This window comes from Modestobacter sp. SYSU DS0290 (assembly GCF_054050955.1).
The window spans coordinates 113634-167599 of record NZ_JBJHAI010000003.1; the positions used below are offsets into that span (position 1 = coordinate 113634).

Annotated in this window: 61 protein-coding genes, 1 pseudogene and 1 riboswitch (2 of these 63 cut by a window edge); of the genes and pseudogenes, 33 read left to right on the plus strand and 29 right to left on the minus strand. The window is 74.8% G+C overall.

Annotation, left to right across the window (positions count from 1 at the left end):
* The 3 genes from thiO to ACI795_RS05025 form a co-directional block, all read right to left on the minus strand.
* A protein-coding gene (thiO, locus tag ACI795_RS05015; protein ID WP_457074118.1) for a glycine oxidase ThiO crosses the window boundary here: on the minus strand, window positions 1–484 show its 5' portion. 635 nt of this gene lie to the left of the window's left edge; only the first 484 of its 1119 coding nucleotides appear in the window; the start codon lies at window positions 482–484; its stop codon lies off the left edge, out of view.
* Window positions 481–1101, minus strand: coding sequence for a thiamine phosphate synthase (gene thiE, locus ACI795_RS05020; RefSeq protein WP_457074119.1), 621 nt, complete (start codon window positions 1099–1101; stop codon window positions 481–483). The genes thiO and thiE overlap by 4 nt, the downstream gene beginning before the upstream one ends.
* On the minus strand, window positions 1098–2432 hold the full coding sequence (locus ACI795_RS05025; RefSeq protein ID WP_457074120.1) for a purine-cytosine permease family protein: 1335 nt from the start codon (window positions 2430–2432) through the stop codon (window positions 1098–1100). The genes thiE and ACI795_RS05025 overlap by 4 nt, the downstream gene beginning before the upstream one ends.
* Window positions 2426–2537, minus strand: a riboswitch (TPP riboswitch). (Overlaps the previous gene by 7 nt.)
* A 109-nt stretch (window positions 2538–2646) precedes the next feature.
* Between ACI795_RS05025 and ACI795_RS05030 the strand changes: the two genes are divergently transcribed.
* The 5 genes from ACI795_RS05030 (at window position 2647) to fabG (ending at window position 6971) form a co-directional block, all read left to right on the plus strand.
* The gene (locus ACI795_RS05030; protein ID WP_457074121.1) at window positions 2647–3261 is read left to right on the plus strand and encodes a thiaminase II/PqqC family protein; all 615 of its coding nucleotides are present in this window, start codon (window positions 2647–2649) and stop codon (window positions 3259–3261) included.
* The gene (locus tag ACI795_RS05035; RefSeq protein ID WP_457074122.1) at window positions 3258–3890 is read left to right on the plus strand and encodes a TenA family protein; all 633 of its coding nucleotides are present in this window, start codon (window positions 3258–3260) and stop codon (window positions 3888–3890) included. The genes ACI795_RS05030 and ACI795_RS05035 overlap by 4 nt, the downstream gene beginning before the upstream one ends.
* Before the next feature lies 1 nt (window position 3891).
* Window positions 3892–4575, plus strand: coding sequence for an ABC transporter ATP-binding protein (locus ACI795_RS05040; RefSeq protein WP_457074123.1), 684 nt, complete (start codon window positions 3892–3894; stop codon window positions 4573–4575).
* A gap of 3 nt (window positions 4576–4578) precedes the next feature.
* Complete coding sequence (locus ACI795_RS05045; RefSeq protein WP_457074124.1) at window positions 4579–6144, plus strand: DUF6297 family protein; 1566 nt, start codon at window positions 4579–4581, stop codon at window positions 6142–6144.
* 71 nt (window positions 6145–6215) lie between these two features.
* Window positions 6216–6971, plus strand: a complete 756-nt coding sequence (gene fabG / locus ACI795_RS05050; RefSeq protein WP_457074125.1) for a 3-oxoacyl-ACP reductase FabG — start codon at window positions 6216–6218, stop codon at window positions 6969–6971.
* 73 nt (window positions 6972–7044) lie between these two features.
* On the opposite strand, the gene ACI795_RS05055 is transcribed toward fabG, so the two are convergent.
* On the minus strand, window positions 7045–7824 hold the full coding sequence (locus ACI795_RS05055; RefSeq protein WP_457074126.1) for an SDR family NAD(P)-dependent oxidoreductase: 780 nt from the start codon (window positions 7822–7824) through the stop codon (window positions 7045–7047).
* A gap of 24 nt (window positions 7825–7848) precedes the next feature.
* Here ACI795_RS05055 and ACI795_RS05060 point away from each other — a divergent pair, with 24 nt between their 5' ends.
* Entirely contained in the window at window positions 7849–8340 is a 492-nt protein-coding gene (locus tag ACI795_RS05060) for a hypothetical protein (RefSeq protein ID WP_457074127.1), read from the plus strand.
* Window positions 8341–8352: 12 nt separating this feature from the next.
* Here the strand turns inward: ACI795_RS05060 and ACI795_RS05065 are convergent, their stop codons facing one another.
* Window positions 8353–8592 carry a hypothetical protein gene (locus tag ACI795_RS05065; RefSeq protein ID WP_457074128.1) on the minus strand — a complete coding sequence of 80 codons (240 nt, stop codon included), beginning with the start codon at window positions 8590–8592 and terminating at the stop codon, window positions 8353–8355.
* A 74-nt stretch (window positions 8593–8666) separates the two neighbouring features.
* Here ACI795_RS05065 and ACI795_RS05070 point away from each other — a divergent pair, with 74 nt between their 5' ends.
* Both ACI795_RS05070 and ACI795_RS05075 read left to right on the plus strand, forming a co-directional pair.
* Window positions 8667–9308 (plus strand): hypothetical protein, encoded by a 642-nt coding sequence (locus ACI795_RS05070; protein WP_457074129.1) that lies wholly within the window; start codon window positions 8667–8669, stop codon window positions 9306–9308.
* A gap of 7 nt (window positions 9309–9315) precedes the next feature.
* Entirely contained in the window at window positions 9316–9909 is a 594-nt protein-coding gene (locus ACI795_RS05075) for a hypothetical protein (protein WP_457074130.1), read from the plus strand.
* Between the two features lie 30 nt (window positions 9910–9939).
* Here ACI795_RS05075 and ACI795_RS05080 read toward each other — a convergent pair whose 3' ends face one another.
* From ACI795_RS05080 to ACI795_RS05090, 3 genes are all read right to left on the minus strand, one after another.
* Complete coding sequence (locus ACI795_RS05080) at window positions 9940–10494, minus strand: dihydrofolate reductase family protein (protein ID WP_457074131.1); 555 nt, start codon at window positions 10492–10494, stop codon at window positions 9940–9942.
* Between the two features lie 106 nt (window positions 10495–10600).
* Window positions 10601–11890: an Nramp family divalent metal transporter gene (locus ACI795_RS05085; protein ID WP_457074132.1), complete on the minus strand. Its 1290-nt coding sequence runs from the start codon at window positions 11888–11890 to the stop codon at window positions 10601–10603.
* A gap of 105 nt (window positions 11891–11995) precedes the next feature.
* Window positions 11996–12604, minus strand: a complete 609-nt coding sequence (locus tag ACI795_RS05090; protein ID WP_457074133.1) for a GNAT family N-acetyltransferase — start codon at window positions 12602–12604, stop codon at window positions 11996–11998.
* 184 nt (window positions 12605–12788) lie between these two features.
* Between ACI795_RS05090 and ACI795_RS05095 the strand changes: the two genes are divergently transcribed.
* A complete protein-coding gene (locus tag ACI795_RS05095; protein ID WP_457074134.1) occupies window positions 12789–13391 on the plus strand; it encodes an ATP-dependent Clp protease proteolytic subunit in 603 nt (200 codons plus the stop codon).
* Here ACI795_RS05095 and ACI795_RS05100 read toward each other — a convergent pair.
* The gene (locus ACI795_RS05100) at window positions 13360–14064 is read right to left on the minus strand and encodes a Mut7-C RNAse domain-containing protein (RefSeq protein ID WP_457074135.1); all 705 of its coding nucleotides are present in this window, start codon (window positions 14062–14064) and stop codon (window positions 13360–13362) included. The genes ACI795_RS05095 and ACI795_RS05100 overlap by 32 nt on opposite strands.
* A gap of 240 nt (window positions 14065–14304) precedes the next feature.
* Here ACI795_RS05100 and nagB point away from each other — a divergent pair, with 240 nt between their 5' ends.
* Window positions 14305–15102 (plus strand): glucosamine-6-phosphate deaminase, encoded by a 798-nt coding sequence (nagB, locus tag ACI795_RS05105; RefSeq protein ID WP_457074136.1) that lies wholly within the window; start codon window positions 14305–14307, stop codon window positions 15100–15102.
* Window positions 15103–15273: 171 nt separating this feature from the next.
* On the opposite strand, the gene ACI795_RS05110 is transcribed toward nagB, so the two are convergent.
* On the minus strand, window positions 15274–15720 hold the full coding sequence (locus tag ACI795_RS05110; RefSeq protein ID WP_457074137.1) for a rhodanese-like domain-containing protein: 447 nt from the start codon (window positions 15718–15720) through the stop codon (window positions 15274–15276).
* Window positions 15721–15851: 131 nt separating this feature from the next.
* Between ACI795_RS05110 and ACI795_RS05115 the strand changes: the two genes are divergently transcribed.
* Together ACI795_RS05115 and ACI795_RS05120 are read left to right on the plus strand one after the other, a co-directional pair.
* Entirely contained in the window at window positions 15852–16490 is a 639-nt protein-coding gene (locus tag ACI795_RS05115; protein WP_457074138.1) for a GntR family transcriptional regulator, read from the plus strand.
* On the plus strand, window positions 16474–17496 hold the full coding sequence (locus tag ACI795_RS05120; RefSeq protein WP_457074139.1) for a 1-aminocyclopropane-1-carboxylate deaminase: 1023 nt from the start codon (window positions 16474–16476) through the stop codon (window positions 17494–17496). Before ACI795_RS05115 ends, ACI795_RS05120 begins: the two co-directional genes overlap by 17 nt.
* Before the next feature lie 119 nt (window positions 17497–17615).
* On the opposite strand, the gene ACI795_RS05125 is transcribed toward ACI795_RS05120, so the two are convergent.
* From ACI795_RS05125 to ACI795_RS05150, 6 genes are all read right to left on the minus strand, one after another.
* Entirely contained in the window at window positions 17616–18566 is a 951-nt protein-coding gene (locus ACI795_RS05125; RefSeq protein WP_457074140.1) for a PDR/VanB family oxidoreductase, read from the minus strand.
* A complete protein-coding gene (locus ACI795_RS05130; RefSeq protein ID WP_457074141.1) occupies window positions 18563–19381 on the minus strand; it encodes an MOSC domain-containing protein in 819 nt (272 codons plus the stop codon). Before ACI795_RS05130 ends, ACI795_RS05125 begins: the two co-directional genes overlap by 4 nt.
* A gap of 236 nt (window positions 19382–19617) precedes the next feature.
* Window positions 19618–20346, minus strand: a complete 729-nt coding sequence (locus tag ACI795_RS05135; RefSeq protein WP_457074142.1) for an alpha/beta hydrolase — start codon at window positions 20344–20346, stop codon at window positions 19618–19620.
* Between the two features lie 26 nt (window positions 20347–20372).
* Window positions 20373–20576, minus strand: coding sequence for a hypothetical protein (locus ACI795_RS05140; protein WP_457074143.1), 204 nt, complete (start codon window positions 20574–20576; stop codon window positions 20373–20375).
* A gap of 43 nt (window positions 20577–20619) precedes the next feature.
* A complete protein-coding gene (locus ACI795_RS05145; RefSeq protein WP_457074144.1) occupies window positions 20620–21540 on the minus strand; it encodes an NADP-dependent oxidoreductase in 921 nt (306 codons plus the stop codon).
* A 5-nt stretch (window positions 21541–21545) separates the two neighbouring features.
* Entirely contained in the window at window positions 21546–21839 is a 294-nt protein-coding gene (locus ACI795_RS05150; RefSeq protein ID WP_457074145.1) for an SCO4225 family membrane protein, read from the minus strand.
* A gap of 172 nt (window positions 21840–22011) precedes the next feature.
* On the opposite strand from ACI795_RS05150, the gene msrA reads away from it, so the two are divergent.
* Window positions 22012–22665: a peptide-methionine (S)-S-oxide reductase MsrA gene (gene msrA, locus ACI795_RS05155; protein WP_457074146.1), complete on the plus strand. Its 654-nt coding sequence runs from the start codon at window positions 22012–22014 to the stop codon at window positions 22663–22665.
* A 55-nt stretch (window positions 22666–22720) separates the two neighbouring features.
* Window positions 22721–23635 (plus strand): haloalkane dehalogenase, encoded by a 915-nt coding sequence (locus ACI795_RS05160; protein WP_457074147.1) that lies wholly within the window; start codon window positions 22721–22723, stop codon window positions 23633–23635.
* Between the two features lie 49 nt (window positions 23636–23684).
* Here ACI795_RS05160 and ACI795_RS05165 read toward each other — a convergent pair.
* Window positions 23685–24197: pseudogene (locus ACI795_RS05165) on the minus strand (NUDIX domain-containing protein); the annotation flags it as partial.
* Window positions 24198–24791: 594 nt separating this feature from the next.
* Between ACI795_RS05165 and ACI795_RS05170 the strand changes: the two are divergent.
* Window positions 24792–25103 (plus strand): PadR family transcriptional regulator, encoded by a 312-nt coding sequence (locus tag ACI795_RS05170; RefSeq protein ID WP_457074148.1) that lies wholly within the window; start codon window positions 24792–24794, stop codon window positions 25101–25103.
* Window positions 25100–25882, plus strand: a complete 783-nt coding sequence (locus ACI795_RS05175; protein ID WP_457074149.1) for a hypothetical protein — start codon at window positions 25100–25102, stop codon at window positions 25880–25882. The genes ACI795_RS05170 and ACI795_RS05175 overlap by 4 nt, the downstream gene beginning before the upstream one ends.
* Window positions 25883–26285: 403 nt before the next feature.
* Here the strand turns inward: ACI795_RS05175 and ACI795_RS05180 are convergent, their stop codons facing one another.
* Window positions 26286–27878: a methyl-accepting chemotaxis protein gene (locus ACI795_RS05180; protein WP_457074150.1), complete on the minus strand. Its 1593-nt coding sequence runs from the start codon at window positions 27876–27878 to the stop codon at window positions 26286–26288.
* A 152-nt stretch (window positions 27879–28030) separates the two neighbouring features.
* On the opposite strand from ACI795_RS05180, the gene ACI795_RS05185 reads away from it, so the two are divergent.
* Window positions 28031–29152 carry a class I SAM-dependent methyltransferase gene (locus ACI795_RS05185; RefSeq protein WP_457074151.1) on the plus strand — a complete coding sequence of 374 codons (1122 nt, stop codon included), beginning with the start codon at window positions 28031–28033 and terminating at the stop codon, window positions 29150–29152.
* A gap of 285 nt (window positions 29153–29437) precedes the next feature.
* Window positions 29438–30898 (plus strand): MFS transporter, encoded by a 1461-nt coding sequence (locus ACI795_RS05190; protein ID WP_457074152.1) that lies wholly within the window; start codon window positions 29438–29440, stop codon window positions 30896–30898.
* Window positions 30899–30916: 18 nt separating this feature from the next.
* Here the strand turns inward: ACI795_RS05190 and ACI795_RS05195 are convergent, their stop codons facing one another.
* Complete coding sequence (locus tag ACI795_RS05195) at window positions 30917–31408, minus strand: phosphoribosyltransferase (protein WP_457074153.1); 492 nt, start codon at window positions 31406–31408, stop codon at window positions 30917–30919.
* Window positions 31409–31649: 241 nt separating this feature from the next.
* Here ACI795_RS05195 and ACI795_RS05200 point away from each other — a divergent pair, with 241 nt between their 5' ends.
* From ACI795_RS05200 to ACI795_RS05215, 4 genes are all read left to right on the plus strand, one after another.
* A complete protein-coding gene (locus ACI795_RS05200) occupies window positions 31650–33233 on the plus strand; it encodes a cache domain-containing protein (RefSeq protein ID WP_457074154.1) in 1584 nt (527 codons plus the stop codon).
* A gap of 314 nt (window positions 33234–33547) precedes the next feature.
* Window positions 33548–34468, plus strand: coding sequence for an anti-sigma factor RsbA family regulatory protein (locus ACI795_RS05205; RefSeq protein WP_457074155.1), 921 nt, complete (start codon window positions 33548–33550; stop codon window positions 34466–34468).
* Window positions 34469–34538: 70 nt separating this feature from the next.
* The gene (locus tag ACI795_RS05210) at window positions 34539–35402 is read left to right on the plus strand and encodes an SDR family oxidoreductase (RefSeq protein ID WP_457074156.1); all 864 of its coding nucleotides are present in this window, start codon (window positions 34539–34541) and stop codon (window positions 35400–35402) included.
* The gene (locus ACI795_RS05215) at window positions 35399–35965 is read left to right on the plus strand and encodes a MarR family winged helix-turn-helix transcriptional regulator (protein ID WP_457074157.1); all 567 of its coding nucleotides are present in this window, start codon (window positions 35399–35401) and stop codon (window positions 35963–35965) included. Before ACI795_RS05210 ends, ACI795_RS05215 begins: the two co-directional genes overlap by 4 nt.
* A gap of 63 nt (window positions 35966–36028) precedes the next feature.
* Here ACI795_RS05215 and ACI795_RS05220 read toward each other — a convergent pair whose 3' ends face one another.
* A complete protein-coding gene (locus tag ACI795_RS05220; RefSeq protein WP_457074158.1) occupies window positions 36029–36514 on the minus strand; it encodes an STAS domain-containing protein in 486 nt (161 codons plus the stop codon).
* A 63-nt stretch (window positions 36515–36577) separates the two neighbouring features.
* On the opposite strand from ACI795_RS05220, the gene ACI795_RS05225 reads away from it, so the two are divergent.
* Window positions 36578–37084: a DnaJ family domain-containing protein gene (locus tag ACI795_RS05225; protein ID WP_457074159.1), complete on the plus strand. Its 507-nt coding sequence runs from the start codon at window positions 36578–36580 to the stop codon at window positions 37082–37084.
* 26 nt (window positions 37085–37110) lie between these two features.
* Entirely contained in the window at window positions 37111–37320 is a 210-nt protein-coding gene (locus ACI795_RS05230) for a hypothetical protein (protein WP_457074160.1), read from the plus strand.
* Between the two features lie 30 nt (window positions 37321–37350).
* On the opposite strand, the gene ACI795_RS05235 is transcribed toward ACI795_RS05230, so the two are convergent.
* Together ACI795_RS05235 and ACI795_RS05240 are read right to left on the minus strand one after the other, a co-directional pair.
* Window positions 37351–39210: a hydantoinase B/oxoprolinase family protein gene (locus ACI795_RS05235; RefSeq protein ID WP_457074161.1), complete on the minus strand. Its 1860-nt coding sequence runs from the start codon at window positions 39208–39210 to the stop codon at window positions 37351–37353.
* A complete protein-coding gene (locus ACI795_RS05240; protein WP_457074162.1) occupies window positions 39207–41270 on the minus strand; it encodes a hydantoinase/oxoprolinase family protein in 2064 nt (687 codons plus the stop codon). The genes ACI795_RS05235 and ACI795_RS05240 overlap by 4 nt, the downstream gene beginning before the upstream one ends.
* A gap of 104 nt (window positions 41271–41374) precedes the next feature.
* On the opposite strand from ACI795_RS05240, the gene ACI795_RS05245 reads away from it, so the two are divergent.
* Complete coding sequence (locus ACI795_RS05245) at window positions 41375–41731, plus strand: VOC family protein (RefSeq protein WP_457074163.1); 357 nt, start codon at window positions 41375–41377, stop codon at window positions 41729–41731.
* 1 nt (window position 41732) lies between these two features.
* Here the strand turns inward: ACI795_RS05245 and ACI795_RS05250 are convergent, their stop codons facing one another.
* Together ACI795_RS05250 and ACI795_RS05255 are read right to left on the minus strand one after the other, a co-directional pair.
* Window positions 41733–42608 carry a dienelactone hydrolase family protein gene (locus tag ACI795_RS05250; protein ID WP_457074164.1) on the minus strand — a complete coding sequence of 292 codons (876 nt, stop codon included), beginning with the start codon at window positions 42606–42608 and terminating at the stop codon, window positions 41733–41735.
* Window positions 42609–42674: 66 nt separating this feature from the next.
* Window positions 42675–42932, minus strand: a complete 258-nt coding sequence (locus ACI795_RS05255; RefSeq protein ID WP_457074165.1) for a YrhK family protein — start codon at window positions 42930–42932, stop codon at window positions 42675–42677.
* Window positions 42933–43068: 136 nt separating this feature from the next.
* Between ACI795_RS05255 and ACI795_RS05260 the strand changes: the two genes are divergently transcribed.
* Genes ACI795_RS05260 through ACI795_RS05275 form a run of 4 tightly spaced genes read left to right on the plus strand, consistent with a single transcriptional unit; the run spans window position 43069 to window position 46113 of the window.
* Window positions 43069–43503, plus strand: coding sequence for a hypothetical protein (locus ACI795_RS05260; protein WP_457074166.1), 435 nt, complete (start codon window positions 43069–43071; stop codon window positions 43501–43503).
* Window positions 43467–43769: a molybdopterin-dependent oxidoreductase gene (locus ACI795_RS05265; RefSeq protein ID WP_457074167.1), complete on the plus strand. Its 303-nt coding sequence runs from the start codon at window positions 43467–43469 to the stop codon at window positions 43767–43769. Before ACI795_RS05260 ends, ACI795_RS05265 begins: the two co-directional genes overlap by 37 nt.
* Complete coding sequence (locus ACI795_RS05270) at window positions 43766–45238, plus strand: phosphatase PAP2 family protein (protein WP_457074168.1); 1473 nt, start codon at window positions 43766–43768, stop codon at window positions 45236–45238. Before ACI795_RS05265 ends, ACI795_RS05270 begins: the two co-directional genes overlap by 4 nt.
* Window positions 45235–46113, plus strand: a complete 879-nt coding sequence (locus tag ACI795_RS05275) for a metallophosphoesterase (RefSeq protein WP_457074169.1) — start codon at window positions 45235–45237, stop codon at window positions 46111–46113. The genes ACI795_RS05270 and ACI795_RS05275 overlap by 4 nt, the downstream gene beginning before the upstream one ends.
* Before the next feature lie 4 nt (window positions 46114–46117).
* Here ACI795_RS05275 and ACI795_RS05280 read toward each other — a convergent pair whose 3' ends face one another.
* Window positions 46118–46546 (minus strand): MarR family winged helix-turn-helix transcriptional regulator, encoded by a 429-nt coding sequence (locus ACI795_RS05280; RefSeq protein ID WP_457074170.1) that lies wholly within the window; start codon window positions 46544–46546, stop codon window positions 46118–46120.
* Between the two features lie 70 nt (window positions 46547–46616).
* Here ACI795_RS05280 and ACI795_RS05285 point away from each other — a divergent pair, with 70 nt between their 5' ends.
* Window positions 46617–48458: an ABC transporter ATP-binding protein gene (locus ACI795_RS05285; protein WP_457074171.1), complete on the plus strand. Its 1842-nt coding sequence runs from the start codon at window positions 46617–46619 to the stop codon at window positions 48456–48458.
* Window positions 48459–48465: 7 nt separating this feature from the next.
* On the opposite strand, the gene ACI795_RS05290 is transcribed toward ACI795_RS05285, so the two are convergent.
* Together ACI795_RS05290 and ACI795_RS05295 are read right to left on the minus strand one after the other, a co-directional pair.
* A complete protein-coding gene (locus tag ACI795_RS05290) occupies window positions 48466–48915 on the minus strand; it encodes a hypothetical protein (protein WP_457074172.1) in 450 nt (149 codons plus the stop codon).
* A gap of 48 nt (window positions 48916–48963) precedes the next feature.
* Window positions 48964–49800 carry an SDR family oxidoreductase gene (locus ACI795_RS05295; RefSeq protein ID WP_457074173.1) on the minus strand — a complete coding sequence of 279 codons (837 nt, stop codon included), beginning with the start codon at window positions 49798–49800 and terminating at the stop codon, window positions 48964–48966.
* Between the two features lie 151 nt (window positions 49801–49951).
* On the opposite strand from ACI795_RS05295, the gene ACI795_RS05300 reads away from it, so the two are divergent.
* The 3 genes from ACI795_RS05300 to ACI795_RS05310 all read left to right on the plus strand — a co-directional run bounded on the left by ACI795_RS05300 (window position 49952) and on the right by ACI795_RS05310 (window position 52240).
* Window positions 49952–50542: a hypothetical protein gene (locus ACI795_RS05300; protein ID WP_457074174.1), complete on the plus strand. Its 591-nt coding sequence runs from the start codon at window positions 49952–49954 to the stop codon at window positions 50540–50542.
* A 47-nt stretch (window positions 50543–50589) separates the two neighbouring features.
* On the plus strand, window positions 50590–51696 hold the full coding sequence (locus ACI795_RS05305) for an alkene reductase (protein ID WP_457074175.1): 1107 nt from the start codon (window positions 50590–50592) through the stop codon (window positions 51694–51696).
* Window positions 51697–51841: 145 nt separating this feature from the next.
* Window positions 51842–52240, plus strand: a complete 399-nt coding sequence (locus ACI795_RS05310) for a hypothetical protein (RefSeq protein ID WP_457074176.1) — start codon at window positions 51842–51844, stop codon at window positions 52238–52240.
* A 139-nt stretch (window positions 52241–52379) separates the two neighbouring features.
* On the opposite strand, the gene ACI795_RS05315 is transcribed toward ACI795_RS05310, so the two are convergent.
* Both ACI795_RS05315 and ACI795_RS05320 read right to left on the minus strand, forming a co-directional pair.
* On the minus strand, window positions 52380–53042 hold the full coding sequence (locus ACI795_RS05315; RefSeq protein WP_457074177.1) for a response regulator transcription factor: 663 nt from the start codon (window positions 53040–53042) through the stop codon (window positions 52380–52382).
* Window positions 53039–53966, minus strand: the 3' portion of a protein-coding gene (locus ACI795_RS05320) for a sensor histidine kinase (protein WP_457074221.1). It continues 143 nt past the right edge of the window; only the last 928 of its 1071 coding nucleotides appear in the window; the start codon falls outside the window, past its right edge; its stop codon occupies window positions 53039–53041. The genes ACI795_RS05315 and ACI795_RS05320 overlap by 4 nt, the downstream gene beginning before the upstream one ends.

The window sequence follows — 53966 nt, forward strand, 5'->3', positions numbered from 1 at the left end:
CCAGCAGGACGGCGTGCAGGGCGCGGCCGTCGACGGAGTGGTCGCCGGCGACGGCCAGCCCGCCGCGGACCCGCGGGGTGAGCGCGGGTTCCCGGCGACGGGTCTCCCGGGGGGTGAGCCGCGCGGCGTCCAGCCCGAGCTCGGTCTGGAAGGCGTGCAGCTCGTCGAGCTGGCGGACGTCGTCGGCGTCGAACCCGACGACCAGGGTGCCGGCGGTGCGCAGCTCCACCGGCAGGCCGGTGACCTGCTCCAGCTCGGCGACGAAGGCCGGGTAGCGCTGCAGCGACGCCACGCACAACCGCAGCAGCGCCTCCTCGCCGTAGGCGGCCTCGGTGACCGGGGCGAGCATCCCGGCGGCCGCGGCGGAGGCCCCCGCGCCGGGTGCGTCGTCCACGACGGTGACCGACAGCCCGCGCTGCGCGGACCGCCAGGCCACCGACAGGCCGATGAGCCCGCCCCCGGCGACGACGACGTCGAGGCTCACGGCGCGCCCCCGAGCTGCCGCAGCAACTCCCGGGTGGCGGCGGCCGGGTCGGCGGCGGCGGAGACCGCGCCCACGACGGCGACCCCGGCGGCGCCGGCGGCCAGCAGCTCCGGCACCCGCGCGGCGGTGACCCCGCCGATGGCGACCACCGGGACGTCGACGGCGGCGGCGACCTCGGCGATGCCGGCCGGGCCGAGCGCGTCGGGCAGCCCGGTCTTGGTCGTCGTCGGCCAGGCGGGGCCGACGCCGAGGTAGTCGGCGCCCTCGGCGACCAGCCGGCGGGCGAGGTCCGGGTCGCGGCAGGTGCCGCCGAGCAGGTGCCCGGGGCCGGCGACCCGGCGGGCGGCGGCCAGCGGCAGGTCACCGGCGCCCAGGTGGGTCCCGTCGGCGCCGACCGCCAGGGCGACGTCCACCCGGTCGTTGACCAGGCAGGTCGCCCCGGCTGGGGCGCAGACCGCCACGACGGCGCGGGCGAACTCGTACAGCTCCCGGTCGGTGCCGCCCTTGGCGCGGACCTGCACGACCGGCGCCCCGGCGGCGACGGCGGCCTCGACCGCGGCCAGCGCCGCCGGCCCGCCGCGGGCGTCGGTGAGCACGTGCAGCCGGCCCAGGGTCACGACCGGCGCCCCCGCAGCAGCGCCGGGGCCCGCACGACCAGGGTGAGGAGCACGGCCACCGCCAGGCTGACCAGCGACGCCGACCAGCCGTTGGCCGGGTCGATGCCCAGGTCGGTCTGCCGCGCGGTCCACCACGCCGTCCAGCTCGCTCCCGGGCCGGCGAAGTACGTGGGCAGGGTGAGCTGGTAGGCGATGAAGCCCGCCACCCACGGCAGCAGCAGCTCCAGGCGGGCGGGTGCCGTGTCGGAGGTGTCCCAGGCCCCGCGGGGGAGCAGCCAGTAGGCCACCAGGAACACCCCGGCCAGCGGCACGAACACCGCGCCGATCAGGAAGAGGAACGGCTCGTAGGCGGCGATGTCGAAGGTCAGCGCCAGCACGGTGGCCACCGCGCCGACGACCAGGACGAGCACCCGCCGGTCGGCCCGGGCGACGACGTTCTGCGCGGAGACCGCCGTCGAGTACAGGTTCGCGAACGCCTCGTCCAGCTCGACGACGACCAGCAGCAGCACCGCCAGCGCGCCCAGCGGCACGGCCAGCAGGGCGTCGACGACGTCCAGGCCGGCGCTGCCGTAGGCGGCCAGCGCGAGCACGCCGAGGGTGAACATCACGACGGTGGCGATGCCGTACCCCACGCTCGCGCCGACGCCGGCGGCCCGGCTGCTGCGCACGTGCCGGCTGTAGTCGGCAGCCAGCGGGATCCAGGAGACCGGCAGGGCGATGACGATGTCGGCCGCCGTCCAGAACGAGGTGGCGCTGCCCTCGGTGAGCTCGGGGAGCGGCTCGCGGAGCACCTGCACGTAGAGGTAGACCAGCGCGGCGAGCGCCGCCCACACCGCGTAGCGGGCGAGCACCCGGACGACGCCCAGCGGCCGCAGCGCCATGGCGGTGGCCAGCACGCCGGCGCCGAGGACGAAGGGCCAGCGCGGGGCGTCGAGCACCCGGGAGGCGGCCTCGGCGATGATCACGATCTCGAAGGTGGCCCAGCCGATGCACTGCACGAGGTTCAGCGCGGTGGGCAGGTAGGAGCTGCGCCGGCCGAGCAGGCCGCGCAGCAGCACCATGGCCGGCACCTGCTCGCGGGCGCCGGCCGCGGCGGTGGCGCCGAGCAGGGCCGCGCCGATGACGGCGCCGACGACGATGGCGCCGATCGTGACCGCGAGCGAGCGACCGGGCAGGACCACGTAGACCGCGGCGACCGGCAGCAGCAGGCTGATCCCGAGGTTGCCCCACAGGCCCAGCGAGTCGCGCAGGCCGAGGGTGCGCGGGGGCGCCTCGGTGAGGGTGAGGGGGGCGTCCCCGGCCACGGGGGACGGGTGGGTGGGGGTGCTCATCAGGTGTCGCTCCCTACGCCGGCATTACCCGGTCAGGTTCCAGCGGTCGGCGGCGCTCAGCCGCCCTCTCAGCCCGGTTCCGCCCGAGCTCCCGCACATGGCATCGGCCATGACGCCCGTCACCCTAGGCCACCGGGGCGCGCGGACCCGCCGCCGGGGAACCCCGCCGTCCGGAACTCGGCTGCCGGGGGCCGGTCTGGCTAGAGTCCCGCCCGTGCCGGTCGACGAGCTGCTGTCCCGTTCCCCCATCGCCTGGCGGGCTGCCACCGCGCACCCGTTCCTGACCGGGGTGCGCGAGGGGACCGTGCCGGTCGCGGCCTTCGACACCTGGCTGGTGCAGGACGCCCGGTTCGTGGCCGACCTGCTGCGCTTCCAGGCCCGGTTGCTGGCCCGCGCGCCCCGCCCGGCGCAGGCGGTGCTGGCCGGGGGCCTGGTCGCGCTGGTCGAGGAGCTGGCCTGGTTCGAGCAGCTGGCCGGAGCCCGCGGCCTGGACCTGGAGGCGCCGACACGGTCGGCCACCACCGCCTACGCCGAGCTGCTGGCCCGGCTCGACGGCGCCGACGTCCCGACCGGCCTCACCGCGCTGTGGACGATCGAGCGCACCTACCTCGACGCCTGGTCCGGCGCGCTCCCCGGCGCACCGCAGTACCGGGAGTTCGTCGAGCACTGGACCGCGCCGGGCTTCGCCGGGTACGTGGCCGGGCTCGCCGCGGCCGCCGACGCGTTCCCGGCGGCCGCCGCCGACGCGGAGGCGGTGTTCGCCGAGGTGGTCACCGCGGAGATCGCCTTCTGGGACATGGCGATGGAGGCGGCGGGGGCCGCGGCGTGAGCGTCGCCGCGGAGCTGTGGGCCGCCGACGCCGATCTGGCCGCGGCTGCGCTGGCGCACCCGTTCGTGCAGGGCATCGCCGACGGCACGCTGCCCCGGGAGCGGTTCGCCGGGTACGTGGCCCAGGACGCCTTCTTCCTCGACGCCTTCGCCCGCGCCTACCGGCTGGGTGCGGAGAGCAGCGGTGACCCCGGGGTGACCGCGGTGCTCGCCGACCTGCGGGCCGGGGTGCAGGAGGAGCTGCGGCTGCACGGCGGTTACGCGCAGCAGTGGGGGATCGACCTCGCCGACGTGCAGCCGCTACCGGCGACGTCGGCCTACACGGAGTTCCTCCTCGATGCCGCCGGGCGGGGGGACCCGGCGCTGACCTGCGCGGCGATGACCCCGTGCATGCGGCTGTACGCCCACCTCGGCCAGCAGCTGGCCGACCGGGCGCACGGGCCCTACCGGGAGTGGGTGGACACCTACGCCGCCCCGCAGTTCGAGGAGCTGGCCGCCACCCTGGAGCGGCTGCTCGACCGGCTGTGCGCCGACGCGTCCGAGGACCGGCTCACCGCGGTGCGGGCCGCCCACCGCCGGGCCATGGAGCTGGAGGTCGGCTTCTTCGACGCCGCGTGGAGCGGTGCCTGAGGTGGCAGGGCTCCTGACGGCCGAGGAGCTGCTCGTCGGCTACGCGGAGGGCGAGCCGGTCTGCGCGCCGGTCAGCGTCACGGTGCCGCCCGGGACCGCGCTGGGGCTGGTGGGGCCGAACGGCGCGGGCAAGTCGACCGTGCTGCAGACCCTGGTCGGGCTGCTCCCGCCGCTGGGCGGCACGGTGCGCTACGCCGGGGAACCGGTCGACGAGCGCTCGGCGGCCTTCCGCGCCGAGGTGGCCACCGTGCTGGACGAGGACGCCTTCTTCCCGGCGCTCACCGGGGTGGAACACCTGCTGCTGACCGCCCGCGGGCACGGCGTGGCCGACCCTGAGGACGTCGTCGCCCGGGAGGTCGAGGCGTTTGGGCTGGCCGGGCGGGCCGAGGCGCTGCCCTCGGCGGTCTCCTCCGGGCAGCGGCGGCGGCTCGCGCTGGCCGCGGCGCTGGTGCGCCCGGCCCGGCTGCTGGTGCTCGACGAGCCCGAGCGCCGGCTGGACACCGGGATGCGCCGGCAGCTGGCCGCCCGGCTGCGCGACGACGTCGCCGCCGGCGCCACGGTGGTGTTCGCCAGCCACGACCCGGAGTTCCTCCGCACCCTGGCCGACGCCGTGCTGGTCGTCGACGACGAGGAGTGCCCGCTGGTCTCCCCGGACGACGCCGTCGCCGCGCTGTCCGAGGGCTGAGCGTTGACCGCCGTCGTCGCCGTCGTCGCCGGGACCGCGGGGCTCAGCGGCGCCGCCGTCCGCCGGGTCACCCGGCGGGCGGCCGCGGCGCGGGCCGACACCAGCTGGGCGACCCTGGTCGGCGACGTCGTCGGCTGGCTGACCTCGCTCGGCATCCTCGTCGCGGTGGTCGGCGGGACCGTCTCCAGCCTCCGCGACCAGATCGCCGCCCGCCCGGCGACCGGGACGGCGGTGCTGCCGGGCGCGGTCACCTCCGTGGTCGCCGCGGTGCTGGTGGTCGCCGGGCTGGCCTGGGTGCTGGCCCGGCTGGGCCCGGTCAGCGCCACCCCGGCCGCGGCCGTGTGGTGGCTGCCGCTGCCCGCTGACCGGCGCGGGCTGCTGCGCGGTGAGCTCGTCCGGGTGGTGCTGATCGCGGCGACGGCGGCCGCGGTGGTCGTCGTCCCGGTGCTGCTCGCCGTGCCGGTCGCCCCGGCCGCGGCCGACGTGCTGGTCGGGGTGGCGGCCGCGGCGCTGCTCACCGCGGCCGGCGCCGGGCTGCTGGTGGTGCTCCAGGCGGCCGGCCGGGGCCGCCGGCTCCCGGCCGCCGCGGGTGCGCTCGCCTGCGCGGCGGTGGTGGGCGCCGCCGGAGCCGGGACGGTGCTGGCCGCGGTCGGCGCCGGGCCGCTGACCGGGTGGGCGGTGCGGCCGACCGGGACGCCGCTGGTGTCGACCACCGTCGTCGCCGGGGTGCTGGCAGTGCTCGGTGTGCTCGCCGCGGACCGCCGGCTGGACCGGCTGCGCGCCGGTGACCTGCGGGCCCGCGGCGAGATCGTGCAGTACGCCACCGCCTCGACGTTCTCCCTGGACACCCGCGAGCTCGGCCGGGCGCTGGCCAGCTCGCCGCGGGCGCCCCGGCGGCCCCGCCGCTGGCGCCGGGTGCACGGCCCGGCCACCGCGGTCCTCGCCGCCGACCTGGCGGTGCTCACCCGGTCGCCGTGGCGGTGGGGGCAGCTGGCCGTGGGCGCGGCACTGCCGGTGCTGGCCGCCCGCACCGCCGGCCTGGGGAACCTGCCGGCGCTGGTCGCGGTCGTCGTCGTCCTGGGGTGGGCACTGGCGGCGGTGGCACTGGGCGAGCCCAGCCGGCGGGCGCAGGCCTCCCCGGCACTGGACCGGATGCTGCCGCTCTCGGCCGACGGCGTCGTCCGGCTGCGGTCGGTGGTGCCGCTGGCCGCGCTGGTGGTGGTTTGTGGGCTCTCCGGTGCACTGATCGGCCAGGGCACCGGGGCGGTGGCGGTGTGGGCCGGGCTGGGCGTCGCGGCCGCCCCGGCGTGGGCCGGGGCCGCGGTGCGCGGTGGGTACCGGCCGGAGCTGGACTGGTCCGGGCCGGTGGTGGCGACCCCGATGGGCGCGGTGCCCACCGGCGTGGGCCAGACGCTGGTGCGCGGGATCGACCTGGGCGTCGTCGGCACCGTGCCGTTCGGCATCGCCCTGCTGGTGGGCACGCCGTCGGCGGTGTGGGTGCCGGCGCAGCTGGCCTGGGCGCTCGCCGTCGGCGCCCTCGCCGTCCTCACCGCCCGGCCGAAGGACTGACCGCCGCCCGGGTGTAAGCACAGGGGTGACAGCACACGCACGACAGCACACGGACTCGACGAGGAGATGCAGTGGCAGAGCAGCGGACGGCGATCATCACCGGGGCGGCGCGCGGGATCGGCGCGGCCATCGCGAAGCGGTTCGCCGCGGACGGCATGGCGGTGGCCGTGCTCGACCTGGACGAGGGCGCCTGCGCCGGGACGGTGGAGGCGATCACCGGGGCCGGTGGGCGTGCGCTGGCCGTCGGTGCGAACGTCGCCGAGGAGGACTCCGTGGCGGCTGCCGTCGACCGGGTGGCGGCCGAGCTCGGCGCCCCGACGGTGCTGGTGAACAACGCCGGGATCACCCGGGACAACCTGCTGTTCAAGATGAGCGTCGGTGACTGGGACGCCGTGCTCGGCGTGCACCTGCGCGGGGCGTTCCTGATGAGCCGGGCGGCGCAGAAGCACATGGTCGAGGCCCAGTGGGGCCGGATCGTGAACCTCTCCAGCGTCTCGGCGCTGGGCAACCGCGGGCAGGCCAACTACTCCGCGGCGAAGGCCGGCATGCAGGGGCTCACCAAGACCCTCGCCATCGAGCTGGGCCGCTACAACGTCACCGCGAACGCGATCGCGCCCGGGTTCATCGAGACCGAGATGACCGCGGCGACGGCCGAGCGGGTCGGGGTGCCGTTCGAGGAGTTCAAGGCGGGCGCGGCCAAGGAGATCCCGGTGCGCCGCGTCGGCCAGCCCGAGGACATCGCGCACACCGCGGCGTTCCTGGCCAGCGAGGGCGCGGGCTTCGTCTCCGGCCAGGTCATCTACGTCGCCGGCGGCCCCAAGGCGTAAGGACCCCCTTCCTCCGCACCTCGCAAGCTCGGCACGGGGCCCCTGGAAGGGGGCCGAACGGGCCGCCGTGCCGTCAGCCGGTGCGGCGGCCCGGGCCGCCGTCGAGGCCGCGGCGGGCCATCGTGGCGGTCAGCGCCGTCCACGCCCGCACCGGCACCAGCCGGGCGGTCTTCATCAGCAGGGCCATCGCCAGCGGGAAGACGATCTCCGCCTTGTCCCGGGCGATGCCGTCGGCGATGGTGCGGGCTGCCGCGTCGGCCTCGATCCGGAAGGGCATCGGGAAGCGGTTGCGCTCGGTCATCCGGGTGCGCACGAACCCCGGGTTGACCAGCTGGACGACGAGGCCGCGCGGGGCCAGCGAGCCGCGCAGGCTCTCCAGCAGGCTGATCAGCGCGGCCTTGCCGGCGTTGTAGGCCTCCGAGCCGGGCAACCCGCGGTAGCCGGCGACCGAGGCGACGCCGACGAGCCGGCCGCGCCCGTCGGCGAGCATCTGCGGGACGACGGCCTCGAAGGTGTGCACCGCGCCCAGCACGTTGATCCGCAGGTGCTCGGCGAACAGGTCGGAGTCCCACGGTTCCACGTGGAACCCCGACCAGGTGCCGGCGTTGGCGACGACGACGTCGATGCCGCCGAGCGCCGCGCGCACCTGCGCACCGGCCGCCACGGTGGCGTCCCGGTCGGTGACGTCGACCGGGACGACGGTCATCCGGTCCCCGGCCACCTCGGCGAGCTGCTCGGCGTTCCGGGCGCTGATCGCCACCCGGGCGCCGCGGTCGGCGAGCTCCCGGGCGAGCGCGGCGCCGATGCCGGTCGAGGCACCCGTGATCCAGATCCGTGCTCCGCTGATCTCCATGGCACCAGCCTGGATGATGGGCGCATGGCCTCGCGCAAGCAGCCCCGCCGGTCCGCCCCGCCGTCCCCGGGGGTCGGTCACGGCGAGTACGTGATGTACCCGGGCACCCGCGCCGAGGTGTACGACCTGCTGGAGCGGCTCTCCGCGGCCGCCGGCGACTCACCCGACGCCGGGACGCCGGGGCTGAGCCTGGACCGGACCCGACTGGTGGTCCGCTGGTTCGGCGAGGTGCCGGCCGCCGTCCAGCGGGTGGTCGACTCGGCGGGCGAGGGGCTGACGGTGACCGTCGTCCCGACCGAGTTCCGCCCCGGCGACCTGCGCGCCGAGGCCGGGCGGATCGCTGCGGAGCACGGCCCGGTCGTGCAGACCGCCGCTGCCCGCCCCGAGGGGGACGGCATCGAGGTGCTCGTCGCGCCGGACGCCGCCCAGGCCGCCGGCAGTGCGGAGACCGCCGTCCTCGAGGCCGGTGTGGAGAGCGGCTTCCCGCTGTTCCCCGAGGTCGGGGAGGCCGGCTGACGCTGCCCCGGATCAGCGCCCGGGGTGGTTGCGGCGGCTCCAGCTGCTCCAGGTGACGTCCTGGTTCAGCGGGTTGCCCAGGATCTCGGCGTCCCGTCGGCCTTCCCGCACCTGCCAGGCGACGTCGCCACCGTGGCTGATCCGCGCCCCGCGGCGCCGGCCGGCCCGGTCCATCAGCCAGGCGGCCAGCAGCAGTCCGGCGAGCACGATCCCCATGACCAGCCAGAAGACGCCCATGGCGCATCGTGGCACATCCGGACGATCGGGTCCGGTCCGTGTGCTGCGCCCTCTGGACCGGGACCGTCCTGATCGCCATGATCACCGCCATGCCACCTCGCCTTCCCGGGCCGCTCGCCGCGTCCCTCGCCGTCGCCGCGGTGGCGCTGGCCGGGTGCGCGGACGCCTCCGCGACGCCGGAGCCCCCCGGTGCGCCGTCCGTACCGCCGGGCCTGGTCCAGCTGGAGCCGATGCCGGACGAGCCGCCCGCCCTCCCCGAGACGCTGCCGCCGGAGCTGCTGGAAGAGCTGGTGCTGCCACCGGTGTCGCTGGACGTGTACGGGCTCATCGACCGGGTGCGGGCGGCGGCCGGGGACTCCCCGGACTTCGGGGCCGTGGAGATCAGCCGGGACCGCACCCAGCTGATCGTCCGGTGGCACGGCCGGCTCCCCGCACCCGTGCAGGCCGTCGTCGACGACCCGGGCGTCCCGGAGATCGAGGTCGTCGTCGAGCAGACCCGCTACCCGGTCGGCGAGCTCCGGGCTGAGGCGGACCGGCTGATCACCGAGCACCCGGATCTGATCTCCGGTATCGGGGCGCGCCCGGCCGGGGACGGCCTCGACGTCCTGATCCGCAGCTCGGCGGCCGACGCCGCCGGCGGCGCGGACGAGGCCCTGACGCGCGGGGGCGTGACCAGTCGCTTCCCGCTGTTCGTCGAGGCCGGGGAGATCGTCCCCGCCGCTGCCGGCTGAGCGCGCCGTGTCGTTGCACGACTTCCCGCCGTCGGACGAGCCGACTCCCCGGTCGATGCCGGACGACGAGCTGCTCGCCTCCCTGCACTTGCCACCGGTGACGGTGCAGCTGGTCGAGCTCGCCGATCGGTTGCGCGCCGCGGCCGGGGACTCGCCGGACTTCGGCGACGTGGAGATCAGCCGGGACCGCACCCGGTTGATCGTCCGGTGGCACGGCCGGCTCCCGGCAGCGGTGCAGGCCGTGGTCGACGACCCGGGCGTCCCGGAGGTGGAGGTCGTCGTCGAGCAGACGCGTTTCCCGGTCGGCGAGCTCCGGGCCGAGGCGGACCGGCTGATCCGGCTGCCGAGCGTGACCGGCGTCCGCCCGGATCCCGGAGGCGACGGGATCGACGTGGACCTCATCCCGCGCCTGGTCGAGGCGGCCGGCAGCCCGGAGGCAGCGGCCGCCGCCCACCGGGTGACCAGTCGTTTCCCGCTCACCCTGCGCGCCCGGGCGATGGTGGGGATGCGGCCGATGCGGCCACCGGTCCTCGAACCCGGGCCCGATGGCCGGTTCCAGCGGCCCGGCGTCCCGCCGGGCGGCCAGGCCCCGCCGGCCTGACGTTCCCGCGGGAACGTCAGGTGGCGCGGCTCAGGCGGCGGACGGTCCGTAGGTCAGGTGGGCGACGCCGTTGCTCAGCGACTCGGTGCCGAGCAGCGACAGCGTCGTCTGCGGGTGCCCCTCGGGGAACAGCCGGGTCCCGGTGCCGACGGCGAGCGGGTAGACGTAGAGGTGCAGCTCGTCGACCAGCCCGTCGGCCAGCAGCGCGCGCACGAGGGTGGCGCTGCCGCTCACGTACAGGTCGCCGACGCCGTCCTTGAGCGCCCGGATGCGGTCGGCGTCGTAACCGCCGAGCACCGTCGAGTGCCGCCAGACCGATTCGGCGTCGGTGAGCGTCGAGCTGACCACGTACTTGGTCGTGTCGTTGAAGAACGGGGCACCCTCGTCGTCCTCGACCGTCCGGGTCGACCAGGCCGGCGCGAACATCTCGAAGGTCACGCGGCCGAGCAGGATGCCCTGGGCCGGCGCGGTGAGCGCGCCGATCGAGGCGGCCAGGTCGTCGGGGAAGCCGTACTCCATCGTCCACATCGGGGCGTCGACGACGCCGTCGACGGTGGTGAATTCGTGCACGCGCAGTGCGCCCATCGTGGTGCTCCCTCGCTCGTCGCCCCGGTCGGTCGCCGGATGCCGTCACGAGGATGGACGGCGCCGCGCCGCGGAACTCATCGGTCCGCTGCCGGACCCCGCCGGATCAGCCGAGGACGATGTCGACCAGCAGGTAGCCGTTGAGGCCGATGATCAGCGCGGCCACCACCGAACCGGCGAGCGTGGTGATCCGGCGGTTGACCCAGGCGCCCATCAGGTCCTTGCGGGAGGTCAGCCACAGCAGCGGCACCAGGGCGAACGGGATGCCGAAGCAGAGCACCACCTGCGACCAGACCAGCGCCGTCGTCGGGTCCCCGCCCAGGCCGAGCACCAGCAGCGCCGGGGCGAGGGTGATCAGGCGGCGGACCAGCACCGGGATGTGCTTGCGCAGGAACCCGGCCATCACCACCTGCCCGGCGTGGGTGCCCACCGAGGAGCTGGCGAACCCGGCCGCGAGCAGCGCCAGGGCGAAGGCGAGCGCGGCGCCGCCGCCGAGCTGGTCGCCGAGGCCGGCGTGCACGCTCTCCAGCGACTCGATCCCGTCGCCGGCGGTGAACAGCTGGGCGGCGATGATCAGCATCGCGGCGTTGACCAGCCCGGCCAGTCCCATGGCGATGAGGACGTCGATCCGCTGGGCGCGCAGCAGCCGCCCGCGCCCGCGCTGGGTGCGGCCCTCGGTGACGACGTCGCCGTAGCGGCCCGGGGTGAGCGCGGAGTGCACGTAGATGACGTGCGGCATGACGGTGGCGCCGAGGATGCCGGTGGCCAGCAGCAGGCTCTCGCTGCCGGAGAAGCTCGGCACCAGCCCGGAGGCGACGCCGCCGGGGTCGACGCCCGAGCCGACCAGCGTGTACGCGAAGCCCCCGCCGATCACCAGCAGCAGCCCGGTGATCACCCGCTCGAACGGCCGGTACCCCCGCGACTGCGCGGCCAGCAGCACGAACGCGACGACGGCGGTGATCAGCCCGCCGATCGGCAGCGGCACCCCGAAGAGCAGGTTCAGCGCCACCGCGCCGCCGACGATCTCCGCGAGGTCGGTCGCGATCGCCACCGCCTCGGCCTGCGCCCACAGCCCCCAGGTGACCGGGCGGGGCAGCCGCTCGCGGCAGTTGGTGGCCAGGTCGCGGCCGGTGGCCAGGCCGAGCTTCGCGGTGAGCGACTGGATGAGCATCGCCATCAGGTTGGCGGCGACGATCACCCACAGCAGCGTGTAGCCGAAGGAGGCGCCGCCGGTGAAGTTCGTGGCGAAGTTGCCGGGGTCGACGTAGGCCACCGCCGCGACGAACGCCGGGCCGAGCATCGGCCACAGCCGGCGCTTGGCCGCCGGCGGTGCCGGGGGCCGGGCGTGCGGCAGCGTGCTGGTGAGGACGGCGGCCTCGGTCTTCGACAGGAACACGGCGACCTCCGGGGGCGGCGGGGTGGGCTCTCCTGCTCTGCCCGACCCGGAGGGGCCATGCGGGCCGACCTGTGGCCCCCGGGGGTCAGGTCAGCCTTGCCTGCGTCAGGGGCGCTTGGGCTGGCGGACCAGGGTCCAGATCGGCAGCTCGTGGTCGACCGCCGTCCGGGTCGAGTGCGTGACGGCGAACCCGAAGCGCTGCAGCCAGCGGACGACGGTGGAGGTGTAGACGGTCGCCGCGGCCGGCACCCCGTCGGCGTCGCAGCGGTCGAGCACCGGCTGGAGCACCGCCGCGCCCAGCCCCTGGTGCCGGGCGGCCGGGCGGGTGCCGACGGCGTGCAGCCACCAGTGCGGCTCGTCGGGCCGGCCCAGCGCGCCGAGCCGCTCGCTGGCCAGCACCACCGGCTGGCGGGCGCCGAACACCCGGGGCAGGTCGCGGTCGATGACCGCCTGCAGGTCGGCGGCGTGCGGTGGTGCGTCCGGGGCCACCCAGGCGGCGGCTGCGTTCACGTCGTCGGTGACCCACGCGGTGTCGGAGAGCACCGGCACCAGCGCGCCCCACAGCTCCGCCCAGCGGGACAGCCGCTGGGTGCGCCCGTCCTCGGGCAGCGCCCAGGAGGTCCACCGGTAGTCGGGGTAGGCGACGGCGAGGGTCGCGGCCAGCCGCGGGACGTCGGCCCGGGTCGCGCGCCGGACGACGGGGGGAGTGGTCACCGTTCGATCAGACCACGGGCCCGCCCCGGCCGGCCCCTCGCCCGTCAAGCCCCATTCGCCGAGGGCACAAGAAGTGCGCTGACCGCGCAATCGACCATTTTCGCAGGTCTTCCGGCGTGCATTCCTGATTGGCTCAGGTCGTCCATTCCGGCGACCCAGGAGACTCCCGATGACCATTTTCGGCATGCCCTCACCGCTCACGATGCGGACAGCTGCGCCGTCCGCCGGCACCCTCGGCGACGCCGTCTACGAGCGCCTGATGCGCGAGCGGATCGTCTTCCTCGGCCGCGAGGTCGACGACGACATCGCCAACGAGCTGTGTGCCCAGATGCTGCTGCTCTCGGCCGAGGACCCGACCCGCGACATCCACCTGTACGTGAACTCCCCGGGTGGCTCGGTGATGGCCGGGCTGGCCGTCTACGACACGATGCGGTTCGTCGACTGCGACGTCGCCACGTACGCCATGGGCATGGCCGCCTCGATGGGCCAGTTCCTGGTCACCGCCGGAACGGCGGGCAAGCGCTACACCTTGCCGCACACCCGGATCCTCATGCACCAGCCCAGCGCCGGCCTGCGGGGGACCGCCGCGGACATCACCATCCAGGCCGAGATGCTCGGCCAGCTCAAGCGGCAGGTGAACGAGCTGCAGGCGGAGCACTCCGGGCAGGACGTCGCGCAGATCGCCCGTGATTCCGAGCGCGACCGCTGGTTCTCCCCGGCGGAGGCGCAGGCCTACGGCCTGGTCGACCACGTGCTCACGGACGTGCGCGCGTTGCCGCCGCGATGAGCTCGTCGATGCGACGGGAGTGGGCGCCGCGCCAGTAGACCCGCCCGCAGCGGGTGCACCGGGAGAACTCCTCCGCGGTGTGCAGGGTCCCCGGTTCGAGCAGGTCGGCGACGTCGGCCTTCGGCACCGGCGCCAGCTCCCCGTTGCAGGCCGTGCACCGGGTGAGCGGCGCCGGGGCGACGGCGAACCGGTCCAGCACGTCGGCCAGCTGGCCGTCCGGGTCGCTCCCCCGGACCAGCGCGCCGTGCGGCAGGGCCCGGCGCATCAGCAGGCCGCGGTCCTGGGTGAGCAGCACCCGGTCCTCGGCCACCGCCTGGGCGACCAGGTCCGGGTCGTCGGCGTCGTTGGACCAGGCGGCATCCAGCCCGAGCAGCCGCAGCCGCCGGGCCAGCGTCCCCAGCCCGACGTCGAGCAGGAAGCCCCCGGCCGGCACCGGCTGCGGCCGGACGACGGGGGAGACCTCGAGGACGTCGCCAGGGGCGGTGCGGTCGGTGCGGTCCACGACGACCCCGTCGATCCGCACCTCGCCCACCTCGGTCAGCGGCACCCCGGCCGCCTGCACCAGGTGGGCGACGGTGGCGTCCGGGTCGTCCCCCAGCTCCCGCTCGCCGGCGGCCCGGCACCGGAGGGGCAGCAGGAAGCGCAGCGGCGGATCGACCCGGACGACGGTCACCCCGGAGGCCTACCCGGTGGGCCGGCGGACCACCGCCCGGAGCAGGCTCAGCTCGGGGGATCCAGGTGAGAGCGTGTCCCCGGTCGCCACGACCGGGGTGACCGGGGACACCCCGACAGCCCGCACGGCGGCGAGCTCCGGCCGGGTACGCAGGTCGACGTGCTGGTCACCGATGCAGAACTCGTCCCCACCGCCGTCCTGCGCGGCGGCCGGTGGGTCACCTGAGAGGAGCGCTGAGCCGTGGAGGTCGTACTGCTGCCCACCCCCGAGGACTGCGGACGGGTGGTCGCGGACGCGGTCGCCGGGTCGGTGCTCGCGGCGCTGGACCGCGGCGGGCCGGTGGTGCTGGGGCTGGCGACCGGCTCCTCACCGCTGCTGGCCTACCGCGAGCTGCTGCGCCGGCACGCCGAGGAGGGGCTGTCCTTCGCCGGGGTGCAGGCGTTCCTGCTCGACGAGTACGTCGGCCTGCCCGCCGGGCACCCGGAGTCCTACCGGGCGGTGATCCGCCGCGAGCTCACCGACGCGCTGGGCCTGGACCCCGCGGTCGTGCACGGCCCGGACGGCGCGGCCGACGACCCGGTGCAGGCGGCCCGTGACTACGAGGCGCGGCTGAAGGCGGCCGGCCCGGTTGCGGTGCAGGTGCTGGGCATCGGCGCCAACGGGCACCTCGGGTTCAACGAGCCGGGGTCGTCGCTGGCCAGCCGCACCCGGGTGAAGACCCTGACCGAGCAGACCCGGCAGGACAACGCGCGGTTCTTCGGCGGCGACGTCGCCGCGGTGCCCCGGCACGTGCTCACCCAGGGGCTGGGCACGATCCTGGAGGCGGAGCACCTGGTGCTGGTGGCCACCGGCGAGCGGAAGGCGGCGGCGGTCGCGGCAGCGGTCGAGGGGCCGCTGACCGCGTCGTGCCCGGCGTCGGTGCTCCAGCTGCACCCGCACGTGACCGTCGTCGTCGACGAGGCGGCCGGGTCCCGGCTGGGCCGGGCCGACTACTACCGGTACGTGCTGGCCCACAAGCTGCCGCAGCAGGGCTGGTGACCGGGCTGGGGAGCATCGCGGCCGTGTCCCACCGCCCCGGGTTCACGGCAAGGGCACCTTCGTCGCCGAGCGGACGGTGCGCGCGGGGGCCGGTCGAGCACGCGCCGTCGACCAACCGCGGCGACCGGTACGAGATGGCGATGACCGTGTAGCTGCGCGCCGAAGCCGGGCTCAGCAGCCGCAGCTGACCCCGGCCGGGGCGGTGAGCGGGTCGACGTCCGGGCGGGTGACCCCCGCCGCGGTCGCCACCGGCAGGCCTTCGCGGGCCCAGTACTCGAAGCCGCCGATCATCTCCCGCACCCGGAAGCCGAGCGTCGCCAGCGTCAGCGCGGCCCGGGTGGCGCCGTTGCAGGCCGGGCCCCAGCAGTAGGTGACCACCGGGACGGCGGGGTCCAGCGCCGAGGCCGCGCGCGCGGTGATCTCCCGGCCGGGCAGGTGCACCGCCCCCGGCACGTGCCCCTGCGCCCACGACTCGGCGCTGCGGCTGTCCAGCAGCACGAAGCCCGGCCGGCCGGTCTCCAGCGCGGCGTGCACGTCGGAGACGTCGGTCTCCACGGCCAGCCGGTGGGCGAAGTGGGCCGCGGCGTCGGCGGGTGGGGTGGACCAGTCGAGCGTCATGCCGTCGATCGTGTCCGCGCGGCGGGCGGCCGACGAGGGTCAGGACGGACGGAGATCGCAGCGATCCGGCCTTGACGGGAGCAGCTCTGACATCTGAGATGTCAGTTGTGTCGATCGGTCCCGTCCCCCGCGTGCTGTTACGCGACCAGGCCGCCCAGCTGATCCGCGCCGCGATCGTCAGCGGCGAGCTGGCACCCGGTGCGGTGGTGAAGGACGCCGAGCTCGCCACTCGGCTCGGGCTGTCGGTCGCTCCGGTGCGCACCGCACTGGCCCGACTGGCCGACGAGGGCCTGGTCGAGGCGAAGCCGCAGAGCCACACCCGGGTCACCCCGCTGGACCCCCGGCAGGTGCGCGACGCCGCCGTCGTCGTCCGGGCGATGCACGAGCTCGCCACCGGCGAGGCCGCCGGGCACGTCACCACCGAGGACGTCGCCGCGATGCACGCCGCCAACGCCCGGTTCGCCGCGGCCGTGGCCGCCGGTGACCTCCCCGGCGCGCTGGCCGCCGACGACGAGCTGCACCAGGTGCTGCTCACCCGGTGCGGCAACGGCGCGGTGCAGGCCACGGTCGACCGGTTCACCCCGGCGGTCCGGCGGCTGGAGCGGCAGCGGTTCGCCGCGCCCCACGGCCGGGAGTCGGTCGCCCTGCACGACCGCCTGATCGCCGCCTGCGCGGCCGGGGACGTCACCGACGCCGTCGCCACGACCACCGAGATCTGGACGGCGCTGCTGTCCGAACTGGAGGAGACCCCCGATGCCGAGCCTGTCTGACTTCCCCCGCCACTCCCTGCTGTTCGGGCCCTCGCCGGTGCACCGGCTCGACCGGCTGACCGAGCACCTGGGCGGCGCCGCCGTGTGGGCGAAGCGGGAGGACGTGAACTCCGGCATCGCGTTCGGGGGCAACAAGACCCGCAAGCTCGAGTACCTGGTCGCCGACGCGCTGGCCCAGGGCTGCGACACGCTGGTCTCGATCGGCGGGGTGCAGAGCAACCACACCCGGCAGGTGGCCGCCGTCGCCGCGCACCTCGGGCTGAAGTGCGTGCTGGTGCAGGAGAGCTGGGTCGACTGGCCCGACGCCGTCTACGACAAGGTCGGCAACATCCTCATCTCGCGGCTGGCCGGCGCCGACGTCCGGCTGGTGAAGGCCGGGTTCGGCATCGGGTTCAAGGAGAGCTGGGAGACGGCGCTGGCGGAGATCGAGGCGCGCGGCGGCAAGCCGTACCCGATCCCGGCCGGGGCGTCGGACCACCCGCTCGGCGGGCTGGGCTTCGCGAACTGGGCGCACGAGGTGGCGGCGCAGGAGGCCGAGCTCGGCGTCTTCTTCGACACCGTCGTCGTCTGTTCGGTGACCGGGTCGACCCAGGCCGGCATGGTCGCCGGCTTCGCGCAGCTGGAGCAGGCCGGTGCCCGGCCGCGGCGGGTGCTCGGGATCGACGCCTCGGCGAAGCCGGCCGAGACCCGGGACCAGGTGCTGCGCATCGCCCAGCGGACCGCGCGGGCCATCGGCGTGCAGCGCGAGCTGACCAGCGACGATGTCGAGCTCGACGAGCGTTACCACGCCGGCATCTACGGCATCCCGGACGCGACGACGATCGCCGCGATGGAGCTGGCCGCCCGCACCGAGGGCATGGTCACCGACCCCGTCTACGAGGGGAAGTCGATGGCCGCGACGATCGACCTGGTGGGGCGCGGGGAGATCGACCGGTCGTCCACCGTGCTCTACGCCCACCTCGGTGGGCAGCCCGCCCTGAACGGCTACAGCGCGCTGTTCTCCTGATCCGACTCCGGGCCGCCGCTCGCTCCGCTCCGGGGGCGGGTGGCGGCCGACGTGGGGAGATCCGGGAGCTCGCCGATCTGGCCGTGAGCTGAGCGGTTGAGCCGCCACCCTCGACCGGCTCAGACGGGACCGACGGTGACGGTGCCCGCTGCGCGCGAGACGCACGGCAGCATGATCTGGTCCTGCTCCGCGGGACCGAGCAGGACGTCCCGGTGCAGCACGGTGCCGTCCTCGACCCGGACCCGGCACGTACCGCACGTGCCGGACCGGCACGAGCTGTCCACCGCGATGCCCGCTGCCTCCAGCGTGTCCAGCAGGGTCTCATCCGGGCCGACGTCGTAGCTCGCGCCGGTCGGCCCCCAGACCGCGGTGAACGCGCTCCCGTGCGGGTCGACCGCCGGCACGCCGGTGAAGTCCTCGACGTGCAGCCGGGAGAGCCGCCAGTGCATGGTCAGCGCCTTGACCTCCGCCAGCAGCGCTGTGGGGCCGCAGCAGAACAGCCAGGTGTCGCCCGGGTCCGCCAGCACGTCCCACAGCGGGTACCGGCGTCCTCCGTGCTCCTGGCTGGCGTGGCACACCGCGTCGGCGTCGGTGAACTCCTCGACGTAGGCGGCGTCCTCCCGGGACCGGACCAGGTACACCAGCCGGACGGGCACCCCGGCGGCGCGCGCGGCGTGGTAGACCGGCCGGACCGGGGTGATGCCCACGCCGCCGGCGATCAGCAGCAGGCTGCCGGCTGCTGCGGGGAGGTCGAAGCCGCCGGTGGGCTGGGCGATCTCCAGCACGTCCCCGACGCGGGCGTCGGCGTGCATGCTCCGAGACCCGCCGGTGCTGTTGCGGTCCAGGGCGACCGCGATGTCGTAGTGCTCCGGGGTCGCCGACCCGGGGGAGGTGACCGAGTAGCTGCGCCGCTCCCCGGAGGGGGTGCGCACCTCGACGTGCGCAGCGGTGCGGCACGGTGGCAGGAACCCGCCCCCGGCCGCGGCCAGCCGGAACTCCACGATGCCGCGCGCCACCTGCCGCCGGTGCACGATGCGCACCGGCAGCCGGGACGTGGACGGGGCGCTCAATGCACCCCGTCCGCGGCCCGGACGGCGGGTTCGTCGAGGAGCTCCACCGGCATCCCGGGCGCGAGCGTGCCGGAGGTCTCGATGGTGGCGTAGAAGCCGAACTCCACGTGGCCGTAGTGCATGGAGAGCAGCCTCGGGACGGGCACGTCGCGCTCGGCGGTGTCCGGGGACACCTCCGTGGCGGCACACCGCACGCACGCCTGCTGCGCGAGGAACTCGACGTCCCCGACGCGGAACCGGCGGCCGAGCCAGCTGCGCTCCACCCACGGCTCCCCGAGGTCGACGGTGAGGTTGGGACGGAAGCGCTCCAGGTCCAGCGGGGCCCCGGCGCGCTCGCTGAGCTCCCGCAGCGAGGCGGCGTTCACCACGTGGCAGGCCCAGGTCAGCGCAGGGGAGACCGACGCGGTGTAGGAGTAGGTGTACCGGTCGTTCGCCCGGCGGACCAGCAAGGGTGCGTCGTCGGGGTCCAGGTCCAGCACCCGGGCGAACAGGGCCTCGGCCTGGGCGATCCCGTCGGCGTCGGCCAGGCTGCAGGCGAGCACCACGTGGTCGCGCACCCGTACCTCCAGCCACTCCGTGACCGGGTCGAGCCACGTCCGGACGCCGGCGAGGCGGGGGTCGGTGGTGAGCCCGTAGAAGTGCCGGGCCGGCAACGGCTGGTCCGGCGCCGTGCGGTAGTCGCCGTGCCGCTTGGCCAGCGCCCAGCTGCGGTCCAGCGGGAACCCGGTGGACGGGCTGACCTGGACGGACTCCAGCCGCTGTGGGCTCAGGCCCCTGATCGGGTAGTGGTGCAGGTCGGTGACGCTGCTGCTCATCCGTGTGGCCGCCTCCTCTTGCAGTCCGGGAGCCGACGTGATCGGGGAGCTCCTGGTGGGCGCGGCGCCGTCGTACCGGCAGCAGCCCCGAACTCACCCGGACCACGACGAGACCGTCGACGGCCATCGCAGACCGGGGCGCCTGGTCCTGCCAGGTCGACCGCTGTGGCCATCAGCCGGTCGAGCCGGGCGCGCGGGAACGACCTTACCGGCGTCGTCGCGGCACCCGACTCGGGTCAGAGCGGGACGGCGAGGCCCTCCGGGCTGGGCTGGGTGAGGGCGTCGGTGATCGCCTGGGGCATCGGCTCGAGGCCGGTGCCGGCCAGGACCACGTCCCGGGCGAAGGTGTGCCAGCGGTGCGACCGCCGGACCATGCCGTGCCCGCCGGCGATGGTGAACCGGGCCACCCGGGCCTTCGCCCGCCGCGCCCGGACGGCGAACTCCGCGGACAGCCGGGCCGGCACCCACCGGTCGCCCCGGCCGTGCAGGATCACCACGGTCTGCCCGCCCAGGTGCATGACCGGCTCTCCGGGCGGGGTCCACGGCGCGAGCGCGCAGACCGCGGTCACCGACGGCTCGCCGCCGGCGCGGAGCACGGCCCGCCCGCCCATCGAGTGGCCGACCAGCACGATCGGCACGTCGGTGCCGTGCTCGGCGCGCAGCTGCCCGATCGCCCAGCGGACGTCCTGGAACGCATCGGCGGCCTCGCCGTTCCAGCCGGCGACCCGGTAGCGCAGCAGTGCGGTGGCGATCCCGCGGTCGGCGGCGCTGCGGTGCACGAACGCCTGGAAGGCCCGCATCCGGACCAGCGACAGCGCGCGCTCCTTGGGCGGGTCGATGCTCGCGACCGTGCCGCCGTGGCAGAACAGCGCGATCCCGCGGGTCTCGCCCACCGCGGGGAGCTGCTCCAGCGCCGGGGAGCGGGGGTCGGGGCGGGCGGCGTCCGGGGTGTCGGGGGGGCTCACGTCGTCCTCGGTGGGGTCAGGGGTCGTCAGCGGCGGCGGCGCCTGCCGCCCAGCTTCAGGCGCGCCTTCTCGCCGAGGTCACCGGCCTTGAGCAGGCCGTTGCTGATCGCCGAGGGGCCGTTGCGGCGCTGCAGCGCCTCGCCGAGGCCGCGCAGCACCTTGGTGGCCAGCGGCGCGACGACGGTGAGGACGACCCACATGCGGAGCCGGCGGGTGAGGAAGAGCCACATGGTCTCGACCGTGCCCGCTCCGCGGCAGCGTCAACCGGCCTGCTCACCGGATGCGGAGCACCCGCTTCCCGGTGACGTGCCGGGTGGCCAGTTCCCGGTAGGCCTGCACGACGTCGTCCATCGGGTAGCTGCCGGTGATCGGCACGATCACGTCGCCGGCGGCCACCAGCTCGGCGAGCCGCTGCCAGATGGCCGGCTCGTCGGCCTGCTCCTGTGCCTGGGACCGGACGCCGTACCGCTGGACCGCCCGGCCGTCGGCCGTGGTGTTCACCCTCGCCGGCCGTACTCCCAGCGCCATCGCGACGTCGACGTTGCCCGCCCCGAAGGTGTCCACGAAGGCATCGACGCCCTCCGGGGCGAGCGCCCGCAGCCGGTCGGCCAGCCCGTCCCCGTACCGCACCGGCTCGACGCCGATCGAGCGCAGGAACCCGGCGTTGCCGTCACTCGCGGTGCCGATCACCCGAGCCCCGCGCAGCCGGGCCAGCTGGGCGGCGAAGACGCCCACCCCGCCGGCCGCCGCGGAGACGACGACCGTCTCCCCGGCCCGCGGCCGCACCGCTTCGACCGCGGCCCACGCCGTCGCTCCCGCGCCGGCGATCGAGGCGGCCGCCTCCCAGGCCAGGCCTGCCGGCTTGCGCGCGAGGCGGTCGGCGCCGACGACCACGAATTCCGCCTGCGCGCGCCGGGGCGAGAAGCCGAGCACCTCGTCACCGAGGGCGAACCCGGTCACCCCCTCGCCCACCTCGGCGACCGTGCCGGCGAAGTCGTTGCCCTGGCCCTCGGGGAAGGCCGCCGGCCACATCGCGGCGAAGACGCCTTCCCGGATGCCGATCTCGCCCGGGTTGAGGGCCGCGGCGACGACCGCGACCACCACCTGCCCGGGGCCGGCGGAGGGTTGCGGCACGTCCACGACCTCCAGCACCTCGGGCCCGCCGTACCTGCTGAACCGCACTGCCCTGGCCATGCCGCTCAACCCCGGACCGGACGGTCGGCGCGGCGGATCCGCAGGCGGGTCAGCAGCCACCAGGTGCCCGCCGCCTGGAGCAGCCCGACGACGGTGAAGATCAGCAGGGAGCCCAGCTCGCCCGGGACGAGCAACAGGGCCAGCAGCGACCCGGGCAGGGTCAGCGCGAGCAGCCAGATCCCCGCGAAGCTGGCGTCCTCGGCCCCCGCGGCGGCCACCTGCACCCACACCGTGGTGGCCAGCACCGCCACCGCGTACGCGCCGGCCACCCACACCGGCCAGTTCCGACGTCCGTCCATCTCTCGGCCTCCTGCCGCGCCCTGTCCCCGGCGACACCGGGCGGCGACCGGGGACCCGGCCGCCGTGGCGCCCGGAGAAGGCGGCGCCGACCGTGATCATTCCCGCGTCGACCCGGTTCCGGTTCAGGTCAGCGGCGGGGTCGGTGTGGCGCCACCGACCTACAGTGGGCCCATGTTCTTCTCCCGCGCCAAGACCCAGCCGGTCACCGCGGAGGACGCCCTGACCGGCCGTTCCGAGCCGCTCCCCGGCATCCCCGAGGTGCACGCGGTCAACGGCAACCGCATCCAGCCGCCCTTCCCCGAGGGCATGCAGACCGCCGTCTTCGGCGCCGGCTGCTTCTGGGGCGTCGAGAAGGTCTTCTGGGAGACGCCCGGCGTGTACTCGACGGCGGCGGGCTACGCCGGCGGGTACACCCCCAACCCGACCTACGACGAGGTCTGCTCGGCGCGCACCGGGCACACCGAGGTCGTGCTGGTCGTCTTCGACCCGGCGGTCATCTCCTACGACCGCCTGCTCAAGGAGTTCTGGGAGGAGCACGACCCCACCCAGGGCATGCGCCAGGGCAACGACATCGGCACCCAGTACCGCTCGGCGATCTACACCCAGGGCCCCGAGCAGGAGGCGGCGGCGAAGGCCAGCATCGACATCTTCCAGGAGCGGCTGACCGCCGCCGGCTACGGGCAGATCACCACCGAGATCGCGCCGCTCGGCGAGTTCTACTACGCCGAGGCCTACCACCAGCAGTACCTGTACAAGGTCCCCGGCGGCTACTGCCCGGTGAACTCCACCGGCGTGAGCTGCCCGGTGGGCCTGCCCGGCGTCTGACGTCCGGGCCTCCTCGATAGCGTCGGGCCACGCCCACCAGTCGAGGAGGCCTGCGATGGAGGCGCTGCGCACACCCGAGGACCGGTTCACCGACCTGCCGGAGTTCAGCTACGAGCCCCGGTACGTCGAGGTGGACGACGGGGACGGCGGCCGGCTGCGGGTCGCCGTCCTCGTCGAGGGCCTGGACGACGGCGAGACGGTGCTGCTGCTGCACGGCGAGCCGTCCTGGTCGTTCCTCTACCGCCGGGTGATCCCGGTGCTGACGGCGGCCGGGCTGCGCGTCGTCGTCCCCGACCTGGTCGGCTTCGGCCGCTCCGACAAGCCCACCGAGCTGACCGACTACACCTACGCCAGGCACGTGGCGTGGCTGCGGCAGGCCCTGCTGGACGAGCTGGGGTTCACCGACCTGACCCTGGTGGCGCAGGACTGGGGCGGGCTGATCGGGCTGCGCCTGGTGGCCGAGCACCCGGACCGGTTCGCCCGGGTCGTCGTCGCCAACACCGGCCTGCCCACCGGTGACCACCCGATGAGTGAGGCGTTCCTGGCCTGGCAGCGGGCCGCGGCCGGCATGACGGACATGCAGGTGGGCCGGATCGTCTCCAACGGCACGGCGACGGACCTGGCGCCCGAGGTGGTCGCGGCCTACGACGCTCCCTTCCCCGACGGCCGGTACAAGGCCGGTGCCCGGGTGTTCCCGTCGCTGGTGCCCACCAGCCCCGACGACCCGGCGGCCGCGGCCAACCGGGCCGCCTGGGCGGTGCTGCGCACCTGGGACAAGCCGTTCCTGACCGCCTTCTCCGACAGCGACCCGATCACCGGCGGCGGCGACGCGGTGTTCCAGAAGCTGGTGCCAGGTGCCCAGGGGATGCCGCACACCACGCTGGCCGGGGGCGGGCACTTCCTGCAGGAGGACGTCGGCCCGCAGCTGGCCCAGGTGGTCGTCGACCTGGTCGCTGCCACACCCCGCTGACACCGTCGGCGAGCAGACCGCGCAGCAGTTCGACGTACCGGGCATCCGCCAGTTCGAGGCCTGGCAGCTGGTCAGGAGCGACCCAGCGCAGGTCGTCGTGCTCCTCGGGGCAGTGGTTCACCGGTTGGCCCACCCAGCCGCGCACGCGCCACACGCCGAGCTGGAGGTCGTCACCGGTCAGCCGGTCGATCGGTTCGGCGTCCACGGCGGTCACCTGCACGCCGAGCTCTTCCTGCAGCTCGCGGCGGAGGCTGTCGAACTCGCTCTCGCCGTCCTCGACGTGACCTCCGGGCAGGTCCCACACGTCGGGAAACCAGCGCCGGCTCGCCGTTCGATGCCCCAGGAGGACTCGCCTGTCCCGGACCAGGGCCCCGCAGACGACGTGGTGCGCCGCCGGGATGCGTAGCGGCGTCCGGGGCAGGGACTGGCCCGGGATCGCAGTGCTCGGGGAGAGCCCGACCCGAACCGCGCCGGGATCCTGGTAGGAGACCTCGGCGGGTCCGACGATGTCGGCAGTCCGGTCCGGCTTCTCGCCGGCGACGTACTCGTCCTCGTGTGCCATGCCGACCAGCCAGTGTCGAGCGGGGGGGCACCGACTCGAAGCCGATCATGCTGACGCCCGGCGGACCAGCCGGAGCGGACCAGGAACGTCAGACGCCGGCGGATTCGGGCCGTTGATTTCGGGCACGGGTTTGGGCCGGTTGACCGGTCGGCCGACCTGGGCGAATCCACCGAGAGCGCGGCCGCGCTAGGAGCGGCCCAGAAACGGGTGGTTGTGGGCCGTAGTTCCGGAACCCGTTTCTGGTCACGCAGAGCAGGATGGCCGTTTTCCGCTAGTTGCTCTCGGTAGAAGGGCCAGTAGCCGGCCGGTCGGCCGCAGCACGACGCAGCGCTCACCTTGGGCCACTGGCGGCTCTGCATGCCGATAACGCTGATGTACCGGTCAGTCCGCCAACGGGCGTTCGAGCTCTTGGGCGGCGTGGCGAGCTCGGACTTCGTTTGGACGGGCGGACGGTCCGGGCCTCAGACGTGCCGGGAAGTTCGGTCAGCAGTACTAGACAGGCGCTCTCAGTAGAGGCACTATCAAGGTGTGCCGACCGGACCGCAGCCCAGCGAGTGGCTCCGCGGGGTCCTCGAGCTGTGCGTCTTGCGGGTCATGGCTGATGGGCCCACCTACGGCTATGCCATCGCCGGTCGGCTGGCCGACGCGGGCTTCGGCGACATCAAGGGCGGCACGCTCTACCCGCTGCTGGCCCGGCTCGAGAAGAACGAGCTGGTCATCGTCGACTGGCGGACCGGTGACACCGGTCCGGGGCGCAAGTACTTCACCCTCACCGACGCGGGCCGCGCCGAGCTGGAGCACGGCCTCGCCCGGTGGGAGGCGTTCTCGGCCCGGGTCGGCGCCCACCTTGCCGCGGGCGGCGACGCCTTCGTCCACTCCACCCACTCCTCGAGGAGTTCAGCATGAGCGAGTCCCCCGGCGTGCAGGCCGCACCGCAGGAGGTCTGGGAGCGTCCGTTCGTCCGGGCCCACCAGGAGTGGTGCAGTGCGTTCGTGCTCGAGCTGCGGCTGCGAGACGTCCCCGGTCCGGTGATCGGGGAGCGCCTGGGCGAGGTGGAGGGCCACTGCACGGAGGCCGGTGAACCCCCATCGGCAGCGTTCGGTGATCCCACCGACTACGCCCGGGAGATCGATGCGGAGAGCTCTCCCGAGCGCGTGTCCGGGGTGTGGACCATCGCCGCCCTCGGCGCCGGTCAGGTGCTGGCCATGCTCGTCGGCACCGCTGCGATCCGAAACTGGGTCAGTGGTGAGCCACTGACCTACAACCTGGTGCAGCTCGGCTGTCTCGCCGTGGTCGCGGCCGCGCTGCTGTGCCTACCTCGAGTGCTGCGCCCGCTGTTCGCGCGCCCTTGGGTGCTGGGCACCGCCCTCTTCGCCCTCTTCGCCGTGGTCACCGCGGCTGGTGTCGGAGCCGCAGCAGCCAGTGGAACTTCGTCAGCGATCGTTGTCCCGGTACCACCGGCAGTGATCGCGATCGGCCTCTTCGTGGTGGTGCTCGCCCTGTCCTGGCTCGAGTACCGCGAGCTGACTGGTGACTCCGCCGACGATCTCGTCACCTCCCCCCTCGCCCCTGAGCCGCGAGCGAACACGGCAGCCCAGCGATCAGGCTGGAGCGCCTTGCTGCCGCCCCTGATGATCCCCACCTATTACCTTGCGATGGGGATCCTCTCCTGGGTCTTCGGCTGAAGCACGTGAACCAGTCCGACGTCGTGCCGCGTTGAGGCGACAGCGTTCCGCCGGCAGTTGTCGGACTGGTTCGATCTGATCGCCTGCCGTCGCTGAGTCGCGCACGACGCGTGCCACCAGCCAGGGCGACACGCGCGAAGCACCTTTCCATCACCCGCGGGCTCTCGAAGATCGACCCGGCTCTCCTGGCACATCGGGTGAGGCAATCGTGAACCGAGCGGCGGACCAGGTCAGTGGAGCCGGCGCAGGGAGGCGCACGATCATGCGGTCAGCCAGCCAGTGGATGTCGTCGTGGGACGGCGTTGGGCCAGCACGATGCCGATGAGGAGCCGTCAGGCGAGGTCGCCAGCTGGTCTCATCGAGGCAGGTCTCGACACTGACGAGGACGGTGGCGAACCCGCCGTCAGTAGGTGAAGCGGCTGACCGTGCCGCGCAGGCCGGTCGCCATCCGGGAGAGCTCCGCGACCGCCGTCGTCGTCTGGGTCAGCGCCTGGGTGGTCGACTCCGCCGCCTGGGAGACGCCGGTGATGTTCGCGGCGATCTCGTTCGACCCGCCGGCCGCCTCGGTGACCGACCGGGCCATCTCCGCGGTGGTCGCGGTCTGCTCCTCGACCGCGCTGGCGATCGTCGTCTGGTGGTCGCTGATCTGGCTGATGACGCCGCTGATCCGGTCGATCACCGTGACGGCACCCGAGGAGTCGGCCTGGATCGCCTCCACCCGGCGCACGATCTCCTCGGTGGCCCGGGCGGTCTGCTCGGCCAGCTCCTTGACCTCCCCGGCCACCACGGCGAAGCCCTTGCCGGCCTCCCCGGCCCGGGCGGCCTCGATCGTGGCGTTCAGCGCCAGCAGGTTGGTCTGCTCGGCGATCGAGGTGATCAGCTTGACGACGGCGGTCACCTCGCGGCTCGACTCGCCGAGGGCGGTGACGGTCGCGGTCGCCTCCTGCGCCTGGGCCACCGCCTGGGCGGCGACCCCGGCCGCGGCGTTGGCGCTCAGCGAGATCTCCCGGATCGACGCGCCCATCTCCTCCGCACCGGCGGAGACGGTCCCGACGCTGCGGGACACCTCCTCGGCGGCCGAGCTCACCACCAGCGACTGGGCGCTCGCCTCCTCGGCGGCGGCGGCGATCTGCGTGGTGGAGGCCGAGAGCTCCTCGGCCGCCGCGGCGACCGCGTCGGCCGAGCCGACCACCTCGGACATCGCCCCCCGCATCGACGCGGTGGCCTGGTCCAGCGCGGCGCTCATCCGGCCCAGCTCGTCCTTGCTGCGCAGCCCGGTGCTGCGGGTCAGGTCGCCCTGGGCCAGCCCCTCGGCCACGTGCTGGACCGATCGGATGCCGCGGGTGATGACCGACGCCACCAGCAGGCCGATGCCCACCGCGACCGCCAGCCCCACGCCCAGCACGACGAGGGCGACCGTCCGGTGGTGCTCGTAGGAGGCCCGCGCGTTGGCCGCGGCCACAGCGGCCTCCCGGGTGTCGATGGCCCGGAGCTCGTCGAGGTCCTCGATCACCTCGGTCAGCAGTGGCTCGACGTCCTCGGCGCCCGGGGGCACGGCGGTGGTCACGCCCGCCGAGGCGGCGGGCATCAGGATCGTGCTGGTCAGGGTGTCGATCTGCGCGAGGTCGTCGGTCGCCTCGGCGACCAGGTCGTGCTCGTGCCCGGACGGGTGGTTGGCGGCGTAGGCGCTCACCTGCGTCTGGTAGTCGGCGACCAGCGTGTGCACGTCGGACAGCGGCGGGGCGTGGGTGTCGACGGCGGTCGCGGCACCGATCGCCAGCCTGATCTGCTCGACGTCGTCGATCATCAGGCCGATCTCCTCGATGCTGAGGACGTTGTCGGCGTAGATGGCCTCGCTGGTCGCCGCCGAGTCGGCGAGCGCGGTCAGGCCGAGGCCGCCGATCACCGCGGCGACGACGCCGGCGGCGGCCGTGGAGGCCAGCACCTTGATCCGCACGGGACGGTCGGCGAACCACTGGGCACCGAGCAGTGGCATGAGGTCTCCGGGGGCGTGGTCCGCAGCCGCCGTGGGTCCACGGTCGGCAGTAGGCACATCGGCACCCGCGGCCGACTTCCGGAACGAGATCACCCGATCAGGCGTACGGGGCGGTGCCACCGGGCTCGGCACCGCCGGGCAGAGTGGGCGGCATGGACCCGGCCGAACTCTTCGCCCAGCTGCGCCGGGACCCCGACGTGGACGCCCCCGACCTGGTCGCCGTGGACGCCACCGACCGGCTGCTGCTCGACGAGGCCGCCGCCGACCTCCGCGCGCACCCCGAGGGCGTCGCCGTCCTCGACGACGCGTACGGCGCGCTGACCCTCGGCGCCGTCGCACTGCACGGGGTGACCAGGCCGCGGGTGCACCAGGACGCGCTGGTCGGTGAGCTCGCGCTGGCGCGCAACGCCGAGCGGGTCGGGCTCGCCGGCTCCCACGACGCCCGGCCCCTCGGCCCGGAGCTCGTGCGTGGTGCACGGGTCGTGCTGGCCCGGGCGCCGAAGAGCCTGCACGCGCTGCGGGAGCTCGCCGAGGTGGTGGCCGCGGACGCCGACCCGGACGTGACGCTGTACGTCGGTGCCCGGGTCAAGCACATGACCCATGCGATGAACGACGTCCTGGGGCTGGCCTTCACCGACGTCTCCGCGACCCTGGCCCGGCAGAAGTCCCGGGTGCTGGTGGCCCGGGGCCCGCGGCCGGTCGAGCACACCTTCCCGCGGTGCCGGGAGGACGACGAGCTGGGCCTCACCGTCTGCGCCCACGGCGCCGCCTTCGCCGGCGCCAAGGTCGACCGCGGCACCCGCGCGCTGGTGCGGGTGCTGCCCGACGCCGTCCCAGAGGCACGCACGGCGCTCGACCTGGGCTGCGGCACCGGCGTGCTGGCCGCGCAGCTGGCCCGGTCGCGGCCGGGGCTGGCGGTGCTCGCGTCGGACCAGTCGGCCGCCGCCTGCGCGTCGGCCGCGGCGACCGCCGCCGCCAACGACCTGGCCGATCGCATCGACGTCCGCCGGGACGACGCCGCCGCGGGCCTGGCCGACGCGAGCGTGGACCTGGTGGTCTGCAACCCGCCGTTCCACCTCGGGACGACGGTCGCCGAGACCGCCGCCGAGCGGCTGTTCGCCGGCGCCGCCCGGGTGCTGCGCCCCGGTGGGGAGCTGTGGTGCGTCTTCAACTCGCACCTGCCCCACCGCGCGGCGCTGCAGCGGATCGTCGGCCCCACCCGTCAGGTGACGCGCGACCCCACGTTCACGGTCACGGCCAGCACCCGCCGCTGACGCACCCGTCATCTGGCGCGTGACCTGGGACCCCGTGGGGCCGGAACGCGTCCGACCCCTCGACGGTGACCCGGGCCGTGTGCATCCTGTCCTCGCACTGGCTGGCCGCGACGACCGGCTCGATCCTCCGGGGCGACGGTGGAGTGCACGCGATGGGGGACGTGAGACGTGACCGACCCGGGAACTCACCCCTCCGACGCCGCTGCCGTGACGGAGGGAGGCTCCTCCACGGGGCGGAGCCCGCGGGGTGGTCCGCAGCAGCAACCCCCCGCCGCCCGTGGGCGGGTGGCGGAGACCGTGGCCGCCGGCCTCGTGCAGGGGCCGGTCGAGGTCCTGGACTTCCTCCTGCCGCTCTGGGCCGGGGTCGCGCTGGGCCTGGGGCCTGGCGAGATCGGCGTCCTGCTGGCGACCGAGACGTCGGTGGCCTTCGTCGCCCGCCCGTGGGCGGGGCGCCTGGCGGACCGGTACGACCGTGCACGTCAGGCCGCCGTGGGCGCGTTCCTGGTGGCCGTCTCGCTCGCCGGCTACGCGGTCGCCGGGAACCTGGCGACCGCTCTGGGGGCGGCCGTGGTCGGTGGCGTGGGTGGCGCGCTGTTCTGGGTCGCGCTGCGGGCCCGGGTGGGCGAGCGGCTCGCGGGGGACAGCGCGGCCTTCAGTCGGCTGTTCGCCGCCGAGGGCACCGGGACCTGGATCGCCTTCGTCGTCGCCCTGACCGCCATCGCGAGCATCGACTACCGCGGCGTCTTCGCGGTCGGTGCGGCGGCCTGCGCGGCTGCGGGGGTCGTCCTGCTCGTCAGCCCGGCCGGCACGGCCTCCCGCCCCGGCTCCGCCGGGCTGTCCCGCGTCGACCGCCGCCGGATGACCCCGCTGCTGGCCCTGGTCGTCGTCACGACGACGGCCGAGAGCGGGGTCGCCCTGCTGCTCCTGCTCCACCTGCAACGGGGGTTCGACCTCGAGCTGGGCGCCATCGCGTCGGTCTTCCTCCCCGGCTTCATCGTCTACAGCACCATCCCTGAACTGCTGCACGGCGTCGTGACCCGGCTCGGGCGCCGGCGGGTGGTGATGGCGGGTCTGGTCGGCAGCGCGGCGTTCGCGGCAGCCCTGTCCGCCGCACCGAACCCGGTGGTCATCGCCGGGGTCTGGGTGCTCGCTGCGGTGGGCTTCGCGGCGGTGATCCCGGTGCAGCAGGCCGTCGTCGCGGAGGTCGCCGGCGGCCGGCTGGGGCAGGGGCTGGCGCGCTACGAGAGCGCGGCGCTGCTGGGCGGCACGGGGGGCTTCCTCGCCGCCGGCTGGCTGTACGGGTCCGGGGCGCGCTGGCAGGTCGCCTGCCTCGCCGCGGCCGCCGTGCTCCTCCTGGCGGCCGGCCTCATGCCACTGGCCCTCCGCCGGGCCGGCACCGCGGACCGGCCACCCCCCGCCGCCGCACCTGCCAGGCCGCAGCGACCGGCCGGTGCCAGACCCGGTCGGCCCCGGGCCGCTCCGCGGGACCGGCGCCCGCCCACGCTGCGGGGCTGGGCGGTGCACGCGACCGTGTGGGTCGTCGCGCAGGTGCCCCTGGCCGTCAGCGGCCACAGCTGGCCCTACGAGGCGCTGTTCGGTGGGCCGTGGCCGCTCGACTGGTACTGGAACTCCAGCGGGCACTGGCTGCTGAACGTCGACCGGATCTGGACGTACGTGCTGGTCATCGACACGGTCTGGTCGTGGGGGCGGGTGCTCGCCCACCGGAGACGGTCCACCCGTTCCTGAGCACGGTGGACCCAGCGGTCAGTGCCCGGCCCCGCCGCGGCTCACCACGGGCGGCAGCGTGGACCAGGGGAAGTCGATCCAGTCGTCGGTCCGCTTCCACACGTAGTCGCAGTGGACCAGTGACCGGGGCTTCTCGTAGACGACCGCCGTCCGGACGGCGGAGACGTGCCCGGCGCAGAACTCCTGGACCAGCTCGAGGGTCTTGCCGGTGTCGGCGACGTCGTCGGCGATCAGCACCCGCGCTCCGGTCAGGTCGACGACGTCGAGCGTCGGCGGCAGCACCACCGGCAGCTCCAGCCGCTGGTCGACGCCGGTGTAGAACTCCACGTTCATCACGAAGAGGTTCTTCACGTCCAGCGCGTAGCCCAGCGCCCCGCCGAGGAAGAGGCCGCCGCGGGCGATGGACAGGATGATGTCGGGCTCGAAGCCGTCGTCGGCGATCTGCTGGGCGAGCTCGCGCGCCGCCCGGCCGAAGTCCTCGTAGGTCAGCGTCTCCCGCTGGTCGCTCACCCGGCCATGCTCCCAGCCGCGTCCGGGCGCACCGCAAGCCGACGCGGGTCCGCTGCTGTGCCGGAACCGGGTCGAGCCGCTGACGTGGGCTTTCGTGGTGTGCGACCGGGTGGTGCACCCCGAGATGAAGATCACATCTCGGCTCAACTCCGTCCGGCAGCGGCCGAGACCGTCGGTGGGGCGACCCTCACCGGGCCGTCGCAGCGAGGGGCGCCGGTGCGCCGGAGGACGGGAGCAGGACATGGGTGCACGCCTGCGTGCAGTGCGGGTCAGCACGCGACTGTGGGCGCTGGTCGTGGTGACGGTGGTCGGCATGGCCACCATCGCGGTGATCGGAGCGCTGCAGGTGCGGACGACGATCGAGGACGAGCAGCGCAACAAGGCGCAGGCCGCGGTGGAGTCCGTGCTCGGGGTGCTCGCCCACTTCGGTGAGCAGGAGGCGTCGGGCGCGATGACCACCGCCGCCGCCCAGCAGGCCGCCAGCGACACCGTCCGGGGGCTGCGCTACTCCGGCGCGGAGTACTTCTGGGTCCAGGACGGCAGCCCGGCGATGATCATGCACCCGATCAAGCCGGAGCTGGACGGCACCGACCTGTCCGCGTCCGAGGACCCGACCGGCAAGAAGCTGTTCGTCGAGATGGCCGACGTCGTCGAGCGGGACGGCAGCGGGTTCGTCGAGTACCTGTGGCCCAAGCCGGGCGAGGAGACCCCGCAGCCGAAGATCTCCTACGTCGCCGGCTACGAGCGCTGGGGCTGGATCGTCGGATCGGGCATCTACGTCGCCGACCTCAACGGCGCCTTCCGCGGCGAGCTGATGCACATGGCGCTGTGGGCCGCGCCCGTCCTGCTGGTCATCGCGCTGCTCTCGCTGCTGATCTCGCGCAGCATCACCAGCCCGCTGCGCCGGATGACCGACGTGCTCGCCACCGGCGACCTGGCCCGGCGGCTGGACTCCGGGGACGGGCGCAACGAGCTCGACCAGCTCTCCGAGGCGCTCAACACGACGCTGGGCCGGGTGGCCGACGTGGTGACCGAGGTGGGCAGCGCCTCCACCCGCCTGGAGGAGTCCGCCCGCACCCTGTCCGAGACGGGCGAGGGCATCGCCGGGGCCGCGACCCGCTCCACCGGCCAGGCCGAGAGCGTCACCGTGGCCGCCCGGGAGGTCAGCACGGCGATCGACGCCGTCGCCGCGGGGGCGGAGGAGATGGGCGCCTCCATCCGCGAGATCGCGCACAACGCCGCCGAGGCGGCCCGGGTGGCCGGCGAGGCCGTGCAGGCCGCCGAGAGCGCCAACGGCACGGTCACCAAGCTCGGGGACAGCTCGAAGGAGATCGGCGACGTGGTCAAGGTGATCACCTCGATCGCGGAGCAGACCAACCTGCTGGCGCTGAACGCCACGATCGAGGCGGCGCGGGCCGGGGAGGCGGGCAAGGGGTTCGCGGTGGTGGCGAACGAGGTGAAGGAGCTGGCGCAGGAGACGGCGAAGGCGACCGAGGACATCGCGCGCCGGGTGGAGGCGATCCAGGGCGACACGTCGGGTGCGGTGGCCGCGATCGGCCGCATCGGTGAGGTCATCGCCGCCATCCACGACTACCAGACGACGATCGCCAGCGCGGTGGAGGAGCAGACCGCGACGACGAACGAGATGACCCGGGCCATCGGGGACGCCGCCCAGGGCGGCCGGTCGATCGCGGCCACCGTCGGCGAGGTCGCGCAGGGTGCCCAGCAGACCTCGGCCGGTGTCGGCGGGATGCAGGCCGCCACCGACGACCTGGTGCGGATGTCGCAGGAGCTGATGAGGTCGATCGAGGGCTTCCGGAGCTGAGCCGGCCGCTGCCGGCGCGGCGACACGCCGACGAGCCGCGCACGGTCAGTGACCGCCGTGGCAGGAGGCCAGGTGAGGGGCGGGTCACCCGATCGGAGGCCTCCGGTCGCCGGGGGCGGTTGCCGAGAACTGGGATGGGTGTTTGAGAATGCCACCAGTTCGCTGTGTCCCTGAGTCCCCAGCTCGTCCGGAGAGGTGCGATGCCCACGATCGGCGGTTCCCCCGCGCGCGCTCTCCAGCGCGCGCAGGTGGACCCCGGCGGCCCGGGCACCGGGCGCGCGCCCGGCAGGGGTCGCTCCGGGCAGGTCGGGCACGTGGCCGTGGTGCTGCGGTCCCAGGAGGACCTCCTCGCGGCCGCCCTGCCCTGGCTGGACGCCGGCCTCGTCGCCGGTGACCTGGTCGTGCTGACCTGCCCGGAGGAGACCGCCCAGCTGCTGGTCGAGGAACTGGGCAGCGCCGGGGCGGCCGTGGTCCGCGAGCCGCGGATGTCCCTGCGCGGTGCACGGGGGCCCGACGCGATCACCACCACCCGGCGGCTGCTCGACCGCGCCTCGAGCTCCCGCTCCGGCCGGCTGCGGGTCTTCGGCCACCCTGAGTTCGGGTCCACCCCGCGCGACTGGCGGGAGGCCCAGCGCTACGAGTCGGTGGTCAACGAGCTGCTGGCCGGCACCCGGATGTCGGCGCTGTGCCCCTACGACGAGCGCCTGCTGCCCGCCGCGGCGGTCGACAGCGCCCGGGCCACCCACCCCTTCCTGCTCGTCGACGGCGCCCCCACCGCGAACCCGGACTACCGGGCGCCCGCCAGCTACCTGGCCGAGCTCCCGCTGCCCCGCGAGGCGATGGAGGCCGGGCCCCCCGTCTTCGCCGTCGACGACGCCCCCACCCTGGCCGGGCTGCGGCACCAGCTGGCCGACGTGCTGGCCCGGTACGTCCCCGACCGGGACCGCTGCGAGGACATGCACCTGGCGGTCAGCGAGATCGCCGCGAACGCCTTCCGGCACGGCACCCCCCCGGTCTCTGCCCGGGTCTGGGCCGAGCCCGGCTGGGTGGTCTGCACCATCACCGACCGCGGCACGGACTTCGCCGACCCGCTGGCCGGCTTCGTGCCCGCCCACGGCGACGACCTCTCCCACGGCGGCATGGGGCTGTGGCTGGCCCGCAAGCTGTGGGAGCACGTCGACCTGATCGGCGGCCCGCACGGGCTCACGGTGCGGCTGAGCGCGCCCACCCGCTGAACCCTCCGCCCGGCGCTCCCGCGTCCGTGGCGAACCGGACGGGACGGTCTCTCAGACCTAAGGTGTCGGTGTGATCGTGGTGACCGCAGCCGGCGGACGGACCGGGACCGCCGTGGTCCGTGCTCTCCGGGAGCGCGGCGAGGCGGTGCGCGCCGTGGTGTCCCGCCCAGGACCCCGCCCGGAGCTGACCGACCTGGGCGCCGAGGTGGTGCGCGCCGAGCTGACCCAGCCGCTGCCCTGGTCGCGGGTGCTCGCGGGCGCCGACGCCATGTACCTCATCTGGCCCAACTTCGACCCGGACGAGGCCGAGGGCGCGCCCGCGCTCTTCCGCGAGGCCCGCCGCGCCGGCCTGCCCCGGCTGGTCTACCACTCGGTGCTCCGCCCGCAGCTGCGCACCATGCCGCACCACGCGGCCAAGGACCTCGCCGAGGAGGCGCTGGACGCCAGCGGGCTGGCCTCCTGGCGGGTGCTGCAGCCCTGCGCCTACGCCGACAACCTCGACGACGAGCTGCCGGAGGTCGTCGCCCGGGGTGAGCTGCGCAGCCTCTGGGGCCTGCGGACCGGGCAGTCACTGGTCGACCTGCGCGACGTCGCCGACGCGGCGGCCGTGCTGCTGACCGCGGACGGGCTGGACGGCGGCACCTTCGAGGCGGCCGGGCCCGAGCCGCTCACCGCCCCGCGGATCGCCGAGCTGCTCAGCGCGCGGGTGGGCCGGGAGATCGTCGCCGAGGACGTCGTCCCCGGCGGGGAGGTGCCCACCGCCTACGCCGCCCGCTGCCGCCGGACGATGTTCGACCACTACCGGGCCCACGGGTTCACCGGCAGCCCGCGGGTGCTCACCGACCTGCTGGGCCGCCCGCCGCGCAGCTACGCGGAGCACCTCGCCGACCTCGACCTGCCCGTCGAGGTCCTCCCGGACGACGAGCCGGCGTGACCGCGCCGGACCGGGTCGGACCCGACCGAGCGCGGCCCGACCGCACCGAGGGCGACGCGATGGACGTGATCCTCGCCCAGTGGGCGCGCGAGCGGCCCGACCTGGACTGCTCGCCGATGGGCGTCATCGGCCGGGTGACCCAGCTGCAGCGGGAGGTGTTCCTCGCCCAGCGGGCCACGTTCGCCCGGCACGGCCTGGACGCGCCGTCCTTCGACGTGCTGGCCGCCCTGCGCCGGGCCGGGCAGCCCTACCAGCTCACGCCGACCGCGCTCATGCGCACCGCGCTGGTCACCTCCGGGGCGATCACCCAGCGGCTGGACCGGCTCGAGGAGAAGGGGCTGATCACCCGCGGGCGCAGCGAGGCCGACGGGCGCGCCGTCGTCGTCACGCTCACCGAGGCCGGCCGCAGCGCGCTGGACGGCGCCCTGCCCGACCACCTGGAGACCGAGCGGGGGATGCTCGCCGGGCTGACCGCCGAGGAGACCGCCCAGCTGGCCGGGCTGCTGCGCCGCTGGCTGGTCTCGCTGGGCCGCGTACCGGGAGCGACGCCCGACGCCAGCTGATGAAGGACCCCGTCCCCCGCACGCCTCGCACGCTCGGCGCGAGCCTCTGGACGGGGCCGCCGGTCAGCGGTGGTCGGTGCCGGGTGGCATGCCCTCGTGCGTGGTCGGCGGTGAGCCCTCGCGCCGGTCGATGATGGTGAACCGCCGCCAGAGGCCGGACACCTGCAGCGGCCGGGCGACCGTGCCGGAGTCGACCACCAGGGGGAGCTCGATGCCACGGGGCTCGGCCATCCGCTCCAGCTGGACCAGGATCGACATGCCGGCGGAGTTCATGAAGGTGACGTCGCAGAGCTCCAGCTCGACGCGGTCCAGCGACGACGAGTTCAGCATCAGGTCGGTCATCGCGCGCACCAGCGGGCGGCGGCTCTCCTCGGTGAGCTCGCCGGCCACCCGGATCTGCGCCGTCGTCTCGTCCGGCTGGGCGATGGTGACCTGCACGCCCTCGCCGGGCGGCTCGGCGCTGCCCGAGGTGCCGGTGCTCTCGGGGTCGGGGCTCGGGGCGGCGGTGCCGGGAGCGGTCTCGTCCATGGCCGGGCTGTGCCCGGTCACGCCCCGCTTCATGCCCGCGACCCCTCGTATCGTCGGAGGCGAGCCGGGGACCGAGGAGGCGGAGTGACGGAGCGGAAGCCCGAGGGGATGTCCTTCGACACCTGGGTGGAGCGGCAGATCGACCGTGCGCGCGCCGACGGTGCGTTCGACGACCTCGGTCCCGCCGGCAAGCCGCTGCCCCGCCGGGATCGTGAGGAGACCGCCTACGACTGGGCGCTGGCCTGGGCCCGCCGGGAGGACGGCGACGCCGGGACGCTGGTCGCCGGGATGCTGCCGACCGGGTTCGCGCTGCGCAAGGAGCGGGAGCAGCTGCCGGCCCTGGTGGCCCGGCAGACCTCCGAGGCCGCGGCCCGCGCCGTCGTCGAGGCGCACAACGCCCGGGTCGACCAGTACTACCGCCGTCCCGTCGAGGGCGTCTGGGTCCCGGTCGGGATGGCCGACGTCGAGGCCGAGCTGGCCCGCTGGCGGGCCGCGCACCCGGAGCCGGCGGCCGACCCCGAGCCGGCGCCCGGACCGGCACCGGTTGCCCGACGGCGGTGGTGGCGGGTTCGCCGCGCGGCTGCCGGGTAGGTGCGGGGCCCCGACAGGAGGTCACGATGACCGAGATCCCAGACGCCGACGTGCCGGGCACCGACCGGGACCAGGCACGCGAGAACGTCCTCCGCGAGACGCCGCTCGTCCCCGAGTCCGTCGCGGACAGCGGCGACGACCCGCGCAGCACCCCCGAGCCGGCCAACCGGGGAGACCAGGAGCAGGACGGTGAGAGCGTCAAGCCGCCGTCCGGCAGCACCGACCTCGGCACCTGACCTGAGACCTCGCTGCCGTCGGGCCTCCCGCTACAGCAGGTCGAGCTCGTTGTAGGCCGCACCGCCGGAGAGCAGCGCGTAGCCCGGACCGCGGTCGAAGAACGGCTCGGTCTCCGGGCGGTCCGCCCGCATCGAGGCGCGCAGCTCCCCGGTGGCGGGCTCGTCGGCACTGCCGTCCTCCCGGACGACGACCCCGTAGTCGCGGCGCGCGCCCTCGACGCTGACCTTCCGCCACGCGATGTCGCGCAGCACTTCCGCGACCGGGCGGTCCAGCGGGTCGCCCCAGCCGCCGCCGCCCGTCGTCCGCACCCGGACGACCGTGCCGGCCTTGAGCGGCTCGGCGTCGGCGAGCGCATCGACCTCGTGCTCGTCGGGGCCGTCCGGGTCGACGGTGATGGAGAACGGCCGCCCGGCCTTGCCGCCGTTGACGCCCCAGCAGGACAGGATCGACCGGTCGGCGATGGACATGAAGTGCGCGTCGCGGAGGACCCGGATGTCCTTCTCGTAGCCGCAGCCACCGCGGTACCGCCCGGGGCCGCCGGAGTCCTTCGCCAGCGCGAGCCGCTCGATCCGCAGCGGGAAGCGCGACTCGGTGAACTCCGTCGGCAGGTTCCGGGAGTCCGGGACGACGTGGATGGTGTCCTCACCGTCGGCGTAGTACCGCCCGCCCGAGCCGCCGCCGAGCACCTCGCGCATGAGGTACGGCTCGCCGTTGGCGTCGGTGCCGTAGACGCCGGTGTACCGGATCGTCTCCTGGTCGGCGGGCATCCGGCCGCCGGTCGCCTTGGCCAGCACCCCGGCGAGCACGCCGAGCAGGCGCAGGATGACGAACGTCCGGGCGTTGGTGGGCGCCGGGAAGATCGGGGTGAGCAGGGTGCCCTTCTCCGGGAAGCGCATCTCGATCAGCGGCACGACGCCCTCGTTGACGTCGAGCTCGGCCATCCGCTCGGGGGTCTCCGCGAGGTTGCGCAGGATCGGCGCGAGCCACTTCTTGAGGAAGTTGCCGTCGGCGTAGTCGCCGCAGTGGTTGATCGGGCCCTTGGCCTGCGGGCCCGTGCCGGTGAAGTCGATGACCAGCGGGACGTCCTTGGTGGAGTCCATGGTCAGCGTGATCCGCTGCCGGTGCAGCTGCGGCTCCTCGACGCCGTCGTGCTCGGCGTAGTCCTCCCAGACGTAGCTGCCGTCGGGGATCTGGGACAGGATCTCGCGGCGGTAGACCTCGGTGGAGCTGGACAGGATCGACTCGAAGCAGGCCTCCACCGCGGCCACCCCGTACCGGTCGAACAGCTCGCCGAGGCGGCGCGCGCCCGCCAGGCAGGCCGAGCACTCGGCGTCCAGGTCGGCGGCGAGCGAGTCGGGCATCCGCGAGTTGCGGGTCATGATCGTCAGCGCGGCGTCGTTGCGCACGCCGCGGTCCCACAGCTTGATCGGGGGGACCATCAGGCCCTCCTCGAACACGCTGGTCGCCGCGCTCGGCATGGAGCCGGGCACCGCGCCGCCGATGTCGTCGTGGTGGCCGAACGCCTGGACGAAGGCCACCACGGTCGGGGACCCGTCGACGTCGGCGAAGACCGGCACCGTGACGCACAGGTCGGGCAGGTGGCCGATCCCGCCCTCGGAGAGGTAGACGTCGTTGTGGAAGAAGACGTCGCCGGGGTTCATCGTGTCGACCGGGTGGTCGCGGACCACGGGCTGCACCAGTGCGGAGTACGAGCGGCCGGTGAGCTTGCGCAGCTGCCGGTCGTGGATGCCGGCCCGGAAGTCGTGCGCGTCGCGGATCATCGGCGACCGCGACGTCCGGCCGATCGAGGTCTCGACCTCCTTCTCGATCGCGGCCAGCGTGCCGGCGACGATCTCGACCAGCACCGGGTCGGCGATGGGCTTGCTCATCGGGTGGTCTCCTTCGTGAGCAGCAGGTTGCCGAAGCGGTCGACGGTGGCGGAGAAGCCGGGGTGCACGGGGACGGTGGAGCCGAACTCCTCGATCACGGCGGGGCCGGCCACGACGTCGCCGGGGGAGAGGTCCGGCCGCCAGTGCAGCGGTGCCTCGACCCACTCGTCGAAGAACACCCGCCGGGTGCCCCGGCGGGAGTCGCCACTGGACGGCGCCGGCTCGACGATCTCCGGACGGCGGATCGGGCCGATCCCGCTGACCCGCAGGTTCACCCACTCCACGGCCTGCCGCGGGTCGGCGGCGAAGTCGTAGCCGTACAGCTGCCGGTGGGCGGCGTGGAAGGCGGTGGCCACCTCGGTCAGCGCGGCGGCGTCCAGCACGCCGTCGCCCACCGGGACGCGGACCTCGAAGGCCTGGCCGACGTACCGCAGGTCGGCGGTGCGCTGCATGCGCTGCTGGTCGCGGGGGAAGCCCTCGCCGTCCAGCGCCTGTGCGGCCTGGTCCTCCAGCGCGGCGAACGCCTCGGCCACGGCGTCCGGCCGCAGGTCGGTGTGCCGGGCGACCATCGTCTGCACGTAGTCGTTGCGCACGTCGACGGTGAGCAGTCCGAAGGCGCTGACGTTGCCCGGGTTCGGTGGCACCAGGGTGCGCGGCAGGCCGAGCACGTCCATCAGGCGGCAGGCCAGCAGCGACCCGGAGCCGCCGAAGGTGGTGAGGGTGAAGTCGCGGACGTCGAGGCCGCGAGCGACGGTGACCTGGCGCAGCGCGTTGGCCTGGTTCCACGCCGAGATCTCCAGGATCCCGGTGGCGGCCCGCTCGACCGACAGCCCCAGCTTCCCGCCCAGCTCCTCGAGGCCGGCCCGCGCGGCGTCGACCGACAGCGGGATCTCGCCACCGAGCAGGTGCGGGGGGATCCGGCCGAGGACGACGTGCGCGTCGGTGACGGTCGGCTGCTCACCGCCGTTGCCGTAGCAGATCGGCCCGGGGTCGGCGCCGGCCGACCTCGGCCCCACCTTCAGTGTGCCCTCGGGTGACAGCCACGCGATCGAGCCACCCCCGGCGCCGACGGTGACCACGTCGATCATCGGGATCTTGGACGGGTAGTCGCCGACCGAGCCCTCGGTGGTCAGCGTCGGCTCGCCGTCGATCACCACGGTGACGTCGGTGGAGGTGCCCCCGCCGTCGCAGGTGAGCACCCGGTCGAACCCGGCGGTGCCGGCGATCAGGGCCGCGCCGAGCGCGCCCGCCGCGGGGCCGGAGAGCATCGTGGTGATCGGCTGGTGCACCACCTCCGAGGCGCTGAGCACGCCGCCGTTGCTCTTCATCACGTAGAACGGCACGCCGGGGGCGATCTCGTCGAGCCGACGGCGGATGTTGGTGACGTAGGCGCCGACCCTCGGCTTCACCGCGGCGTCGACCAGCGTGGTCACCGACCGCTCGTACTCGCGGTACTCCCGCAGCACCTGCGAGCTGATCGAGACCACGGCGTCGGGATGTTCCACGTGGAGCACCTCGAGCATCGCCCGCTCGTGGGCGTCGTTCGCGTAGGAGTGCAGGAAGCAGACGCCGATGGTGGTGATGCCGGCGTCCCGGAAGAAGCGGGCGGCGGCGACGGCGTCGTCCCGGTCGAACGGCCGCACCTCGGCGCCGGTGACGTCGAGCCGGCCGCGCACCGTGCGGACCAGGTCGGCCGGGACGATCCGCGGCGGCTTGACCCAGAAGTAGCTGTTGCCGTAGCCGTCGGGCACCGACTGCCGGGCGATCTCCAGCACCGACTCGTAGCCCTCGGTGGTGATGAAGCCGATCCGGTCCAGCTTTCCCTCGAGCAGCTGGTTGGTGGCGACCGTCGTCCCGTGGCTGACCGCGGTGACCGCCGTGCCGTCCAGGCCGAGCTGGCCGAGCACCTTCTGCACGCCGGCGAGGAACCCCTCGGCCGGGTCGGCCGGGGTGGACGGCGTCTTGGTCGTGGCGACCTCACCGGTCTCCTCGTCGACGGCGACGACGTCGGTGAACGTGCCTCCGGTGTCGATCCCGATGCGTACCCGGCGCCCGCTCATGCCGAGAAACCTTAGCGGTGAGGTATCGCCACGGGAAGCGCGCACGGCGTTACGTTCAGGCGCACCGCCGACCTCCAGGAGCCCCTGTGCCCGATCGCCCGCCGATGACGTTGACCGCCACCGTGCTCGACACTCCCGACCCGCGTGGGCTGGCGCGCTTCTACAGCGAACTGCTGGGCTGGCCGATCGGCGAGGACGGCCCGGAGTGGGCGACCCTGGTGCCCGGCGGTTCGGGGTTGTCCTTCCAGCGGGAGCCAGGCCACGTGCCGCCGGTCTGGCCCGCGGGTCCCGGTGACCCGCGGATGCAGGCGCACCTGGACATCGCCGTCGACGACCTGGACGCGGCCAGCGCGTTCGCCCAGTCGCTGGGCGCCACGCCGGCCGCGTTCCAGCCGCAGGAGCACGTCCGGGTGCACCTCGACCCGGCCGGCCATCCGTTCTGCCTCTACCTGCCGGAGTAGGTCAGCCCGCTGCCCGCGGCTGTCCCGGTGGGTCCAGCAGCGCGTTGCGCAGGCCGCCGCCGGCGTGCACAGGGGTGCCGGCGCCGGTGAGCCGGTCGCGGAGGAAGGCGACCACCTCGGCCCGGGCGTCGTTGGTGGGGTGGCCGGGCGCCTCGACCTCGGGGTGGGTCAGCACCCGGTGCGCGGTCCTGCCGATCCCGGCGGGGTTGCCGGAGCGGGAGCTGATCACGATCGGCAGCCAGCCGTCGCCGAAGGCGGCGCGCAGGGTGCGGAAACGGTCGGGCGGGCAGGCCTTGTCCTCGCTGAACCGGAGGCCCAGCAGGCGCAGCCCCTCGCCGTGCACCCGCTCGACGACGGCGTCCCGCTCCTCGTCGGACATCCCCAGATCACCCCGCCGTCCGGGGGTGACGCCGACGGGCAGCGACGGGTGGCTGGCCACCGGGGCGAGCACCACCGGCTCGGTGGCGGCCGCGAGCGCGAACCCACCGCTGAGGCCCGTGCCGATCAGCCCGACGCCCGGTCCGCCCACCCGGTCGTGCAGCCGGCGGGCGACGGCGCGGACGTACCCGGCCACCGGGCGGTCGGCGCGCGTGCCGAACACGCGGAACTCGCGGGCGAGGCAGGCCCGCGCCGTCGACCCCAGCGCGTAGGCGGGGGAGAGGGGGCGGCCGGGCTCACCCCACAGCGAGACGACGGTGACGGTGAAGCCGGCCTCGACCAGGTGGTCGGCCAGTCCCAGCACCTGGGGCGTCACGCCGGGGACCTCCGGCAGCAGCACCACCCCGAGGCCGGAGCCGCGCGAGATCAGCGTGTGGGTGATGCCGGCGTCGGTGAACTCCTCGGACGCCCAGCCTGCCAGTGATGACGACTCTGTCATCGCTCGATCGTGGAGCACGGGGCACCGATCGGTCGAGCCCTCCCTGCGCCGATCGGGCCGGCCGCCTCACCCGCCGCGCCGGCGGCGCTTCTCCACCTTGACCACCAGCTCGCCCACCGAGCCGGTCAACATGCCCAGGCTGCCGATGACGAACAGCCAGATCCCCACCGTCTTCGTGCTCTCCCAGAAGAAGAGCACGCTGCCGACGAAGAAGGCGGTGTTGCCGACCAGCCCGAGCCCCAGGTGCACCCAGGGGAAGTCACTGAGCAGCTCGCCGATCCTGCGCTTCCGGGTGCGGTCGGCCCGGTCCGTGTCGGTCTCCATCCGCCCGCCCGTACCCGGCCGCACCGCCGCACTCCCGGCGGTCACGGAGCCGACACAGGACGGGGTGCCGCATGACGATCCGGCGTCGTTTCCGGTTCCGTTGTGCCCACCGGCCGCCCCGGGTCAGGCTCGGCTGATGAGCGCATCAGCACAGCCGGGTGGGCAGCGCGCCGCCGTGCTGGACGCGGCGCCGTCCCTGGTGATCTCCGTGGGGGACGCCGTCATCGACAGCGTGCCCGGCTGGCTGGAGCGTGCCGCGATCGCCGCGCTCGGCGTCGCGGCCGGCGCGGTCGCCGTGGCCGGCAGCGTCGGCGGCTGGCTGCTGACCGGCCGGGAGCGGTTGGATTCGGTGCGCAGGGCGATCCGGCTGCCGCGGCCGTTCCGCTCGGCCGGACCGGTCCCACCGGGCGCCGACCTGGAGATCGCGGGCCTGACGCCGATGTTCGTCCCGAACGCGGCGTTCTACCGGATCGACACCGCCCTCCGGTGCCGATCGTCGACCCGGCCGAGTGGCAGCTGGAGGTCCGCGGGATGGTGGACGATCCGTTCACGCTCAGCTACGACGAGCTGATGGGGATGCCCCAGATCGAGGCGGACGTCACGCTGTCCTGCGTGTCCAACGAGGTCGGCGGGGACCTGGTCGGCAACGCCCGCTGGCAGGGCGTGCCGCTCCGGGCGCTCCTGGAGCGCGCCGGGGTCCGGCAGGGCGCCACCCCGGGCCGGCACCGGATCGCCGCCCGGGCCACCGACGAGCTGCAGACCGACGTGCGCACCCCGGTCGCTCCGGACGGCGCCTCCGGCCACCCGTCGATCGTGGTGGAGGTGATCGACGGGTGAGCCGGCGCCTCCTGGTCCGGGGGTCCCCGGAGGCCGGTCAGGCACCCGGCCGGTTCGGTGCCCGCGCGCTCCTGGGGCTCGTGGCCCTGCTGGCGGGTGCGGTGCCCTTCCTGGGGCTGTGGCTGCTGGTGCAGCAGAACTGGTCGCCGCTGGCCTCCCTCGACGGGAACGTCGCCGCCGACCTGAACGACGTCGTCAGCGACTCGCCGCTGGCGGTGAGCGTGCTGCGCGGCGTGACCGACCTCGGCGGAGCCGGCGCGTCGGTGCTGGTGACCACCCTGGCGACGCTGTTCCTGCTGATCCGCCGGCACCAGCGGCTGGCGGCGTACGTCGCGGTCTCCGGGATCGGCCTCGCCGTGATCGTGCCGCTGACCAAGTACATCGCCGACCGGGCCCGCCCCGTCGTGGCCAACCCGGTCGTCGACACCCCGAGCAACGCCAGCTTCCCCAGCGGGCACGCGATGACGGCCCTGGTGACCTGGGGGGTGCTGGCGCTCGTGGTGCTGCCGCTGGTGCGGCGCCGGCTGCGGCCGTGGCTCATCGCCGGGGTGGCGCTGCTGGTGCTCGTCATCGGCTTCACCCGGCTGGCCCTCGGGGTGCACTTCGTCTCCGACGTGCTGGCCGGCTGGGCGCTGGGAGCAGCGTGGCTGGCGATCACCACGGCGGCCTTCCGCGGCTGGCAGCACGACCGGCACGGGTCCAGCGGCGAGCCGCTGGACCCGCTGGACGTGGACCCGGCGGAGGTCCCGCGGCCGGCGCCCACGCGCCAGTCGGTGCTGCCCGACGGTGGGACGGTCCGCAAGCTGGCCGGTGCGGCCGCTGCACTGTTCGCCACGCTCGCCGGGCTGGGCCTGCTGGTCACCGGCGTGCTGATGGACACCGCTCTCGGCCGGTTCGACCGGAGCGTCACCGTGTGGTTCGTCGACCAGCGCACCGAGACGCTGACGACGGTGGCCGAGGCGGTGGGCGCGCTGTCGGGAACCCGGGCGGTCATCGCCGTCGGGCTCACCCTCGCCGTCCTGTCGCTGGCCTGGGCCGGCAGCTGGCGCCCCGTGGTCTTCGTGCTCGTCACCGTCATCGGCGAGGTGGCGCTGTACTTCGTCATCGGCCTGGTGGTCGGCCGGGTGCGGCCCGACGTCGTCGACCTGACCGAGGGGCTGCCGGTGGGCGCCAGCTGGCCCTCCGGCCACTCCGGGATGGCCGTCGCCCTCTACGGCGCCCTGGCCGTGCTGGTGATCAGCTACGGGGTCGGCCGCCGGCGGTGGGCCGTGCTGGCGGTGCCGGTGCTGCTCGCACCGGCGATCGGGATCACCCGGATCCACATCGCCGCGCACCACCCGACCGACGTCCTCGCCGGGCTGCTGCTGGGCACCGGGTGGGTGCTGGCGTGTGCCTGGGCCGTTCAGCCCGGGTCCGGGCGGCGTGACCGGGGGCCGGTGGCCGACCGGCGGTCGGAGGTGCGGGCGTGAAGCGCTGGTTCGTCCGCGTCGGGCTGGGGCTGGTGGCGGCCGTCGTCCTGCTCATCGGCTACGGCACCCTCGTCGAGCCGCGGTTGATCCTCGACGAGGAGCAGGAGAGCGTCGAGCTGCCCGGCCTGGCCGCCGGCACGCCACCGATCGACGTCGCCGTCCTGGCCGACGTCCAGATCGGCATGTGGTGGGGCAACCCGGGCATGACCGAGCGCGCCGTCCGACGCGCGGTGGACGCCGAGCCGGACCTGGTGCTGCTGGCCGGTGACCTCGTCTACCACGCCGGCCCGGACGTCGAGCCCGAGGTCGAGACGGTGCTGGAGCTGCTGGCGCCGCTGCTGGACTCCGGCATCCCGACCTACGCCGTGCTGGGCAACCACGACTACGCGAGCGGTGCCGAGCAGGAGCTGACCACCGCGCTGGAGGACGCCGGGATCCCGGTGCTGCTCAACGAGTCGGTCCCGGTGCCCGGCACCGGGACCGACCCGCTGCACGTGGTCGGGATCGGCCCGGTGCGCCCCGGGCTGGTGGACGTCGACCAGGCCCTGCGCGACCTGCCCGAGGCGGCGCCGCGGGTGGTGCTCATGCACAACCCGGCCGCGTTCCCGGAGATGCCGGCCGGCAGTGCGCCCCTCGCCGTGGCCGGGCACACCCACTGCGGGCAGATCGCGCTGCCCGGCCTGCCGAACTGGTCCTACCCCGGGCTGACCGAGGAGGAGGAGGTCGTGGTCGACGGGTGGGCGCCGGAGGACCACGGTGCTCCGGGCAACGCGTTGTTCGTGACCTGCGGGATCGGCTTCAGCCTGCTCCCGGTGCGGATCAACGCCCCGCCGCAGGTCGTCTTCTTCGAGCTCGGTCCCCCGGACGAGGGCTGAGTCCTCAGTCGGTGAGCTGACGCAGGATCCGCTCGAGCGTCGTCCGGTCCTCGGCCGACAACCGGGCGAACAGCTCCGTGGAGTCGGCGGCCCGCGCCTCGTCGACCTCCCGCTGGACCGTCCGGCCGGCGTCGGTGGCCACCAGCACCACCGCCCGCCGGTCCCGCGGGTCGGCGGTGCGCTCGACCAGCCCGCGCTCGGCCAGGCCGTCGGCGACCTCCGTCGCCGACCGCGGCGCGATCCGCAGCGCCTCGGCGAGCTCGGAGAGCCGGACGCCGTCCCGCGAGCAGACGACGCGCAGGGCGCGGGCCTGGTGCGGGGACAGGTCCCAGGGCGCCAGCGTGGCGGTGAACCGGCGGCGCAGCGTGCGAGCGACCCGCATCAGCAGGTCGCCCAGGGGCGCCGTGCCGCCACCACCCATGCCCTCGCGCATGGGGGAACACTACCGGCAGTGGTGCGGTTACCACACCGTGAGGTAACCTCAGCAAACTTCCGAGAGAGGGGTGGTCGCCATCGACGACGCCTTCCAGCCCGGCCGGGGAGGCGGGCGCTCCGGCGGGCGGCCAGACCCGGCCGACCGCGCCCAGCTGGAGCGCTCGCCCGTCCGGTGGTCCCGGGTGGCCGGGCTGTTCCGCCCGTACCGCACGCAGCTCGCGACCGTGGTCGCGCTCATCGTCGCCAGCTCCGCCATCGCGCTGGCCACCCCCTTCCTCATCCGGCTGGTGATCGACGAGGCCATCCCGCAGCAGGACGTGCCGTTGCTGGTCTGGGCCGTGGTCGGCATGGTGGCGGTCACTGCCGTCACCGCCGTCCTCGGCGTGCTGCAGACCTGGCTGTCCACCACCGTCGGCCAGCACGTCATGCACGGCCTGCGGACGTCGGTCTTCACCCACCTGCAGCGCCAGTCGCTCGGCTTCTTCACCCGCACCAAGGGTGGCGAGGTGCAGTCCCGGCTGACCAACGACATCGGCGGCATGCAGTCGGTGGTCACCACCACCGCGACCTCCTTCGCCGCCAACGCCACCACGGTCGTCGGGACGGCGATCGCGATGGTCGCCCTCAGCTGGCGGCTGTCGCTGCTGTCCCTGGTCGTGCTGCCGCCGGCGATCTGGCTGACCCGCAAGGTGGCCCGCATGCGCCGCACCATCACCGCGCAGCGGCAGCGCCACCTCGCCGACCTGCACTCCCAGGTGGAGGAGGGGCTCAGCGTCAGCGGTGTGCTGCTGGGCAAGACCCTCGGCGCCGGGCCCGCGCAGTCGGCCCGCTTCGCCACCACCTCCGACGACCTGGTCGCCCTGGAGGTCCGCTCGCAGCTGGCCGGCCGGTGGCGGATGGCCACGATGAGCATCGTCTTCGCCGGCATCCCCGCGCTGATCTACCTGGCCGCCGGGCTGCCCGCGACGTCCGGCGGGATGACGATCGGCACCCTGGTCGCCTTCACCACGCTGCAGGGCGCGCTGTTCCGCCCGCTGATGGGGCTGCTGGACATCGGCGTCTCGCTGACCGCCTCGATGGCGCTGTTCAGCCGGGTGTTCGAGTACCTGGACCTGCCGGTCGACATCGACGACCCGGCGTCCCCGGTGCCGCTGGGCGACGTCCGGGGCGAGGTGCGGTTCGAGCACGTCGGCTTCCGCTACGCCGACGGGCACCGCGACGCGCTCACCGACGTCGACCTGGTCGTGCCGGCCGGCGCGACGCTCGCGCTGGTGGGGGAGACCGGGTCGGGCAAGAGCACGCTGGCCTCCCTGGTCGCGCGGCTCAACGACCCGACGTCCGGGCGGGTGACCATCGACGGCATCGACGTCCGGGACGTGACGCTGGCCGACCTGGCCCGCACGGTCGGCGTCGTCGCCCAGGAGACCTACCTGCTGCACGGCACGATCGCCGAGAACCTGCGGCACGCCAAGGCCGACGCCACCGACGCGGAGCTGGTCGACGCCGCCCGGCGGGCCCAGGTGCACGACGTGATCGCGGCGCTGCCGGCCGGCTACGACACCGTGGTCGGGGCCCGCGGGCACCGGTTCTCCGGCGGGGAGAAGCAGCGGCTGGCGATCGCCCGCACCCTGCTGCGCGACCCGCGGGTGCTGGTGCTCGACGAGGCCACCAGCGCGCTGGACAACACCACCGAGCGGGCGGTGCAGGCGGCGCTGGACGAGGCCAGCCGCGGCCGGACGACGATCACCATCGCGCACCGGCTCTCCACCGTGCGCGACGCCGACCTGATCGCGGTGCTCGCGCACGGCCGGGTGGTCGAGCAGGGCACGCACGAGGAGCTGCTCGCCCGCGGCGGCCGCTATGCCGAACTGGCCGGCGCCGCCGAGCGGGAGGCCGTGCTGGTCTCCTGACCCCCGCTCAGGGGCCGCCCTCCCGCGGAGCGCTGGTCAGCGCCAGCACGCTGCCGGCCAGCCCGATCACGACGACGGCCAGGCCCACGCTGACCCAGCCGAAGGTGTCCCAGTAGACGTCCTCGAGCTGGATCAGCAGGGCCGCCTCGTCGACCACCAGCGCCAGCCCGACGCCGAACAGCAGGCCCAGGGCGGCGCGGACCTTCGGCGGCCGGTTGCCCAGCGCCACTCCGCCGACGACGGCGAGCAGCAGGATGCCCCAGAGGTAGTGGTGCAGGTGCACGCCACCGGCCTGGACGTCCCCGAGGACGGCGACGTCGACGTGGATCAGCCAGGTGAGCAGGCGCAGCAGCGCGAACGTGGCGGTGAAGCCCCACCAGGCCAGGACGTAGCCGCGGCGGTCCGCGGCCACCTCCCGCAGCCGGTGCGGACGGCGGTCGGTGCGCTCGGGGGCCATGTCACGACCCTGCCCGACGGACCCCCGAGCGCGCTCGGGGGCCTGCGATCAGCCCTGGGTGCCGCCGTGCGCGGCCTTGGAGACGGCGTCCCACTCGCGCCAGTCGGCCAGCCGGGACTCGTAGTCCGCGGTCGCGATGGCCAGCGGGTTCTCGCCGAAGAAGATCCGCAGCGGCGGGTTCTCAGCGTCCACGACCGCCAGGACGGCGGCACGGGTGGCCACCGGGTCACCCGGCGTGCCGCCCAGGCGCTGGCGGCGCTGTTCGGCGGCCTTCTCGCGGAACTGGTCGTAGGCCGGGTTCGGAGTGGCGTGCTTGGCCGAGGCGCCACCCCAGTCGGTGGCGTAGCCGCCCGGCTCGATGAGGGTCACCCTGATGCCGAAGTCGGCCACCTCGGCGGCCAGCGACTGGGTCATCGCCTCCAGCGCCCACTTGGACGCGTTGTAGATGCCGATGTTCGGGAACGCCGAGATCCCGCCGATGCTGGACACCTGCAGGACGTGCCCGGAGCCCTGCTCGCGCATGAACGGCAGCGCGGCCTGGGTGATCCACAGCGCGCCGAACACGTTGGTCTCGAACTGCGCCCGGGCCTCGGCCTCGGAGATCTCCTCGATCATCCCGAACTGGCCGTAGCCGGCGTTGTTGACCACGACGTCCAGTGAGCCGAAGTGGTCGTGGGCCTGTCGGACGGCGGCGAACGCGGCCGCCCGGTCGTCCACGTCCAGCTGGATGGGCAGGACGGCGTCCCCGAAGCGCTGCACCAGGTCGTCGAGGGACGAGGTGTCGCGGGCGGTGGCGGCCACCCGGTCGCCCCGTGCGAGCGCCGCGATCGACCACTCCTTGCCGAAACCGCGGGATGCGCCGGTGATGAACCAGGTCTGTGCCATGGGGATCTCCTCGTGCGAGCGGACGTCTGGCAGACGGCAGCACCGGGCGGGTGCTCGCTGTTCCGGGTGAGGCGCGATCCCCGTTGCTCAAGCCGGCGGCCCGGCGTGCCGACCTGTCGCAGGGGACGTCCCCCGCGACAGGAGGAACACGGTGCAGACGGCAGGAGCCCTGGAGTTCGGTGCGCTGACGGCGCAGGAGCTGGAGAGGTGCACGGCGACCGCGGATCCGTCCGCGGTGCGGCTGCCCGCCGACCACCCGCACCACGACGGGGCCACGATCGTGCTGACCCGGTCCGACGCCGCCGCCAGCGACGCGGTCCGCCGCAACGCAGGCAGGCTGGCCCAGCGCTGGTCGGCCGGGGCGGACCCGGTCCGGACGGCGGGGGCGGCGGCCGGGCTGCTGGTCAGCGGCGCCGCGCTCACCCTCGCTGCCCGCGACGACGCGACCGGCGTGGCCGCCGGCCTGCTGGCGCTCGCCGTCGTGGGCTTCCTCCTCGCCCTCGCCGCCCAGGTCCGCAGCGGGCGACGTCACCGAGCCGGGGCGGCGGCGCTGGCCGCGCTCGCCGCCGAGCCCGGGGTGCTCGCGGCAGCGCCGGCTGCTCCGGTCCCCGTGCCCCTCCCGGTCACGCGCCCCGTCCCCGCCGCGCCGGCCGCCGGCAGGCGGCCCCGGGCGATCGCGCTCGCCGTCGTCGGTGGTGCGGTCCTGCTCGTCGGTGCGGGAGCGCAGCTGCGGCGCCGCTGACCGGGAGTGAGCCTCGCCGCAGTCGGCCCGGGACCGGAATGGTCGCCGTGCGCAACCACCTTGTGCCCGGCATGGACCTGTTCTCCCCCGTGACGCTCGGCGACGTCGAGCTCGCCAACCGCGTCGTGATGGCCCCGCTGACCCGCATGCGCGCCGGCGCCTCCGGCGTCCCGAACGACCTGCTCGTCGAGCACTACGCCCAGCGCGCCTCGATCGGCCTGATCATCACCGAGGGCACCTACCCGCGCTTCGAGTCGCAGGCGTTCGTCGGCCAGCCCGGCATCGTCACCGAGGAGCAGGCCGCCGGCTGGGCGCGCGTCGCCGAGGCGGTGCACGCCCGCGGCGGGAAGATCGTGATGCAGCTGATGCACGGCGGGCGGGTCACCCACCCCGACGTGAACGGCGGCCGCCGGGTCGAGGCGCCGAGCGCCATCGCGATCGACGGCGCGGGGCACACGGAGAAGGGCAAGCAGCCCTACCCGGTGCCGCACGCCCTCACCACCGAGGAGGCCGCGCAGGTCCGCGACGACTTCGTCGCCGCCGCCCGGCGGGCCGTCGCGGCCGGCCTGGACGGCGTGGAGGTGCACGGCGCCAACGGCTACCTGCTGCACGAGTTCCTCTCGCCGGCGTCGAACCAGCGCGACGACGTCTACGGTGGCTCGCCGGCGAACCGCGCCCGCTTCGTCGTCGAGGTGGTCACCGCCGTCGCCGAGGCGGTCGGTGCCGGCAAGGTCGGCCTGCGGATCTCCCCGGAGCACAACATCCAGGACGCCCTGGAGACCGACCGGGACGACGTCCTGGCCACCTACGGCACCCTGGTCGACCAGCTGGCGCCGCTGGGCCTGGCCTACCTGTCGATCCTGCACGCCGAGCCCGCCGGTGACCTGGTGCAGGAGCTGCGCCGCCGGTTCGGCGGGCCGCTGGTCGCCAACAGCGGCTTCGGCACCGTGACCACCCGCGCCGAGGCGGTCGCCCTGATCGAGGCCGCGCACGCCGAGGCCGTCGCCGTCGGTCGTGCCGCGATCGCCAACCCCGACCTGGTCCAGCGCTGGCAGGGCGAGCACCCGGAGAACGAGCCGAACGCGGCGCTGTTCTACGCGGCCGGCGCCGAGGGGTACACCGACTACCCGACCCTGCAGCTCAGCCAGAGCTGATCCCCGCCGTCGTGCGCCGGTCGTCGGAAGTCCGACGAGGAACCGACGACCGGCGTACGACGGCGACCGGGGGTCCACCGCGGGGCGGCCGGGACCTGACAGGCTGTCGGCCGTCCGTCCCCGGTGATCGAGAGGGGCAGTCGCGATGGCGCGCAGCCCGTACTTCCGCATGAGCCGGCGCACCGACCACCTGCTGACCGGCGGAGGGCTCGCGGTGGGGGGTGTCGCACTGCTGGCCTGGGGCACCGCCGAGGGCGTGCTGACGGCGGCCCGGACGGCCGGCGCCCTGCTGCTGCTCGCGGCCGGCGTGCTGCTCGTCGTCTCCGGGGTACGGGGCCCGCTCCGGGCCGACGGGTCGACGGCGCCCTGGTACCGCAACCGGACGACGTTCGGCCTGCTCCTGCTGCTGATGAGCGTCGAGCTGGCGCTGTGGAGCGTGGGTATGCCCGACCGCGCCGGCCGGTTGGGCGCCGCGACCGGGTTCCTCGTGGTGGGGGCGGTGTTGGTGATCCGCGGCGTCCGGTCCCGGCGGTCCACCGACTGACCGGCGTCGACCGGGACGTCGGCCGCGGCGGGCCGGCCGAACGGCATGCCCCGGCCGCTCCTCCCGCTCACGCACGGTGGCGGGCGACGGTCACGGACCAACCGTCCAGTTGCGGTGACCACTCCGCAGGAGTCGCGGGTCAGGGCTCCAGCAGGCCGGCCTCGTGGGCGAGGATCGCCGCCTGGGTGCGGTTGGTCAGGTCGAGCTTGGCCAGCAGCCGGGAGACGTAGGTCTTCACCGTCGCCTCGCTCACGAACAGCCGGCCGGCCAGCTCGGCGTTGGAGTCGCCGCTGCCCAGCAGCGCCAGCACCTCGCGCTCCCGGTCGGTCAGCGTGCTGACCCGACGCAGCGCCGCAGCCCGCCGGGGCGCGGTCCGGCGGTGCACGTACGAGTCGATCAGCGTCGCGGTCACCGCCGGGGAGAGGGTCGCCGTCCCGTCGGCGACCGCCCGGACCGCGGCGGCGATCTCCCGGGGCGGGGTGTCCTTGAGCAGGAAGCCGGCCGCACCGGCGGCGAGCGCGGCGTACACGTACTCGTCCTGGTGGAAGGTGGTGAGCACGGCGACCTGCGGTGGCTGCGGCAGCGCCAGCAGCTGCTCGGTGGCGGCCAGCCCGTCGAGCACCGGCATCCGGACGTCAATCAGCACCACGTCGGGCCGCAGCTCCCGGGCCGCCCGCACCGCCGCGGCGCCGTCCCCGGCCTCCCCGACCACCTCGAACCCGCCGGAGGACTCCAGCACGGTGCGCAGGCCGAACCGCACCAGCTCCTCGTCGTCCACGAGCAGCACCCGGACGTCGCTCATGTCGGCAGCACCGCGTCGACGCTGAAGCCGCCGTCCAGCCGGGGTTCGGCCGTGATCCGGCCGCCGAGGGTGCGCACCCGCTCACCCAACCCCACCAGCCCGTAGCCGTCACCGGGCACCGGCTGCGGTGGGCGGGTCGGGGGGCCGTTGACCACCCGCAGGCGCAGCTCGTCCGGGCCGTGCTCGACGGTGAGCTGCACCCGGGCGCCGGGGGCGTGCTTGCCGGCGTTGGTCAGCGCCTCCTGCGCGATCCGGTAGGCGGCCCGGCCCACCGCGGGGTCGACGGCGGGCCGTTCCGAGGCGAGGTCGGCGGGGTCGGCCAGGGCGACGTCCATCCCCGCCTCGCGCGCCTGGTCGACCAGCCGGGGCAGGTCCTCCAGGCCCGGCTGCGGGCCCAGGGGTGCGTCCTCGTCGACGTCCCCGGCGCGGAGCACGCCGACCATCTGACGCAGCTCGACCAGTGCGCGCCGCCCGGCGGTCTGCACCTGCCCGGCCAGCTGCTCGACCCGGTCGGCGTCGCGCGCGGCCAGCTCGATCGCGCCGGCCTGGAGCACCATCAGGCTCACCCGGTGCCCGACGGCGTCGTGCATCTCCCGCGCGATCCGGGTCCGCTCGAAGAGGACGGCGTCGCGGGCGAGCAGCTCCCGCTCGGCCTCGGCCCGCTCGGCGCGCTCGCGCAGCACCCCCAGCAGCTGCTCGCGGGTTCGCTGCCAGATCCCCAGGGCGGCGGGGAGGGCGACGATCGCCCCGGTGGCGGCGGCGACGACCGTCCAGCCCCCGACCGTGGCCGGGTCCGCGGCGACGGCGATCGCGACGGCCCCACCCATCCCCACCCCACCCCGGACCCACCACGAGTCGCTGTAGCGGCCGACGGCGTAGCTGGCCAGCAGCCAGGGCCCGGTGGGGGAGAAGCCGAGCGCGGCC

What these genes read in the sequence shown, in the direction of transcription:
- ACI795_RS05120 (WP_457074139.1), top strand. Translation starts at nt 16,474, where the DNA reads ATGCCGAGCCTGTCTGACTTCCCCCGCCACTCCCTGCTGTTCGGGCCC.
- ACI795_RS05290 (WP_457074172.1), bottom strand. Translation starts at nt 48,915, where the DNA reads ATGGCCCCCGAGCGCACCGACCGCCGTCCGCACCGGCTGCGGGAGGTG.
- msrA (WP_457074146.1), top strand. Translation starts at nt 22,012, where the DNA reads ATGTTCTTCTCCCGCGCCAAGACCCAGCCGGTCACCGCGGAGGACGCC.
- ACI795_RS05250 (WP_457074164.1), bottom strand. Translation starts at nt 42,608, where the DNA reads ATGACAGAGTCGTCATCACTGGCAGGCTGGGCGTCCGAGGAGTTCACC.
- ACI795_RS05170 (WP_457074148.1), top strand. Translation starts at nt 24,792, where the DNA reads ATGGCTGATGGGCCCACCTACGGCTATGCCATCGCCGGTCGGCTGGCC.
- ACI795_RS05280 (WP_457074170.1), bottom strand. Translation starts at nt 46,546, where the DNA reads ATGCGCGAGGGCATGGGTGGTGGCGGCACGGCGCCCCTGGGCGACCTG.
- ACI795_RS05070 (WP_457074129.1), top strand. Translation starts at nt 8,667, where the DNA reads ATGCCACCTCGCCTTCCCGGGCCGCTCGCCGCGTCCCTCGCCGTCGCC.
- ACI795_RS05185 (WP_457074151.1), top strand. Translation starts at nt 28,031, where the DNA reads ATGGACCCGGCCGAACTCTTCGCCCAGCTGCGCCGGGACCCCGACGTG.
- ACI795_RS05245 (WP_457074163.1), top strand. Translation starts at nt 41,375, where the DNA reads ATGACGTTGACCGCCACCGTGCTCGACACTCCCGACCCGCGTGGGCTG.
- ACI795_RS05235 (WP_457074161.1), bottom strand. Translation starts at nt 39,210, where the DNA reads ATGAGCAAGCCCATCGCCGACCCGGTGCTGGTCGAGATCGTCGCCGGC.
- ACI795_RS05255 (WP_457074165.1), bottom strand. Translation starts at nt 42,932, where the DNA reads ATGGAGACCGACACGGACCGGGCCGACCGCACCCGGAAGCGCAGGATC.
- ACI795_RS05130 (WP_457074141.1), bottom strand. Translation starts at nt 19,381, where the DNA reads ATGAGCAGCAGCGTCACCGACCTGCACCACTACCCGATCAGGGGCCTG.
- ACI795_RS05310 (WP_457074176.1), top strand. Translation starts at nt 51,842, where the DNA reads ATGGCGCGCAGCCCGTACTTCCGCATGAGCCGGCGCACCGACCACCTG.
- ACI795_RS05080 (WP_457074131.1), bottom strand. Translation starts at nt 10,494, where the DNA reads ATGGGCGCACTGCGCGTGCACGAATTCACCACCGTCGACGGCGTCGTC.
- ACI795_RS05240 (WP_457074162.1), bottom strand. Translation starts at nt 41,270, where the DNA reads ATGAGCGGGCGCCGGGTACGCATCGGGATCGACACCGGAGGCACGTTC.
- ACI795_RS05160 (WP_457074147.1), top strand. Translation starts at nt 22,721, where the DNA reads ATGGAGGCGCTGCGCACACCCGAGGACCGGTTCACCGACCTGCCGGAG.
- ACI795_RS05295 (WP_457074173.1), bottom strand. Translation starts at nt 49,800, where the DNA reads ATGGCACAGACCTGGTTCATCACCGGCGCATCCCGCGGTTTCGGCAAG.
- ACI795_RS05315 (WP_457074177.1), bottom strand. Translation starts at nt 53,042, where the DNA reads ATGAGCGACGTCCGGGTGCTGCTCGTGGACGACGAGGAGCTGGTGCGG.
- ACI795_RS05140 (WP_457074143.1), bottom strand. Translation starts at nt 20,576, where the DNA reads ATGTGGCTCTTCCTCACCCGCCGGCTCCGCATGTGGGTCGTCCTCACC.
- ACI795_RS05055 (WP_457074126.1), bottom strand. Translation starts at nt 7,824, where the DNA reads ATGGAGATCAGCGGAGCACGGATCTGGATCACGGGTGCCTCGACCGGC.
- ACI795_RS05145 (WP_457074144.1), bottom strand. Translation starts at nt 21,540, where the DNA reads ATGGCCAGGGCAGTGCGGTTCAGCAGGTACGGCGGGCCCGAGGTGCTG.
- ACI795_RS05180 (WP_457074150.1), bottom strand. Translation starts at nt 27,878, where the DNA reads ATGCCACTGCTCGGTGCCCAGTGGTTCGCCGACCGTCCCGTGCGGATC.
- ACI795_RS05230 (WP_457074160.1), top strand. Translation starts at nt 37,111, where the DNA reads ATGACCGAGATCCCAGACGCCGACGTGCCGGGCACCGACCGGGACCAG.
- ACI795_RS05175 (WP_457074149.1), top strand. Translation starts at nt 25,100, where the DNA reads ATGAGCGAGTCCCCCGGCGTGCAGGCCGCACCGCAGGAGGTCTGGGAG.
- ACI795_RS05150 (WP_457074145.1), bottom strand. Translation starts at nt 21,839, where the DNA reads ATGGACGGACGTCGGAACTGGCCGGTGTGGGTGGCCGGCGCGTACGCG.
- ACI795_RS05110 (WP_457074137.1), bottom strand. Translation starts at nt 15,720, where the DNA reads ATGACGCTCGACTGGTCCACCCCACCCGCCGACGCCGCGGCCCACTTC.
- ACI795_RS05260 (WP_457074166.1), top strand. Translation starts at nt 43,069, where the DNA reads ATGAGCGCATCAGCACAGCCGGGTGGGCAGCGCGCCGCCGTGCTGGAC.
- ACI795_RS05200 (WP_457074154.1), top strand. Translation starts at nt 31,650, where the DNA reads ATGGGTGCACGCCTGCGTGCAGTGCGGGTCAGCACGCGACTGTGGGCG.
- ACI795_RS05095 (WP_457074134.1), top strand. Translation starts at nt 12,789, where the DNA reads ATGCCCTCACCGCTCACGATGCGGACAGCTGCGCCGTCCGCCGGCACC.
- ACI795_RS05060 (WP_457074127.1), top strand. Translation starts at nt 7,849, where the DNA reads ATGGCCTCGCGCAAGCAGCCCCGCCGGTCCGCCCCGCCGTCCCCGGGG.
- ACI795_RS05025 (WP_457074120.1), bottom strand. Translation starts at nt 2,432, where the DNA reads ATGAGCACCCCCACCCACCCGTCCCCCGTGGCCGGGGACGCCCCCCTC.